Origin of the sequence: Corynebacterium jeikeium, assembly GCF_028609885.1 — a bacterium.
GTDB lineage: Bacteria > Actinomycetota > Actinomycetes > Mycobacteriales > Mycobacteriaceae > Corynebacterium > Corynebacterium jeikeium.
In genome coordinates, this window is record NZ_CP063195.1 from 1,094,023 (window position 1) to 1,149,203 (window position 55,181).

Annotated in this window: 53 protein-coding genes and 1 tRNA gene (2 of these 54 only partly in view); 21 read left to right on the top strand and 33 right to left on the bottom strand. The window is 62.8% G+C overall.

The window, feature by feature from the left end; translation table 11 throughout:
• The 3 genes from CJEIK_RS04800 to CJEIK_RS04810 form a co-directional block, all read left to right on the top strand.
• Nucleotides 1–580: the final stretch of a class I SAM-dependent methyltransferase gene (locus CJEIK_RS04800; protein ID WP_005294622.1), read on the top strand. It extends 653 nt beyond the left edge of the window; only the last 580 of its 1,233 coding nucleotides appear in the window; the start codon falls outside the window, past its left edge; the stop codon is at nt 578–580.
• An 85-nt stretch (nt 581–665) separates the two neighbouring features.
• Nucleotides 666–2,345 (top strand): FAD-binding dehydrogenase, encoded by a 1,680-nt coding sequence (locus CJEIK_RS04805; RefSeq protein ID WP_005294624.1) that lies wholly within the window; start codon nt 666–668, stop codon nt 2,343–2,345.
• Entirely contained in the window at nt 2,332–3,609 is a 1,278-nt protein-coding gene (locus CJEIK_RS04810) for an amidase family protein (protein ID WP_005294626.1), read from the top strand. The genes CJEIK_RS04805 and CJEIK_RS04810 overlap by 14 nt, the downstream gene beginning before the upstream one ends.
• On the opposite strand, the gene CJEIK_RS04815 is transcribed toward CJEIK_RS04810, so the two are convergent.
• Nucleotides 3,584–4,378 carry an SDR family NAD(P)-dependent oxidoreductase gene (locus CJEIK_RS04815; RefSeq protein WP_005294628.1) on the bottom strand — a complete coding sequence of 265 codons (795 nt, stop codon included), beginning with the start codon at nt 4,376–4,378 and terminating at the stop codon, nt 3,584–3,586. The two genes, CJEIK_RS04810 and CJEIK_RS04815, sit on opposite strands and share 26 nt — an antisense overlap.
• Before the next feature lie 156 nt (nt 4,379–4,534).
• On the opposite strand from CJEIK_RS04815, the gene CJEIK_RS04820 reads away from it, so the two are divergent.
• Nucleotides 4,535–5,950: an HNH endonuclease gene (locus tag CJEIK_RS04820; protein ID WP_005294631.1), complete on the top strand. Its 1,416-nt coding sequence runs from the start codon at nt 4,535–4,537 to the stop codon at nt 5,948–5,950.
• 3 nt (nt 5,951–5,953) lie between these two features.
• On the opposite strand, the gene CJEIK_RS04825 is transcribed toward CJEIK_RS04820, so the two are convergent.
• Both CJEIK_RS04825 and CJEIK_RS04830 read right to left on the bottom strand, forming a co-directional pair.
• Nucleotides 5,954–7,165, bottom strand: coding sequence for an MFS transporter (locus CJEIK_RS04825; protein WP_005294633.1), 1,212 nt, complete (start codon nt 7,163–7,165; stop codon nt 5,954–5,956).
• Nucleotides 7,165–8,391 carry a glycoside hydrolase family 1 protein gene (locus CJEIK_RS04830; RefSeq protein ID WP_005294636.1) on the bottom strand — a complete coding sequence of 409 codons (1,227 nt, stop codon included), beginning with the start codon at nt 8,389–8,391 and terminating at the stop codon, nt 7,165–7,167. The genes CJEIK_RS04825 and CJEIK_RS04830 overlap by 1 nt, the downstream gene beginning before the upstream one ends.
• Nucleotides 8,392–8,480: 89 nt before the next feature.
• On the opposite strand from CJEIK_RS04830, the gene CJEIK_RS04835 reads away from it, so the two are divergent.
• The gene (locus CJEIK_RS04835; protein WP_005294639.1) at nt 8,481–9,740 is read left to right on the top strand and encodes an alpha/beta fold hydrolase; all 1,260 of its coding nucleotides are present in this window, start codon (nt 8,481–8,483) and stop codon (nt 9,738–9,740) included.
• Nucleotides 9,741–9,763: 23 nt separating this feature from the next.
• Here the strand turns inward: CJEIK_RS04835 and CJEIK_RS04840 are convergent, their stop codons facing one another.
• From CJEIK_RS04840 to CJEIK_RS04850, 3 genes are read right to left on the bottom strand one after another with little or no spacing between them, the layout of a single operon-like run.
• Entirely contained in the window at nt 9,764–9,931 is a 168-nt protein-coding gene (locus CJEIK_RS04840) for a hypothetical protein (protein ID WP_005294641.1), read from the bottom strand.
• Between the two features lie 11 nt (nt 9,932–9,942).
• Complete coding sequence (locus tag CJEIK_RS04845; protein ID WP_005294644.1) at nt 9,943–10,626, bottom strand: YceI family protein; 684 nt, start codon at nt 10,624–10,626, stop codon at nt 9,943–9,945.
• Between the two features lie 20 nt (nt 10,627–10,646).
• Complete coding sequence (locus CJEIK_RS04850) at nt 10,647–10,976, bottom strand: hypothetical protein (RefSeq protein ID WP_011273521.1); 330 nt, start codon at nt 10,974–10,976, stop codon at nt 10,647–10,649.
• 68 nt (nt 10,977–11,044) lie between these two features.
• Between CJEIK_RS04850 and CJEIK_RS04855 the strand changes: the two genes are divergently transcribed.
• Nucleotides 11,045–11,422: an RNA polymerase-binding protein RbpA gene (locus CJEIK_RS04855; protein ID WP_011273522.1), complete on the top strand. Its 378-nt coding sequence runs from the start codon at nt 11,045–11,047 to the stop codon at nt 11,420–11,422.
• Here CJEIK_RS04855 and CJEIK_RS04860 read toward each other — a convergent pair.
• From CJEIK_RS04860 to CJEIK_RS04870, 3 genes are read right to left on the bottom strand one after another with little or no spacing between them, the layout of a single operon-like run.
• Nucleotides 11,413–12,204, bottom strand: coding sequence for a polyprenol monophosphomannose synthase (locus CJEIK_RS04860; RefSeq protein WP_005294653.1), 792 nt, complete (start codon nt 12,202–12,204; stop codon nt 11,413–11,415). The two genes, CJEIK_RS04855 and CJEIK_RS04860, sit on opposite strands and share 10 nt — an antisense overlap.
• Nucleotides 12,197–13,624 carry an apolipoprotein N-acyltransferase gene (lnt, locus tag CJEIK_RS04865; RefSeq protein ID WP_005294655.1) on the bottom strand — a complete coding sequence of 476 codons (1,428 nt, stop codon included), beginning with the start codon at nt 13,622–13,624 and terminating at the stop codon, nt 12,197–12,199. The genes CJEIK_RS04860 and lnt overlap by 8 nt, the downstream gene beginning before the upstream one ends.
• Nucleotides 13,621–14,058: an FxsA family protein gene (locus CJEIK_RS04870; protein WP_005294658.1), complete on the bottom strand. Its 438-nt coding sequence runs from the start codon at nt 14,056–14,058 to the stop codon at nt 13,621–13,623. Before CJEIK_RS04870 ends, lnt begins: the two co-directional genes overlap by 4 nt.
• 151 nt (nt 14,059–14,209) lie before the next feature.
• Between CJEIK_RS04870 and CJEIK_RS04875 the strand changes: the two genes are divergently transcribed.
• A complete protein-coding gene (locus CJEIK_RS04875) occupies nt 14,210–14,479 on the top strand; it encodes a hypothetical protein (RefSeq protein ID WP_005294662.1) in 270 nt (89 codons plus the stop codon).
• A 7-nt stretch (nt 14,480–14,486) separates the two neighbouring features.
• On the opposite strand, the gene CJEIK_RS04880 is transcribed toward CJEIK_RS04875, so the two are convergent.
• The 11 genes from CJEIK_RS04880 to CJEIK_RS04930 are packed head-to-tail and all read right to left on the bottom strand — an operon-like array spanning nt 14,487 to nt 26,572.
• Nucleotides 14,487–15,215: an SDR family NAD(P)-dependent oxidoreductase gene (locus CJEIK_RS04880; RefSeq protein WP_005294664.1), complete on the bottom strand. Its 729-nt coding sequence runs from the start codon at nt 15,213–15,215 to the stop codon at nt 14,487–14,489.
• Nucleotides 15,208–17,880 (bottom strand): DEAD/DEAH box helicase, encoded by a 2,673-nt coding sequence (locus CJEIK_RS04885; RefSeq protein WP_005294666.1) that lies wholly within the window; start codon nt 17,878–17,880, stop codon nt 15,208–15,210. Before CJEIK_RS04885 ends, CJEIK_RS04880 begins: the two co-directional genes overlap by 8 nt.
• Nucleotides 17,867–18,844, bottom strand: coding sequence for a twin-arginine translocase subunit TatC (gene tatC, locus CJEIK_RS04890; protein ID WP_005294668.1), 978 nt, complete (start codon nt 18,842–18,844; stop codon nt 17,867–17,869). Before tatC ends, CJEIK_RS04885 begins: the two co-directional genes overlap by 14 nt.
• 7 nt (nt 18,845–18,851) lie before the next feature.
• Nucleotides 18,852–19,106, bottom strand: coding sequence for a Sec-independent protein translocase subunit TatA (tatA, locus tag CJEIK_RS04895; protein WP_005294670.1), 255 nt, complete (start codon nt 19,104–19,106; stop codon nt 18,852–18,854).
• A gap of 35 nt (nt 19,107–19,141) precedes the next feature.
• Nucleotides 19,142–20,110 (bottom strand): helix-turn-helix transcriptional regulator, encoded by a 969-nt coding sequence (locus tag CJEIK_RS04900; protein WP_005294673.1) that lies wholly within the window; start codon nt 20,108–20,110, stop codon nt 19,142–19,144.
• Complete coding sequence (locus tag CJEIK_RS04905) at nt 20,107–21,042, bottom strand: helix-turn-helix transcriptional regulator (RefSeq protein WP_005294675.1); 936 nt, start codon at nt 21,040–21,042, stop codon at nt 20,107–20,109. The genes CJEIK_RS04900 and CJEIK_RS04905 overlap by 4 nt, the downstream gene beginning before the upstream one ends.
• The gene (gene pafA, locus CJEIK_RS04910; RefSeq protein ID WP_005294678.1) at nt 21,039–22,442 is read right to left on the bottom strand and encodes a Pup--protein ligase; all 1,404 of its coding nucleotides are present in this window, start codon (nt 22,440–22,442) and stop codon (nt 21,039–21,041) included. Before pafA ends, CJEIK_RS04905 begins: the two co-directional genes overlap by 4 nt.
• A complete protein-coding gene (locus CJEIK_RS04915) occupies nt 22,439–22,633 on the bottom strand; it encodes a ubiquitin-like protein Pup (protein WP_005294680.1) in 195 nt (64 codons plus the stop codon). The genes pafA and CJEIK_RS04915 overlap by 4 nt, the downstream gene beginning before the upstream one ends.
• A gap of 2 nt (nt 22,634–22,635) precedes the next feature.
• Nucleotides 22,636–24,159 (bottom strand): depupylase/deamidase Dop, encoded by a 1,524-nt coding sequence (gene dop / locus CJEIK_RS04920; protein WP_005294683.1) that lies wholly within the window; start codon nt 24,157–24,159, stop codon nt 22,636–22,638.
• Between the two features lie 12 nt (nt 24,160–24,171).
• Entirely contained in the window at nt 24,172–25,725 is a 1,554-nt protein-coding gene (gene arc, locus CJEIK_RS04925; RefSeq protein ID WP_034964918.1) for a proteasome ATPase, read from the bottom strand.
• Between the two features lie 13 nt (nt 25,726–25,738).
• Entirely contained in the window at nt 25,739–26,572 is an 834-nt protein-coding gene (locus CJEIK_RS04930; protein WP_005294689.1) for a tRNA (adenine-N1)-methyltransferase, read from the bottom strand.
• A 54-nt stretch (nt 26,573–26,626) separates the two neighbouring features.
• Between CJEIK_RS04930 and CJEIK_RS04935 the strand changes: the two genes are divergently transcribed.
• A complete protein-coding gene (locus tag CJEIK_RS04935; protein WP_005294692.1) occupies nt 26,627–27,427 on the top strand; it encodes a RecB family exonuclease in 801 nt (266 codons plus the stop codon).
• Here the strand turns inward: CJEIK_RS04935 and aspA are convergent.
• The 3 genes from aspA to CJEIK_RS04950 are packed head-to-tail and all read right to left on the bottom strand — an operon-like array spanning nt 27,400 to nt 30,899.
• Entirely contained in the window at nt 27,400–28,959 is a 1,560-nt protein-coding gene (aspA, locus tag CJEIK_RS04940; protein ID WP_005294695.1) for an aspartate ammonia-lyase, read from the bottom strand. The genes CJEIK_RS04935 and aspA overlap by 28 nt on opposite strands.
• A 55-nt stretch (nt 28,960–29,014) precedes the next feature.
• Complete coding sequence (hisG, locus tag CJEIK_RS04945; protein WP_005294697.1) at nt 29,015–29,860, bottom strand: ATP phosphoribosyltransferase; 846 nt, start codon at nt 29,858–29,860, stop codon at nt 29,015–29,017.
• A gap of 40 nt (nt 29,861–29,900) precedes the next feature.
• The gene (locus tag CJEIK_RS04950) at nt 29,901–30,899 is read right to left on the bottom strand and encodes a phosphoribosyl-ATP diphosphatase (protein ID WP_005294699.1); all 999 of its coding nucleotides are present in this window, start codon (nt 30,897–30,899) and stop codon (nt 29,901–29,903) included.
• A 92-nt stretch (nt 30,900–30,991) separates the two neighbouring features.
• Here CJEIK_RS04950 and CJEIK_RS04955 point away from each other — a divergent pair, with 92 nt between their 5' ends.
• The gene (locus tag CJEIK_RS04955) at nt 30,992–31,837 is read left to right on the top strand and encodes a thioesterase family protein (RefSeq protein WP_005294701.1); all 846 of its coding nucleotides are present in this window, start codon (nt 30,992–30,994) and stop codon (nt 31,835–31,837) included.
• Here CJEIK_RS04955 and CJEIK_RS04960 read toward each other — a convergent pair.
• The 3 genes from CJEIK_RS04960 to CJEIK_RS04970 are packed head-to-tail and all read right to left on the bottom strand — an operon-like array spanning nt 31,834 to nt 34,466.
• The gene (locus tag CJEIK_RS04960) at nt 31,834–32,310 is read right to left on the bottom strand and encodes a hypothetical protein (RefSeq protein WP_005294704.1); all 477 of its coding nucleotides are present in this window, start codon (nt 32,308–32,310) and stop codon (nt 31,834–31,836) included. The genes CJEIK_RS04955 and CJEIK_RS04960 overlap by 4 nt on opposite strands.
• A 24-nt stretch (nt 32,311–32,334) precedes the next feature.
• Nucleotides 32,335–33,582, bottom strand: a complete 1,248-nt coding sequence (mshC, locus tag CJEIK_RS04965) for a cysteine--1-D-myo-inosityl 2-amino-2-deoxy-alpha-D-glucopyranoside ligase (protein ID WP_005294707.1) — start codon at nt 33,580–33,582, stop codon at nt 32,335–32,337.
• Between the two features lie 11 nt (nt 33,583–33,593).
• The gene (locus CJEIK_RS04970; RefSeq protein ID WP_005294709.1) at nt 33,594–34,466 is read right to left on the bottom strand and encodes an undecaprenyl-diphosphate phosphatase; all 873 of its coding nucleotides are present in this window, start codon (nt 34,464–34,466) and stop codon (nt 33,594–33,596) included.
• A 70-nt stretch (nt 34,467–34,536) separates the two neighbouring features.
• Here CJEIK_RS04970 and CJEIK_RS04975 point away from each other — a divergent pair, with 70 nt between their 5' ends.
• A complete protein-coding gene (locus CJEIK_RS04975; RefSeq protein WP_237746510.1) occupies nt 34,537–35,658 on the top strand; it encodes a hypothetical protein in 1,122 nt (373 codons plus the stop codon).
• A gap of 14 nt (nt 35,659–35,672) precedes the next feature.
• Nucleotides 35,673–36,776: a quinone-dependent dihydroorotate dehydrogenase gene (locus CJEIK_RS04980; protein WP_077536121.1), complete on the top strand. Its 1,104-nt coding sequence runs from the start codon at nt 35,673–35,675 to the stop codon at nt 36,774–36,776.
• Here CJEIK_RS04980 and CJEIK_RS04985 read toward each other — a convergent pair whose 3' ends face one another.
• Entirely contained in the window at nt 36,777–37,334 is a 558-nt protein-coding gene (locus CJEIK_RS04985; RefSeq protein WP_005294719.1) for a YbhB/YbcL family Raf kinase inhibitor-like protein, read from the bottom strand.
• A gap of 151 nt (nt 37,335–37,485) precedes the next feature.
• On the opposite strand from CJEIK_RS04985, the gene CJEIK_RS04990 reads away from it, so the two are divergent.
• From CJEIK_RS04990 to CJEIK_RS05000, 3 genes are all read left to right on the top strand, one after another.
• Nucleotides 37,486–37,571: transfer RNA gene (locus CJEIK_RS04990), tRNA-Leu, on the top strand.
• 4 nt (nt 37,572–37,575) lie between these two features.
• A complete protein-coding gene (locus CJEIK_RS04995; RefSeq protein ID WP_005294721.1) occupies nt 37,576–38,283 on the top strand; it encodes a TVP38/TMEM64 family protein in 708 nt (235 codons plus the stop codon).
• Nucleotides 38,284–38,285: 2 nt separating this feature from the next.
• Nucleotides 38,286–38,906: a hypothetical protein gene (locus CJEIK_RS05000; protein WP_005294724.1), complete on the top strand. Its 621-nt coding sequence runs from the start codon at nt 38,286–38,288 to the stop codon at nt 38,904–38,906.
• On the opposite strand, the gene CJEIK_RS05005 is transcribed toward CJEIK_RS05000, so the two are convergent.
• Genes CJEIK_RS05005 through CJEIK_RS05015 form a run of 3 tightly spaced genes read right to left on the bottom strand, consistent with a single transcriptional unit; the run spans nt 38,903 to nt 41,340 of the window.
• A complete protein-coding gene (locus CJEIK_RS05005; protein ID WP_005294727.1) occupies nt 38,903–40,030 on the bottom strand; it encodes an SPFH domain-containing protein in 1,128 nt (375 codons plus the stop codon). The two genes, CJEIK_RS05000 and CJEIK_RS05005, sit on opposite strands and share 4 nt — an antisense overlap.
• 16 nt (nt 40,031–40,046) lie before the next feature.
• Nucleotides 40,047–40,487 (bottom strand): NfeD family protein, encoded by a 441-nt coding sequence (locus CJEIK_RS05010; protein ID WP_005294729.1) that lies wholly within the window; start codon nt 40,485–40,487, stop codon nt 40,047–40,049.
• 22 nt (nt 40,488–40,509) lie between these two features.
• Nucleotides 40,510–41,340: a DUF3097 domain-containing protein gene (locus CJEIK_RS05015; protein ID WP_005294731.1), complete on the bottom strand. Its 831-nt coding sequence runs from the start codon at nt 41,338–41,340 to the stop codon at nt 40,510–40,512.
• 25 nt (nt 41,341–41,365) lie between these two features.
• On the opposite strand from CJEIK_RS05015, the gene CJEIK_RS05020 reads away from it, so the two are divergent.
• The gene (locus CJEIK_RS05020; RefSeq protein WP_034964922.1) at nt 41,366–42,142 is read left to right on the top strand and encodes a hypothetical protein; all 777 of its coding nucleotides are present in this window, start codon (nt 41,366–41,368) and stop codon (nt 42,140–42,142) included.
• Between the two features lie 4 nt (nt 42,143–42,146).
• On the opposite strand, the gene CJEIK_RS05025 is transcribed toward CJEIK_RS05020, so the two are convergent.
• Nucleotides 42,147–43,994: a DIP1281 family NlpC/P60 protein gene (locus CJEIK_RS05025; protein WP_034964924.1), complete on the bottom strand. Its 1,848-nt coding sequence runs from the start codon at nt 43,992–43,994 to the stop codon at nt 42,147–42,149.
• 401 nt (nt 43,995–44,395) lie between these two features.
• Nucleotides 44,396–44,923: an Rv1476 family membrane protein gene (locus tag CJEIK_RS05030; protein ID WP_005294742.1), complete on the bottom strand. Its 528-nt coding sequence runs from the start codon at nt 44,921–44,923 to the stop codon at nt 44,396–44,398.
• Nucleotides 44,924–45,148: 225 nt separating this feature from the next.
• Between CJEIK_RS05030 and CJEIK_RS05035 the strand changes: the two genes are divergently transcribed.
• The 5 genes from CJEIK_RS05035 to CJEIK_RS05055 all read left to right on the top strand — a co-directional run bounded on the left by CJEIK_RS05035 (nt 45,149) and on the right by CJEIK_RS05055 (nt 51,117).
• The gene (locus CJEIK_RS05035; protein ID WP_005294745.1) at nt 45,149–47,959 is read left to right on the top strand and encodes an aconitate hydratase; all 2,811 of its coding nucleotides are present in this window, start codon (nt 45,149–45,151) and stop codon (nt 47,957–47,959) included.
• Between the two features lie 116 nt (nt 47,960–48,075).
• Entirely contained in the window at nt 48,076–48,645 is a 570-nt protein-coding gene (locus CJEIK_RS05040; protein ID WP_034965055.1) for a TetR/AcrR family transcriptional regulator, read from the top strand.
• 31 nt (nt 48,646–48,676) lie between these two features.
• The gene (locus tag CJEIK_RS05045; protein ID WP_005294749.1) at nt 48,677–48,946 is read left to right on the top strand and encodes an ACT domain-containing protein; all 270 of its coding nucleotides are present in this window, start codon (nt 48,677–48,679) and stop codon (nt 48,944–48,946) included.
• A 20-nt stretch (nt 48,947–48,966) separates the two neighbouring features.
• The gene (locus CJEIK_RS05050; protein ID WP_011273551.1) at nt 48,967–50,340 is read left to right on the top strand and encodes a PFL family protein; all 1,374 of its coding nucleotides are present in this window, start codon (nt 48,967–48,969) and stop codon (nt 50,338–50,340) included.
• Nucleotides 50,341–50,358: 18 nt separating this feature from the next.
• A complete protein-coding gene (locus CJEIK_RS05055) occupies nt 50,359–51,117 on the top strand; it encodes a hypothetical protein (protein WP_005294754.1) in 759 nt (252 codons plus the stop codon).
• On the opposite strand, the gene CJEIK_RS05060 is transcribed toward CJEIK_RS05055, so the two are convergent.
• Entirely contained in the window at nt 51,094–51,573 is a 480-nt protein-coding gene (locus tag CJEIK_RS05060; RefSeq protein WP_005294757.1) for an Lrp/AsnC family transcriptional regulator, read from the bottom strand. The two genes, CJEIK_RS05055 and CJEIK_RS05060, sit on opposite strands and share 24 nt — an antisense overlap.
• 241 nt (nt 51,574–51,814) lie before the next feature.
• Between CJEIK_RS05060 and CJEIK_RS05065 the strand changes: the two genes are divergently transcribed.
• Nucleotides 51,815–55,181 carry the 5' portion of an indolepyruvate ferredoxin oxidoreductase family protein gene (locus CJEIK_RS05065; RefSeq protein WP_005294760.1) on the top strand. The gene runs 32 nt beyond the window's last position, so only the first 3,367 of its 3,399 coding nucleotides appear in the window; the start codon lies at nt 51,815–51,817; the stop codon falls past the right edge of the window.

Here is a 55,181-nt window from a genome sequence, read left to right on the forward strand (position 1 = left end):
CAGCGACGAGGACCACGCGGACGCCGTGCGCGCCCGAGTCCACACCGCCGGTGTCGGGGGAGCGGTGAACGTGGAGGTCATCGCCGGGCCGGTGCCCTCCCCGCGCCAGTGGTCCGGTCGCTACGAGGCAATCTTTTCCGTCGAGCGGATGGAAACCCTGGGGCTCGGGGGTTTGAGCCACTACCTCAAGGCCGTCGACCGCATGCTCTCCGACGACGGGCTGGCCGTGATCCAGTCGATCATCGCCACCGACGAGATGCGTGAGACCGCCCGCGAATCCCTGGACGTCATGCGCGCCTATGTCTGGCCCGCCCTGGAGTACCCCACCGTCCAGCAGGTCCGCGAGGTCGCGGCCGAGCACACCCAACTCACCGTCGTCGCGGAGAACAACCTCAGCGCCCACCTGCGCGCGACGTTGCCACTGTGGCGTGCGAACTTCCTCTCCCGCGAGCGCCAGGCCGCGGCCGCCGGTTTCGACCCGGTGTTCCGCCACCTCTGGGACTACCAGCTGGCTCTCCACGAGGCACTGGCCACCGCCGAGGACATCGGGTGCGTCCAATTCGTCCTCGCCCCGAAGTAGTTTTGCGATTTCCCCGCGGGGTTCGCCGGATAGTTTTAGCGTAATAATAACTATTCGCGCATAACCCCCGAGAGGAACTCTTTCCGTGACTACTCCCACGAATCCCGATGTCATCATCGTCGGCGCCGGCCTGGCCGGCCTCGTCGCCGCCTACGAGGCGCAGAAGTCGGGTCTGAAGGTCCTGATCCTGGACCAGGAAAACCGTAACAACCTGGGCGGACAGGCATTCTGGTCGCTCGGTGGCCTGTTCTACGTGGGCAGCCCCGAGCAGAAGCTGATGGGAGTCAAGGATTCCGAGGAGCTCGCCTGGCGCGACTGGGAGAACTCCGCGCAGTTTGATGATTCCCAAAACGACTACTGGCCCCGCCGCTGGGGCCGCGAGTACGTCCGATTCGCCGCCACGGAGAAGCGCGACTACCTCAAGGCCCTCGGCCTCAACGTGTTGCCCACCGTCGGCTGGGCCGAGCGCGGTTCCGGAGACGCCAGTGGCCACGGCAACTCCGTGCCCCGCTTCCACCTGACTTGGGGCACTGGGCCGGAGGTCGTGCGCGTCTTCCGCGAGCCCATCGAGGCCGCGGAGGCGGAAGGCAAGGTCGAGTTCCGCTTCCGCCACCAGGTCGACGAGCTGATCGTAGAAAATGACGCCGTCGTCGGCGTACGCGGCAGCGTGCTGGAACCGAGCGATCTGGACCGCGGCGTGGCGTCATCTAGAAAGACCGTAGGGGAGTTCGAGCTGCGCGCACGTGCCGTTGTCGTAACCTCCGGCGGCATCGGCGGCAACCTCGACCTGGTGCGTCGCGCGTGGCCGACCGACCAGTGGGGGCCGGTGCCGAACGACATGGTCACCGGCGTGCCCGCGCACGTCGACGGCCGCATGATTCAGATCTCCGAAAGCGCTGGCGCAAACCTTGTGAACACCGACCGCATGTGGGCCTACACGGAAGGTATGAAGAACTGGAACTCCATCTGGCCCGGCCACGGCATCCGCATCATCCCTGGACCTTCTTCCCTGTGGATTGACGCGACCGGCAAGCGCTTCCCAAGCAACATCATTCCGGGCGGCGACACGATCGCCACCATGAAGCACCTCGGTACCACGGGCCACAGTTACTCCTGGTTCATCCTGAACAAGACTATCGCCGACAAGGAGTTCATCTTCTCCGGCTCCGAGCAGAACCCGGATCTCACGATCAAGAAGGTCAAGAACTTGCTCTCCAAGGTCGGCCCCGGCACTCACCCCGCAGTGAAGGCCTTCATGGATCACGGCGAGGACTGGGTGGTCGCCGACGACCTGGGATCCCTGGTCGAGGGCATGAACGCCATCGCAGACGACGACGCTCCCGCCCTCGACGTCCACGACCTGCGTCGCATCATCGAGGACCGCGACTCGCAGGTGGACAACAACTTCAGCAAGGATGCGCAGATCAATTACATCCGCACTGCCCGCGGTTACTTGGGCGACAAGATCGTCCGCTGTGCCGCCCCGCACCGCCTGCTCGACGAGTCCAAGGGACCGCTGATCGCCGTCAAGCTGCACGTGCTGACCCGTAAGACGCTCGGCGGCATCGAGACCGACCTTTCCGGTCGTTGCCTGCGCACCGATGGCTCGGTTCTGCCTGGCCTGTACGCAGCCGGCGAAGTTGCTGGCTTCGGCGGTGGCGGCATGCACGGAAAGAACGCCCTCGAAGGCACCTTCCTGGGTGGCTGCATCCACTCCGGCAAGCGCGTCGGCGAAAACCTGAAGGCGACCATTGCTCAGCTCTAACGAATGGCGCGCCGAGGCGCTGGAAAACGGCGCTGTACCGCTCATTGAGAAGACCCTTCGCCGCATCCGCGCCCAGGACCGGCACTTCAATGCCATCTCGGTACTCCTGGACGATGAAGCGCTGGCAGCCGCCGCCGACCTAGATTCCAGCACCAACCCCGGCCCGCTGCACGGGGTGCCGGTGCTCATCAAGGAAGAAGTCGACGTCCGCGGAGTGCCCACCACCTACGGCACTAACGCAAACCCCACGCCCGTTGACGCCGACGACGAGATTGTTCGCCGCTTGCGTAACGCGGGCGCGATCATTCTTGGAAAAACCACCATGCCCGCCTTTGGCGCGTTCCCCTTCACCGAGTCCGAGGCTCGCGGAATCACCCGTAACCCGCACGATACGCGCTACACTCCGGGTGGCTCCTCTGGTGGCTCCGCAGCAGCAGTTGCCGCTGGTTGGGTGCCTTTCGCCGTCGGCGGCGATGGTGGCGGTTCCATCCGCATTCCCTCCGCGCATTGCGGCCTGTACGGCCTCAAGCCCGCCCGGGGCACATTGCCGGGGGAGGATTTGTGGTGCCGCCTTGGCACCGCCGGCCCCATCGCCCGCACTGCGCAAGATTGTGCCCTTCTTTTTGACGCCCTATCTGACTCCGTCGCTACCGAAACCGAGGGGGCGTCATTAAGAATCGGCGTGAGCCTGCAACCCTCAACGCCGCTAACCCCACCGCATCGTGACCACGTCCGTGCTGTGCACGCGATGGCTGAGCGGCTGCGTGGAATGGGCCACGAGGTGCGCGATTACAGGCTGCGGCATAAGGATCCGACGGCTGCGTTTGTTACTCAGTTCTTCGCTGGAATCCGCAAGGAAATTGCCGAGCTGGAGTACCCCGAGCGCATCGAAAGGCGCCACAAGGTCACCCGTGCGGCGGGTGTATGGGCGCAAGGTCCAGTGCTGCGCTGGGCCGAAGGCTTTTCCGACCGTTTGGGCGAGCAGCTGGATCGGGTGTTCGACGACATTGACGTGCTACTGACCCCGACTGTTGCTTCCCGCCCGGCGCGCGCTGGTGTGCTGACTGGTAAGGGAATGCTGGCGGCGCAGATCGCGAGTTTGCCATCGGTGGCTTACACCGCCCTGTGGAATGTTTCCGGGCACCCTGCGATGAATATTCCCGTCGGTAAGGGACATGATGGGCTGCCCGTTGGTGTGCAACTGGTGGCTCGCGACGAGCGCCTTCTGCTGGACTTGGCTAGCGCTTCATCAACCGCGCCATAATCTCCGTCATGGCGCGACGTGGCATGCGCTGCGACACGCTCATCAGCACCTTGTTGAACGTGCCTGCGACCACGGACGGCGGCGGCGACTTGCGTAGCAGAGCTTCTATACCGGCGGCCACAACGTCGTGGCTGCTCATTCGCTTCAGCCCGCCGTCGGCGCGGTCGCTGCCAGCCACGCGGAAGAACTCGGTCTCCGTCGGCCCGGGGCAGAGCGCCATAATCCGCACGCCGGAGCCCTTCCGCTCGGCGTACAGACCTTCCGTGAACGACAGCACAAACGATTTCGTTGCACCATAAACGACCATGCCGGGGGAGGGCTGGAACCCTGCGATAGATGCCACATTCAAAATGAACCCATTCCCGCGCTCCTCGAACCGCGGCAGGAACATGTGCGTCAGCTCCACCAGCGCGTGAACGTTGACCGCGATCTCCGCGCGGAGGCGGTCGGTTGGGACGTCGCTGAATGACTCGTAGTTGGCGAAGCCCGCGTTATTGATCAGCGAGGTCACCGTTATCCCGCGCGTCGAAAGCTCCCACGAGATCTCGCCGGCCACGCCGTGCTCGGATAGGTCTTTGGCTATTACCTCGACCTTTACTTTATGACGCCTCTTAATCTCCGCCGCAATCTTGTTCAGCCGATCCTGGCGGCGCGCGACCAGTACGAGGTTTGCGCCCTTGGCTGCCAGCTGGTTGGCGAATTCCTTGCCGAGACCCGAGCTGGCGCCCGTGATGAGGACGGTTTCCTGGGAGAGGTCCAAAGTGCTCATAGTGTCATTTTTACACGAAATTTGGGGGTTAGGGGACGAAAGAAGATTCGTTCAAACGTTCTAGTTTAGGTTGAAGCAATAACATTTAATTGTCTAAAATACTTGACCGGTTCGATTGCGTGTTCTAAAATTGTGTTAGTTCACGAAGGGGATCGTATGAACACCACAACACTCACCGCTAACACCACCGAACCGCCGCCGGATATCGCTGAGCCCTATTACCGGCTCGCGCGCTCCGATGACCCGCTGACGGCGACGTCCCGCGCCCTTAATCTGACCCATCTAGCGATGGTCGAGCAGTCTACTCCGGCGCCGGACGACCTCGTTCCCGATCATGTTTCCAAGCTCGCGGTGCGCTTCGGTATCAGCAAGGTAGTGGCGGCCAACTATGCCGACGCTGGGCTGATGCTCCAAGCCTTCCCACAACTCCACCAGCTGTTCCGCAGCGGCGCTTTCACTATTCGTCATATCCAGCAGGTCACCGAGGCCGTCGAGGCCGTGGCTCCGGACAAGCGCGCCGAGGTGGAGCAGGAGATCCTGAAGGCCCTGAAGCCAACTGTGCCAAACCAGCAGGTTCCCACGCCGCGGGCGGCCTACAACAAGGTCAAGGCGATTGTGGGGGATTGGGACAAGCTAGCGGTTCCGCTGGATGAAACTCCGCCCATGGATACGAATTCGCCCGAACTGGTGATCGACCGCAGCCAGTACGAGACCACTGCGTTCACCCTCACAGTTCCGCGCCTGCGCGGGGTGGAGCTGCACAAGGCTGTGAAGGCGGCCTCCCTGAAGCGCGGATGCTCCATGGGGGAGGCCTTCCTGGCGATGCTCGAGCAGAACATCACCACCGAGGTCACTTTGAACCTGTACAAGGCCGTCGGCCCGCAGCCCCGCGGAGTCTTCGCCGAGGATCACTGGCTGTCCGAGGCTGCTAGCTGCGAGTGGCTCGCGAAAGTAACCCACCTGGCGGCACCCGGGTACACCGCGACGGAGGGATATCAGCCGACGGAGCTGCTGCGGGCGTCAGTAATAGGGCGCGATGGGCACTGCCGTTTTCCGGGCTGCGATGCGCCGGGGTACACATGCGACATCGACCATGTGCACCGCCATGCTGACGGCGGTCCGACGTCGACGGCGAACATGCATCTCCTTTGTCGTATGCATCACCGCCTAAAAACGGCTGGTACCTGGGATGTTGCACTTCACGCCGATGGTACCGAAGTGTGGACCTCCCACGGCGACGGCCACGAGGTTGTGACCGTTCCCGATGGGCCGCTGGCACGTGAGAACTTCGCCGAGCGCGGGGTGCGCAAAGCGCGTGTTGTGCGGCAACTCAATGAGGAGAAACTCAATGCCGATCCAATGATGCCACGCGGGCTGTCCATTACCCGCGAGCAGCTGCAGCAGATGCTGAACTGCGCCTCCGTTGAGGAAATCAAGGAGGAATTAGAGCGACGGATCAACAGTGAGATCACTATCGCCAACGCCATCGCCGAGATGGCGCGAGAGGAGTTGAGTCGTCAGATCGAGCAGCTCGAACAGTTACAAAAGAACGAAGAGGAACCGCCGTTCTAACCACTACTTTGAGGATGTGACGGGCAGTACCAGCAGCGCGCCGAACACGCAGATGATGCTGCACATCAGGAACATGCCGGGGTAATCGAAATGCCTCAACGCGAGGGCCGCGAGGCCGCCGCAGAACATGTTGCTGACCCCCTGGGTGAGCGACATTAGTGACACGTCGCGCGCACGGTTCTTCTTGCTGGGCAGTGACTCATTAACCATGGCCTGATCCACGCTGCTGAACACGCCCCAACTCAACCCCAACAGCATCGCCGCGGCATAAACCAAACCCATGCTGGTGGCGATAGTCATCATGCCCGTAGCGCCCGCGACACCAAGCGCCGAGACGACCACCAGGATCTTCCTCCGCCCCAGCCGGTCCGACACGCCACCACTGATAAACGCAGTGATGATGGTGAACACCGCATAAAGCAGGGTGAGCTCCAACACGCCGGCATCCGGATCCGGTATGCCGATATGGTCCCGGAGGTAATACAGCAGGTAGAACAAGCTGGTGTAGTTTGCCAAGTGGATCACGAAACGGCTGCAGAAGACTAGCCAATAATTGCGGTATGAACCCTCGTCGCCAACTGTTGCAGAAAGCGAGTTGTGCGGGCGCACGTGCACATCCACGCGGCCCCGTCCGAACGCGAATTGAAAGACAAAAAGAAGGGAAATGACGCCCACAACCCAATACGCCTGCTGGATCGGCAAAGCAGCGGCAACGGCAGTCCCGCCGACGATTCCGAAGGTGTAGGTCGCGCCGACGATTCCGGAAACTAACCCGAACTTTTCTTGGGGGACAACATCAGCCGTGACCGTCATGAGGTTATTCGTTACAAAGGCAACGAACACCTGCACCAGGCACCACAGTCCGGTGAGCACCCAGAACCCAGGAGTGAAAGACATTAGCAGCAACCCCAGTGTGACCAGAGGCGCAGCTAGGAGTACCCATGGCAGACGCTTGCCCCAGCGCCCCACCCAAAACCAGCTGCGGTCGGCGATGTAGCCGGTCAGTACGCTCGTAACTACGGCCGTCGCGCCGCCGAGCATCATCATGAGGGCGAGGGAATCCTCCTTGTTATCGGGCCGCAGCTCGATCATCTGCAAACCCAACAGCAGCTGAGTGGGGCCTGCCCAGGCGAAGACGGACCCGAAGAAGGCCACGCCGAACTTCCAATAGAACAGCTTCGGCTCGCGCTCGGCGGCGGTAAGCGTCTGTAACATCAGTGCCCCTTCTCTCTGAACTCAGCATCTATTTCCGGGGTGATTGCGCCCTCGCGGATGAGTGCCTGCAGTAGCCGTCCAGCGGGCTTAACCTGCCGATTCACGTCCACCACTCCGAACTTCTGTGCCATCCCCTCGGACCACTCCCAGTTGTCCACGAAGCACCAGTGGTAGTAGCGCTTCACCTCTGGCAGACGGGAAAGCTCCGCCAAATGGTCAAGGATGAACGCACAGCGGAAGCGTTCGTCGGCATCGGCGGTTCCGTTCTCCGTGATCCACACTGGCAGCTGGTAGCGCTTCGCAAGATCGGCGGAGACCTCTGCAATCCCCGGCGGGTAGATTTCCCAGCCGAGGTCATTGGTTGGTGTGCCGGGGAAGGTGGCGTCAGAAAAACCGCGCACCGCCGTGCGCGAGTAGTAGTTAATGGCGACAGCATCGGCGAAGACCCCGCCGCTGGGCAGGTCGAGGCTGGGGCGACCGAGTACGGGGTGGAAGCGCCCCTCGAAGAAGGCAGGCTCGATTGCCCCCTGGAAAAGCCACTCGACCAGGGGAGTAAGTAGCCGATGGACGGGGTTGCGCGGGTTCATGGGGGCGAAAACTCGCCGGTGGTGGGCGAAGGTGACGCGCGGACTCTCCTGGCGGTCGTGGATGCGTCGGTAGGCCAGCAGATGTGCTGCCGCCATGTTCCGCAGGCAAGGGCGCACCTTGGGCAGGCCGCCGCGGCCGGGCGGGGTAGAGCCGAAAAGATAAGCCTCGGTAGCGAACACGTTAGGCTCGTTGATGGTGATCCAGTCGCGAACCACGTCACCCAGGTGGTCGAGCACGACGTCGACGTAGCGCAGGAAGATCTCCACGTTCGTCTCGCGAGTGAACGCGCCGTTGGCTTCAAACCAGGCGGGATGACCGAAATGGTGCAGCGTAACGAGCGGCTCGATGCCGCGTTCGCGCAGATCGAGGAACTCTTCCCTGTAGCGTTGGAGTGCGTCGTGATCGTAGCGGCCGGGCTCGGGCTCCACGCGAGACCACTCCACGCCGACGCGCGCGATCTGCAGCCCGAGGTCGCTCATGAGCTGGTTGTCTTCCTGCCAGCGGTGCCAGTGGTCGGTAGTGGGGTGCGGGGTAGTGCCATCTTTGGCGACCCAGTCGCTCCAGTTGTTGGGGCGCGGCGATCCTTCGATCTGCAGCCCCGCCGATGCGGTCCCGATGCGGATGTTGCTGAGGTCCATGCACTTAACTTATTGACGCCCTTAGTTTTCGTTGGCAAAGTTTTCGGTTTTTACCCCATCGGGGGTAATTGGTTTGCTACAACAAAATAATGCTTAGGAAAACAGCAGCGCTCGCATGCGCAACAGTCATTGCATTTGCCGGATTCGCGTCGCCCGCCGAGGCTGCGCAGATAACAAAGAGGGAGAAGGTCGCGTACTCCAATGTGTTCGGCGATCTGCATATGAGAATGCCGAAGACGGTGGATCGGATCGAGTACACGACGACCACCTCAGAGGGGAAGAAAGCGCAGGTCAGTGGATATATTGTGGAGCCGGTGGTGGAGTGGAAAGGCAAGGGGCCACGCCCAACGGTCGTTATTGGCCGCGGAACGGTTGGGCAAGGTGACCAATGTGCACCGAGCAAGAACTGGCCTCTGGATGGGCAGCCGGATCCGATCAAGTCGAAGCGTTTGGTGAACCTAGAGGGAATCTACGACTGGGTATTTGCCTCTAAGGGTGTGCGTGTGGTGGTGACCGACTATATCGGCATGGGCACCCCGGGTGTGCACACATATATGAACCGGGATGACCAGGCGCACGCGATGTTGGATGCAGCGCGGGCAGCAGGTGTGGGGGACGGGCCGGTGGCGTTTTACGGGCATTCGCAGGGCGGCGGTGCGTCGGCTGCGGCGGTCGAGGCGGCGGGTGAGTACGCTCCGGAGCTGAATGTGGTGGGCGCTTACGCATCTGCGCCGCCGGCGGATCTGGAGGCGGTGCAGCGAAACATTGACGGTTCGGATCTTATGGGGGCGATCGGCTTTACGATTAACGGCTTGTTGGAACGCTATCCGCATCTGCAGCCGCTGCTGGATAAGCACCTCAACGAAGAGGGCAAGCAGGCGCTGAAGGATCTATCCACGATGTGCACTGGGGAGATTACGGACAAATACGGGCACAAGAAGACTAGCGAGTGGACTAAGTCGGGCAAGACGCTCGATGAGCTACTGAAGGAGATGCCCGAGGCGCGGGAAGCTATGGAGGATCAGCGCATTGGGCTTAAGCGTCCGGTGGCGCCGGTGATGGTGATTTCTGGGCGTCACGACAAAAACGTCGAGTACAACCAGGCGAAGGAATTGGCGCGTACGTGGTGCGAGAAGGGCGCGCAGGTCGAGTACCGCGACGACATCATGCCGCCGGTGGGTGAATACAATCACTTTATTCAGGCGGTGACGGGCGGCGCGTTCGGCATCGACTTCATCTTGAAGCGTTTCCGTGGCGAGCCGCTGGGGCGCACCTGCGAGGCTCCGGTGGGGCAGCTGCAGGGATCTGTGGAAGGCAGTGCAGCGATGCCCAACGTGGTAGGAAGCTAAAGTGTCATAATGTATATTATCGGCTAATCCCTGGACTGCCACAGCTGATAGCAGGTGGCGGCCAGGAACAGCGCGCAGACCGCGGCGAAGAAATACGTCAGGCCCGTGCCCTGCCACAGCAGGTAGCCGATAAAGAACAACAGCACCACGATGCGCATGATGCGCGAGTACTTGAGCATCTCCGGAGACATGTGACCGCCGCCTACTTATCCTGCTCGAGAACCAGCAGCAGATCGATGGTGCCTTCGTCGGCGATCGTCGCGGCGACGAACTGCGGAGTCTGGATGTCGAAGTCGCTGCGCTTGAACGGGATGTTGCCCTGCAGGATCACGTGCTCGCCGGTGCGCAGAACCTTCAGCTCGGCGGTCACCGGATTCTTCTTGCCGCGCAGCTCGAGGTCGCCGGTGACCTTTACCTTCTCGGTCGTGCCGTCGTCCGGCAGATTGGAGACGTCGGCGGGCTCCGTCAGCGTAAACGTGGCCTTCGGGAACTTATCGGTGTGCAGGATGCTCTTGCGCACGTTGATGTCGCGCTTTTCCACATCGCTGCTGATGCTGGCTACGTCGACCGTGATCTTGCCCTCGGTGAGCTTCTTATCCTCAACCTTTACGTCGCCCTCGACGTCCTCGGTGCGGCCCGAGGTGGTCTTGGAGCCCGCGGGCAGCTTCTCATCAAAAGTGTAACCAGCCTGTGAGACGTTATCGCCGGCTCCCCTTACTACCTGCCAGGAGCCGTCCATGCCCACGCTAGCAGGCTCGCCACCTGCGGTTATGTCTGCGGTTCGCAGTCCTCGGTCGCTAAAGTAGTTCGCCACGAGCGGCCCGAAAGCCATCAGCACACCGACAATCATGCCAATTACGGCGAGAGTGATGATTCCCTTACGCATGCCCTATAGCATAGCCCTTCCTACCTGCGTCCCCGAAGTTGCTCGATGCGGCGGGCCAGGCCCTCTAGTTCTGACGCCAACTCCTCCACCACCTCGGCGGACTCCCCTTCCTTTACCGCCGTGCACAGGTCCTCGGCAGCGCAGCGTAGCTCGAAAAGGTCATCGTGGAACTTCTCGGCCGCGCTGGCAGACATGATTACGGAGTCCGCCGGGATTGAGGTGCCAGCCAATTGGGTGCGTTGCTCGTAGGCGCGCTGACGGCACGACTGGTTGCAGAACTTGCGGGGCCGGTTCGTCGGGCCGGGTTCAACTACCCTGCCGCACCAGGCACAGTGCTTTGGACGAGGCATGGAACAATTCTTCTTAGGGGTTCGTTGTTATGATGGATTAGTTCGAACTGATTGAGGAGTGATGCAAGATGGCCGATCGCGTACTGCGCGGAAGTCGCATGGGTGCCGTTTCTTATGAGACGGACCGCGACCACGACCTAGCTCCCCGCCGCATGGTGAAGTACCGCACCGAGGCTGGGGAAATCTACGAGGTTCCCTTCGCCGACGATGCGGAGGTTCCACAGGAGTGGATGTGCAAGAACGGCCAGATGGGCACGCTGGTCGAGGGCGAAGGCCAGGAATCTAAGCCGGTAAAGCCCCCGCGCACGCACTGGGATATGCTGCGCGAACGCCGCAGCCTCGAGGAGCTCGACGAGCTGCTCGACGAGCGCATTGAGCTGCTCCGCAAGCGCCGCCGCACGGCGGTGAAGCTCATGAAGGAGCAGCAGGAAGCGAATCAGAAGTAGCTGCGCACGGTGCCCGCGCCGATGCGCCAAGACTCCTGAGCCAGGTTCTTCACCTGGTTAAAGCGGTGCGCGGCACCCCACTTCGTCACCTGTAGCAGAGCCTCGGAGACGATGTTGCCGCTCATCTTGGAATCACCGATCTCTCGCTCGGTGAAGGTGATCGGAACCTCGCGTACGTCGAAGCCAGCCTCGACGGCGCGCCAAGCCAGGTCTACCTGGAAGACATAGCCGGCGGAATCCACGGCATCCAGGTCGATGCCCTCTAGTACCTCACGGCGGTAAGCACGGTAGCCGCCTGTGATGTCGGACAGTCCAGCCCCCAGCGCCACAGAGGCGTAAACGTTGCCACCGCGGGACAGAACCTCGCGGCTGACCGGCCAGTTAACGGTCTTACCACCCTTGACGTAACGGGAACCCAGGACCATCTCCGCGCCCGCGTCGATACGATCCAGCAGCAGGTAGAGCTGCTCGGGCGCGTGGGAGCCGTCTGCATCCATCTCGCACAGGATCTCGTAGTCCCGCTCCAGGCCCCAGTGGAAGCCAGCGATGTAAGCGCCGCCCAGGCCGCCCTTGCCGCCACGGTGCATCACGTGAATCTTCGGGTTCTCAGCCGCCATCTCGTCGGCCAGCTCACCGGTGCCGTCCGGGCTGGAATCATCGACAACAAGGACGTCCACGCGCTCGGGCTCGGCCTTCAGTAGTCGACCGATGATCAGAGGAAGGTTTTCCCTCTCGTTGTAGGTCGGGATGATGACCAGTGTTTTATCGCTGAGCTTATTCATGAAAAGCTTTCTTACCTCTCCTATAAGTAAATGCCACGGACAGCAGACCCAGAATAGCCAGAATCCATTCCACCCATGGGCCGACGCGGGCTGACAGTGTCATTGTATCGCTTAAGGGCAACTCGGCCTCGAGGGCGTTAGAAGTAAAAATGGCGGTACGCTGCTCCACCGAACCATCGGGGTTGACGATCGCCGAAACTCCCGAGGTCGCGGCCACCACCACCGCGCGATCATACTCCTTGGCGCGCATCCGAGACATGGCGAGTTGCTGGTAGGTCATATCCGTAAACCCAAACGTCGCGTTGTTCGTCGGACTTGTGAGAATCTGCGCTCCGCCCTGCACTGCCATACGGAACGCCCCGTCGAAGCTGACCTCGTAGCAAGTGGCCACACCAACCGGAATACCGTTCATATGAACCACGCCATTGTCATCACCGGGCTGGAAGTCACCGGCGCGGTCGACGTATTCACTGAAGTTGCGCAAGAAATCGCGGAAGGGCATGTATTCGCCGAAGGGCTGTAGGAAGCGCTTAACGTGCCTCTCCCCTGGGCCGTCGCTATCCCACGCCACCATCGTGTTGTGCTGCGGGCTTACGGTACCGACGAGGATCGGTGCATCCACGGAACGCTGGGCGCGCTCGACTTGCTGGCGGGCGGCGGGATTGGTGAAGGGATTGACGTCAGCGGAGTTCTCCGGCCAGATGACGATATCTGGGTGTGACTCCAGCTTCTCTGTGCGACGCACGTGGTTATCCAGCACGGCACGGCGCTGGGCATTGAAGTCCAATCCCAGACGCGGCACGTTGCCTTGGACGGCGACGACATCCACTGTGCGGTCAGTGGGTGTGGCGGGGATCAGCAGTGCGTAGGCGGCGATCAGGGCCACCACGCCAGCCAACGAATATGCGGGTGCACGGTGCTTGCGGATGCTCAGTGCCAGGAGCAAGCCGATCAGCACCACGGCGAAAGTGACCAACGCAGGCCCGCCGAGGCGGATCAGCCAGCTAATGGGACCACTGGCCTGGCCCCACGCGATGCGGCCCCACGGGAAGCCACCGAAGGGAAAGGAAGAGCGCAGCCACTCAGTAGCGACGAACCAGGTGGGAATGCCAAGTACTTGGGCGGTGAGGGGGCGTCGGACCAAAAGCTTGAGCCCCACACCGAACAACAGGCTGTACAGGGACTGAACCAGCGCCAATGCGATCCAGGCGGCCGGGCCAACGAACTCCCCCACCCACGGCAGCAACAAGCCATAGATGGTGAGGCCCTGCACCCAGGCCATCAGCATGGCGTGGCGGTGATCGGCGAAGTAGAACAGCAGCGCAAACCCGAGTGGCGCCGCCCACCACAGGCCGGTCGGCTCGAAGGCAGCAAAGACCATCACGCCGCTAAAGACAGCGGCGAGGAGCCTTAAAATCATCCGTTCTCGCCCGCGCGGTGGTCGATGACATCTCCCCAACCACCCGAGTTCTGGATGTGGCTAACGCGCGAGTACGTGGTCACGCCGAAACGCTCCAGGGAACGGCGCGCCGCCTGCCCCAGCATCTTGCGGATCAGGGAACGGGTCGGCGGAATCAGGAAGAAGATGCCAAAGAAGCTCGAGACGATGCCGGGAACGGCTACGCCCACTGCACCCACCATGGACAGCGCCATGTCGGCCGTGAGCTCGCCGGGATGATCCTTCTGCTGCAGTGCGCGGACGGTGAGCTCGCGCATCTGCCAAAAGGCCAGGGCGATACCCAGCACAAACAGGCCCAACAGGATCAGCAGCGCCCAGCCCCAGCCGACCGACACGCCTAAGAGAATGAAGGCGATGATTTCTACGACGAGATACACGGCGGGTAAGAATTGCATGGCTGTAAGGAAACTCCTAAAGTATCCGTCTGAAAAATTGTTATGAAAACGCGATCTTTGTAACGAAAGCGTGCTTACATAACGATAACGAAGGTGTAGGAAAAATAGTTCCTACACGCGATAGCTTAACTACGTTTTAGGGAGTACTTTGATGCGTCTACGCCGCTCTATCCTCGCTGCAGTTCTGGCACCCACGGTTGCCCTGGCATCCGTCACCCCGGCAGTGGCAGAAACCGGAACCCAGAGCTCCGGTACTAGCTCCAGTTCGAAGGCGGAGGGCTCCAGCTCGAAGGACTCTGACGAGTGGTGGGAGAATCTCAACCCGTTTGCGAAGGTAGCAATCGGCATCGCTGCAGCTACCGGTATTTCAGTGCTCTTCGGCGTGCTGCGGACGATCTTCTACAACATCTTCCACGTTTAGCACACGTCTAGCGCGGTGCACGCCGCCACAGCCAACGCGGAACTACCTGCATGGCGGCGGCTAGCAGTTTGAGGGAGTGCGGGATCCATACGGATTCCGCGCTTTCGTCGTTGATAGCTCGAACTGTAGCCTCGGCGACCACATCCGGAGTGGTGGACAGAGGCGCCGGATCCATGCCGCGGGTCATCCGGCCGATCACGAAGCCCGGGCGCACGATCACCAGGCGAACGCCGGTACCCTGCAGCGCATCCTGCATGCCCTGGCAGAATCCATCCAGACCAGCTTTCGCCGAGCCGTAGACATAGTTCGGACGGCGCACGCGAGCCCCGGCGATGGACGAGTAGGCCACGAGGACTCCCCTGCCGCGGGACTTCATCACCTGGGAAAGCTCCGTCAGTAGCACCGCCTGGGCGGTGAAGTCCGTGTGCAACACCCGGTAGACCTCGGAGGAGTCGCGTTCCGCGAGCTCCTGGTCTCCCAGCACGCCGAACATCGCCAGCGCCACGTCTAGCGGCCCGGTGGCCTCGATCTCCGCGATGAGGTCGGCGTGGGAATCCACGTCGGTGGCGTCAAAAAAGAAGGAATCGACCTTTGTTGCGCCGAGGCGATACAGCTCATCGGCAAGGTCCGTAGTACGGCGGCCGGCAAGCACCAGGTGGCTACCAGGAGCGAGCAGACGGGCGATCTCGCCGCCGATCTCGCTGGTCGCGCCGAAGATTGCAATTTTCTTAGCCATCGAGGGCCACAACTCCTCGTCTCATTGCGGCGACCGCCTTGCGGGAGGCCGCCTTTACTTCATTGGAATAGCCAGTCAACTTGATCTGATCCAGTAGGTCGATCACGCGACGGCACCAGCGCACGAAATCGCCGGGGGTCAGGGTGGCGCCGCTGGCCTCGGCCGCGCGCAGGCAGTACTCCAGCGGAGCGCCGGCGGTCCACTGGTGAACCGCGGTGGCAAAGCCCAGCTCCGGCTCGCGCGTCACAGTCAGGCGGTGGCGCTGCTCGTCGGTGGAAAGCTCCTGGTAGATGCGCCACGTCTGGCTGATCGCCTCGGCCAGCGGTTCGGTGGGCACGCCGTCGTCCTTCGCCCCGGAATCGCGACGGTTCTCAAACACGCAAGTGCTGGCCACTGCTGCCAACTCCGCCGGGTCCAGCTCGTCCCAAATCCCGCGGCGCAGGCACTGGGCGACCAGAAGGTCGGACTCGTGGTGAATCTTGGACAGGCGTTCGCCTTCCATTGTGATGCGGGCGCTGTTGCCCACGAGCTCCACGTAATCCAGCTCCGCCAGCAGCGCAAGGATGCGGTTGAATTGGGCGGACAGCGAATCGGATTCCTGCGGCTGCTCCTTCTGCTCGAACTCCAGGCGGCGGGCGGCCTTCAGATACTGCTCGGCGGCGCGGCAGAGCTCCTCGCGGCCCTCCCAGGCGTGCACCGGGTGGGCGTGTACCTGCTCGCGCAGCTCGACCGCCCGCAGGGAGCGGCGGCGAGCCCGTGGCTTCAGTTTCTTTGGTTTGTCCAGCTGCAGGCGCCGTAGGTTGGCGGCCACTCCCCTGGCTTGACGCTTCGGGTTGCGCGCTACGCCCTTGTGCAGGCGCATGTGACCGATGTGCACCGGGGTGTTGCCGAACATGTCGGGGTTGATGCGCTCTACCCAGCCGTCGTCGGTGATGATCGTCGGTCGGCCGCGGTGGTCGGAACGAACGATCACCGCGGTGGTGGGGTTCTTGCCGGTGGGCAGCGCGATCACGTCGCCAGGCTGCAGAGATTGCAGCAGAGCCGTGGTCTCCGTCGATGCCTCGTCGATGACCATGCGCTTGGCGCGGCGCTCCTCCTGCGAGAGCTCGCGGCGCAGCTGGCCGTACTCGGTGACCAGCTGGAAGTCCTCGTTGAGGCTGTTCGACGGGCGGCGGACTTCGCGGATCGTGGCCTTCAGCTGCTTTTCCTGTTGGGCTAGCTCGCGGCGTCGCTTCTCTATCTGCTCGGCGCTTTCCACAACCGCGCCATTCGTCTGGTACTGCGCAAAGGAACGCAGTAGCAGCCGGTGGGCTTCGTCTAGCCCCATCGTGCCAATGAGGTTCACGGCCATGTTGTAGCCCGGACGGAAGGTGGAATCCAGCGGATAGGTTCTTGTCGACGCCAAGTCTGCAACCCCATAAGGGTCCATCCCCTGGCTCCACAGGACCACCGCATTACCCTTCGTATCGATGCCGCGCCGGCCGGCTCGACCGGTGAGCTGCGTGTATTGGCCGGGGGTGAGGTCGGCGTGCGTCTCGCCGTTGAACTTCACCAGCTTCTCCAGCACCACCGAGCGGGCGGGCATGTTGATGCCCAGAGCCAGGGTCTCCGTGGCAAAGCAGACCTTCAGCAGGCCACGGGCGAACAGATCCTCCACGATGTGGCGGAAGGCCGGCAGCATGCCGGCGTGGTGGGCGGCGAAACCGCGCGACAGGGCGCGGCGCCACTGGCGGAAGCCCAGGACGTTCAGGTCCTCCTCCGTCAGGTCCGCCACGCCCGCGTCGATGGTGCGCAGGATCTCCTCCCTTTCCGACGGAGACGAGTAGTCCACGCGATCGATCAGCAAGGCGCGGACGGCGGCGTCACAACCAACCCGCGAGAAGATGAAGTAAATCGCAGGCAACATGCCCGCGGTGGCCATGTGCTGTACTACGTCGCCGCGCTTCGGCCCGCGGCGCTTGCCGGTTTCCTCGGCCTTCGCGGCAGCGGCGACGACCTTGCGGTTGATGGCGCCGAGGTGCTGCTCCGAGCCCTCGAAGAGGGGCAGGATCTGGCGGCCGACCATCATGAACTGGGTCAGCGGCACCGGTCGCTTCTCAGTGACGATGATCTCGGTATCGCCGCGGACGGCGGACAGCCAGCCGCCGAACTCTTCGACGTTGGAGACGGTAGCCGACAGGGAAACAAGGATTACGCGGGGATCCAGGTTGAGGATCGCCTCCTCCCAGACCGGGCCGCGGGAACGGTCGGCCAGGAAGTGCACCTCGTCCATGACGACGTGCGTGAGGGTTTCCAGCCGCTCGGAGTCGGCGTAGATCATGTTGCGCAAGACCTCGGTGGTCATCACAACGATGGGCGCGTCGCCATTGATGGTGACGTCGCCAGTGAGCAGGCCCACGTTGGCCTCGCCATAGCGCTCCACCAGGTCGTGGAACTTCTGGTTGCTCAAGGCCTTGATAGGCGTGGTGTAAAAGCAGGTGCCGTCGCCGTGGAAGGCGGCGAACACGGCAAACTCGCCGACGATAGTCTTGCCCGCGCCTGTCGGGGCGGCGACGAGCACCCCCTTGCCCCGGTCGATGGCTTCAGCCGCTTGGATCTGGAAGTCGTCCAGTGGGAAGTCGTATTGGGCGCAGAAGCGCTCTACCTGGGGGCTAGAGAATGTCATCGAAATCGCTGCGGGTGAAGTCTTGAGCCTTTGGGTCCTGGCGCTTCGGCGAGTCGATCGGGCGGGCCGCGCTAGTGGACTGCGGGGCTGGAGTTGCAGTTACCGGGCTAATGGGTTCCGGTGCGGCGATGTCGGTGGTCTCGTCGTCATCCACCTCGAGCCAGTCCGCCTGATTCTTCTGGCGGCGCTTGTCGTTCAGGCGGGCGATCTGCGTGGCAATCTCCATCATCGCGCAGAGCGAGATCGCTAGGATCACCATCGAAATCGGGTCCTGACCCGGGGTGACGAACGCGGCAAAAAGGAACAAGAAAGCCCAGATGAAGCGGCGCTTCTCCTTCAACTGCTGATATGTGACCACGTGCGCCAAGTTCAGCAGCACCGTGATGAGTGGCACCTCGAAACTCACGCCGAAAATCAACAGCAGCGCCATGGCGAAGCTGAAGTACTTCTCGCCGTTCAGGGCAGCGATCTGCGCCTCGTCGCCGATGGTCAGCAGGAACTCCAGACCAAAGGCGAGTACGAAGTAGGCCAGCACCGCGCCGACGGTAAACAGCAGGCCGGCGGAAATACCCACGCCCAGTGTCCAGCGCTTTTCGTTCTTATGCAGGCCCGGGGTGATATACGCCCAGATCTGGCCCAACCAAATTGGCGAGGAAAAGACCATGCCTGCCAACGCGCCAACCTTCAGGCGCAGCATAAACATCTCAAAAGGACTAGTAGCCAGCAGACGGCACTCCCCCGCCTCGGAGCCAAAGCGAGCTTCCGGCGGCAGGTTACAGTATGGCCCGCGCAGTACCTCACCTAGCGAAGGGATCGGCCCGACCTCGACGTTGTACCAGATGTAGCCGATGATGGTGCCGATGAAGATGGCAACCAGGGAGATGAATACGCGCTTGCGCAGTTCATTGATGTGCTCGACGATGGTCATCGAACCATCGGCGGGCTTCTTTAGCTTCTTAGCCACTTAATTTTTAAGCGTTGTGCTCGTTCGGCTGGTCGGACTTGGGCTGAGCCAGGTCCTGGGCCTGCTGCTGCTCGGCGGTCGGAGCCTGCTTCTTTGCCAGCTCCTTCTTGTCGCCGTCGGTCTTCATCTCGTCCATCTCGGACTTGAAGATGCGCATCGAACGTCCCAGGGAACGCGCAGCGTTGGGTAGGCGGGTCGCTCCGAACAGCAGGAAGATGACCAGAGCGATGATTAGTAGTTCAGGAACGCCAAGGTTCGGCATTGTTTACGAGCTTTCTTTCGTTGGGATCGTTCTTACTATCCTAGCCCGCGAGCCTCGTAGGCATCGAGACCACGCCGCGCTAGGTCTTTTAAGTTCTCGGCCAATGGTAGCGGTTCCACTTTGCGAATACCGGGTGAAAAACCTAGCAGAAACCTTAAAAACCAATCACCGGTATCTGGCACGTCCACGACTAACCGGTCTTCATCTTCGACCACCCACATGGGGAAGTACTCCAGCATCCACCGCAGCGATTCATCTAGTTCCAGGCGCGCCCAGTTATCACTGAGGCCGAAACCGAAGGGATCTTCCGGGTCTATCGCGGGCACCTGTTGGGCACTAGCCGAGCCCTCCTCCCCCAGGTGGAGCCCGTCGATTCGCGCAAGCGCAAAGGTCTTTGTGGTGACGCCACGTTCCCGCGCCCAGAGGTAGTATTCGCCGTCCACGAGGGCCACGTGGTCGGGGTCTACCGTGCGAGTGCTGAAGCTATCGCTGGACAGAGATTGGTAGTTGAAAGTGACCTGGCAACGCGACTGGATGGCCTGCGACAGTTGGCGCCGCAGCTCCACATGCGCGGGGGCCGAGGGTGCCATTTCGGGGGTGGAGGAATCCGTGTACGTACGCCGGGAGCGCAGCAGCGCCTGAATCTTCTCACTGGCGGAGTCGATGTCCGCCTGAGCCTCCGGCGGCGCGGTGGAGCGCAGCGCCTGCAAGTTCAGCAGCAACACCCCGGCCTCCATCGCGGTCAGGGCGAGGGGGCGATCCAGGCCTGCCGAGAACTCCACCGAGGCGCGCATGCGATCAACGGTGACCTCCACGGGCATGTCTAGGATGCTGGCGGGCACGCGGCACTGAGACACCTGACCGAGCTCGTGGGCTATCTGTGCGGTGGATAGGTCCAACGCGCGAGATGCTGCCATCAGGCTGCTGTCCGGGTGGGACCGGAACCAGGCGAGGACGGACAGGGTGCGGAGGAATTGTTCGGCGTTGGAACGAGGGAGCGTCATGAAGCAGCCTCCTTGAGAACGGCAACAACATCGGCTACGACATCCGGCGGCGAGGTAACCACCACGTGGGGCGCGTATGCCGCGGCGGTGCGGACAAACCAGTCGCGCTCCACCGGGCCGATCTGGCCATCCTCGTCGGCCAGGCGGCGCAGTTCCCAGGCGCCGGGCTCCGGGAACTCCACGGTGGCGGTGACCATCTGGCGGCTGCTCAACAGCCCCTGTTGGATCAGCTGTTGCGGGGAGCCTTCCGGGCGCGGGTGGTGTGCAAATTCGGGCAAAGCGGTGACGGAATCGATGCGCGCCAGGCGGAAGGTTCGCTGAGCCTTGCGATCCGGATCGAAACCCGTGACGTAGACCAGCCCGTCCATGGCCCCATAAGCCCAGGGCTCCAGGCGGCGCTGTTGGGGAGTATCGACCAGCGACGGATAGTAGTTGAAGCTTAAGACCAGGCCGTTGTCGAGGGCGCGGAAGATCGCGTCGAGGGAATCACCATCCAGGGCGGTGTGATCCGGGACGCTGGGGACGGCCACCTCGCCAGTTGAGACGCGGTGCTGCATGCCCGCAGCGGCCAACTTGGTGTAGGCGGAGCGGGCGGCGTGCTGCATCTCCCCCGACTGAGCCCACCGGCTGGCAGCGGCGAGGACGGTGGCTTCGCCGTCGGTGAACTCGATGTCCGGCAGAAAGGTCTGGGCAGGGTCGAGAGTCAGTGTGTCTTCGCCAGTGATGCGTACGCCCAGCTCGGCGAGGTCCTGGCGGTCGCGGCTCAACTGCTTACGGGCAGAGCCGTCGTTGGATTGCTGATAGCCCTCGACGTTTGCGAGCACCCACTCGATGGAGCGCGGGACGTCGGAGTTCAACAGCGCGATCACCAGGTTAAACAGGCGCGTGGCACCCGGCATCCAGTGAGTCTCGACGGGGCGATTTCGGTTCATCGGGATTCCAGGGACTCGATGATGCGGTCGACGTCCTCGCTGGTGTTGGCAAAGGGGTCGGCCAGCAGGGCCTCTGCCCCGCCCTCGCCGTTGACCTTCACTCGCATCCAATCCACCGTGTAGGACAGCTCCGGGTTGGCGCGAACTGCAGCGATGAAGCGGCCGCGCACCGCCGCGCGGGTCGTCGGCGGAGCCTGACGGACGGCCTGCTCGATAGTCTCCGGGGCCAGCAGCGTACGCGCCAAGCCACGGCGGGCCAGCACGTTAAACAGGCCACGAGTGGGGTGAATGTCGTGATACATCAGGTCGATCTGCGCCAGGCGCGGGTCGATGGGATCCAGGCCACGGGCAGCGGCCATTCGATCGAGCAGGGATTTCTTAATGACCCAGTCGATCTCCGTGGAGACCGGCGAGAAGTCGCCCGTGTCGAAGCAGTCCAGCACGCGGCCCCACAGATCCACCACGGGGGTAAGCTCCGCGTTGGGGGTCCCCCGCTCCGGGTCTTCACGCGAGGCGAGGTAGGCGCAGGCGGCGTCATAAAAAGCGCGCTGGATCTCCAGCGGCGTGGCAGTCGACCCGCTGCGCAGAGCGATGTCCACCTGGCCGGTGAAGTCGCGGGAGATCTCGCGGATAGAGCGGATCTCGTTGGCCATTTCGAAGTCCGGCAGTGCCACGCCGGCCTCGATCATCTCCAGCACCAGCAGCGTGGAGCCGACCTTCAGAGCCGTGGTGACTTCCGACATGTTGGAATCGCCGACGATGACGTGCAGGCGGCGATACTTGGAAGAATCGGCGTGCGGCTCGTCGCGGGTGTTGATGATGGGGCGCGAGCGGGTCGTCGCGCTGGACACGCCCTCCCAGACGTGGTCGGCGCGCTGGCTCATGGTGTAGCCCGGACCGAAGTTCTCGTTCGGCGCGCCGGGATAAGGGATCGCGAGCTTGCCCGCGCCGCAGATCAGCTGGCGGGTAACCAGGAAAGGCAGCAACTGCTTGCTGAGGCCCTTCAAAGGAATATCGCGGCTGACCAGGTAGTTCTCGTGGCAGCCATAGGAGTTCCCCAGGGAATCCGTGTTGTTCTTGAGCAGGTAGACCTTGCCGCCGACGGCCTGCTCGGCGCGGTCGGCCAGCTCGTGGAACATCAGATCGCCAGAGCGGTCGTAGGCGATCAGCTGGTGCAGGCTATCACACTCCGCGGTGGCGAATTCCGGGTGCGCGCCGACGTCCAGGTACAGGCGCGAAGCGTTCTCGGTGTAGATGTTCGAGCTGCGGTGCTCCTCCACCACGGGGGCGAAGAGCTTGCGGGCAATCTCGTCGGGTCCGAGGCGCCGGGAGGAATCCTGCATGTTGGCGATTCCATACTCGGTCTCCAGGCCCATGATGCGGCGGCGGATGGCGGTCACTGGCCGCCCTTTTGTACGTAGGAGCGGACGAACTCCTCCGCGTTGTTCTCCAGCAGGCCGTCGATCTCGTCCAGCAGATCGTCGGTACCGGTGACGTTCACCTGCTGGGTGCCCGCGCCGGAGGTCTGCTCGATGGGTTCGTCGTCGTCGCGCCGACCGCCGCCGGCGCTGACCTGTCCGCCCTGTGCCATGATTAATCTTCCTTTCTGCCAACCCCGGAGATCTTGTCCGGGTTGATTTCCTTCAAGCCTGCCACGAGCTCGCCGATGCCGGGGCGCGGTTGCGCTTCCAGCAGCGCGCGTAGCTCCAACTGGTTGAACCCGCGGGGGTCATCCATGGTGATCTGCACCGCGCCATCCGGGGTGTCCACGATGACGCTATCCCAGTTAGCCGAGAGGATGTCGGCGGAGTAGTTCGCCACCAGGTGCCCGCGCAGCCACGCGCGCGTGGCCTGTGGCGGGGTGTCCACCGCGGCCTCGATCTCTGCCGGGTCCAGCAGGGTTTGCATCCGGCCCTTCCGCACCAGCGCATGGTAGAGCCCGCGTCGCGGGTCGATGTCCGAGTACTGCAGGTCCACCAGGGCCAGGCGCGGGTCGGTCCACTCCAGGCCGCGCGCCCGGTAGGCGTTCATCAGCTGCAGCTTGGCCGTCCAGTCCAGCCGGTCGGCGGTGGACAGCGGATCGGCCTCGAGATCGTCGAGGATCTTGCCCCACAGCTCGAAGACCTCCAGGTTGTCGCCGCGCAGCTCCATGATCTCCCACACGCGCTTGCGGATCTCCCGCTGGGTCTCGATGGCGGTGCGTTCCGCCTGGCCGTAGAAGCGCAGGCGGTAGGTGCAGTCCAGATCCCGGGAGACGCGCTGGACGTCCGCCACCGGCTCCAGCAGACGCAGGTCGCCGAAGTAAGCGCCCTCGGCTACCGCCGCCAGCACCAGCGCAGTGGTGCCGAACTTCAGGTAGTTGGAGAACTCGCTCAAGTTCGCATCCCCGATGATCACGTGCAGGCGGCGCCACTTGTCGGCCTCCGCGTGCGGCTCGTCGCGGGTATTCACGATGCCGCGGTTCAGCGTGGTCTCCAGCGAGACCTCCGTCTCGATGTAGTCGGCGCGCTGGCTGATCTGGAAGCCCGGTTGCTCCCCCTGCTGCCCCAGCCCGATGCGGCCGGCGCCGCAGTAGACCTGCCGGGTGACGAAATGCGGGATTAAAGCCGCCTGCACGTCCTCGACGTCCAGGTCGCGCGGGTACAGGTAGTTCTCGTGCGAGCCGTAGCTGGCGCCCTTGCCGTCCACGTTGTTCTTGTAGATCTTCAGCTCCGGCTCGGCGGCCTCGGCGGCGCGGTGCATGATGATGTCCCCGGCCTTGTCCCACACCACCGCGTCGCGGGCAGTCGTGGTCTCCGGGGAGGAATACTCCGGGTGCGCGTGATCCACATAGAAGCGCGCGCCGTTGGCGGTGATGACGTTCGCCGCGCCGAGGGCATTCGGATCCAGCACCGGGGCGGCACCCCGACGGTAGCGGCGCAGGTCGAAGCCGCGGATGTCACGCAGAGGGGATTCGTTCTCGTAGTCCCACCGGGTGCGGCGGTTCACCCCCTGGCCGCTGTGCTCAGCATAGGCCACGACGGCCTGGGTGGAGGTGTGAATCGGGCTGGCCGACGGATCGTCCACGGCGACGATGCCGTACTCCGTCTCCGAGCCAATGATGTGCGGACCAAACAAGATTCTTCCCTCCTAGACCTTGTGCACGTCGATGTCCACGACGCGCTTCGTGCCGTGGCCGTAGATGCGCGCCCACTCCGCGGGGTTGGTGGTATCCGGCAGATCCTCGGAATCCCCCACCTCGGCCAGAACGGCCGCGTGCACGTGCTCCGGGCGCAGGCCGTCTGTACCGTTTGCGCCGTTGTGAAGCGCGTCCTTGATGGCCAGGGTCTTCGCCCGGTCCACGATATTCGCCAGCATCGCGCCGGAAACGAAGTCCGCCCAGTACAGATCCTCGCGGCTGCCGTCGGCGTAGTGGAGCGTGACATAGCGGTGCGCCTCGTCCCGAGTAAACAGCTCGTCGACGATGCTCTGCCGCAGGGCCTCCGCTGCCGCTTCGTTGGAGCCGGCAGCGGCGGAGAAGTCGGCGTCAATAGGTAGAGAAGCATCGAGGTGCTTCGACAGGATGGCGGCCGCACCGTCGGCGTCGGGCCGGGCGATACGAATCTTCACGTCCAGGCGGCCGGGGCGCAGGATGGCCGGGTCGATGAGCTCCTCGCGGTTCGAGGCGCCGATGACGATGACGTTGCCTGCGGCCTCCACGCCGTCGAGTTCCGCGAGCAGCTGTGGGACGACGGTGGACTCCATGTCGGAGCTCACACCCGTACCGCGCGTGCGGAACAGCGCCTCCATCTCGTCGAAGAAGACGATGACGGGGCGGCCGGAGCTGGCCACGCGGCGGGCCTGCTCGAAGATCGCGCGGATCTGGCGCTCGGTCTCGCCCACGAACTTGTTCAGCAGCTCGGGGCCCTTGATGTTCAGGAAGTACGGGGAATCCGACTGCGCCAGAGAGTTCGCCACGGCCTTGGCGATCAGAGTCTTGCCGTTGCCGGGCGGCCCGTAGAGCAGCACACCCTTCGGCGGTCGCAGGCCGTAGCGGGTGTAGATCTCGGGGTGCAAAAAAGGCAGCTCAACCGCGTCGCGAATCTGCGTGATCTGCTGGCTTAGGCCACCAATGTCGTCGTAGGTGACGTCCGGGACTTCCTCCAGGATCAGGTTGTTCGTCTCCGCGCGTGGAACGGCCTCGAAAGCCCATCCGGACTTGCGGTCCACGATGACGGAATCCCCGGTGACCACTTCTTTGGCCAGGTCGCCGGCGGCCTTGACCACGTACTCCTCGCCCACCTTGTCGGCGATAATCAGCCGGTCACCGGAGACCTCTACAACCTGCGCGATGTCGCCGAAGTCCGGCTGGCCGGTGACTTCCACGACTTGCTGCCCCTCCCCTAGACGCACCATCGCGCCGGGCACTAGCTCGTGCTGCGGGACGTGCGGCGAGACCATCAGGCGCATCCGGCGGCCGGCGGTAAATACCTCGGCGGTGAAGTCCCGGTTGGCCTGCAGCAGCGTGCCGTAGGTGCTTGGCGGCTCGGCCAGGGCCTCCAGCCGACCGTTGATCTCCTCCAGCTTCGTGCGGCTGGCCTGAAGCAGCTCCACGAGCTTCGCATTGCGCGCGCCGAGCTGGCGGTTCGCGATCTGCAACTCACGCAGAGTCTGTGGCCCTTCCGCTGATGTGTTCTCGGTCATACTGACCAGTCTACTAACGGCGGGCGCGGCGCTGTGGTCGAGGTGCGGTGACGCCATCAGCCAGCCTGCGCGCCAGGATCAGAAATGCTGTGTGCGCGTTCATTCGGTGTTCGGGGCGGGTGGCCAGACCCTCGACCTTCCACTCACGCACCAGGGATTCCCAGGCCTTCGGTTCGGTAAAGCAGCCGGTCTCGCGGATGCCTTCCATGACCTTCATCAGCTGCGGGACGGTTGCGACGTAGGTCATGAAGACACCGCCTGGGATAAGCACGTCTTTGACGGTGTCCAGCATCTCCCAGGGCTCCAACATGTCCAGCAGCACGCGGTCGACGTCGCCGACATCTTCCTTAGTGACCGTCTTCAGGTCGCCCAAGCGCAGGTCCCAGTTCTCTGGGTGGCCACCGAAGTAGTCCTCCACGTTGTCCTTGGCGTAGGCCAGGTGGTCCTCGCGAATTTCGTAGCTAATGACTTTGCCCTTCGGCCCTACGGCCCGCAGGAGCCAGGTGCTCATGGCGCCGGAGCCCGCGCCGGCCTCCAGCACCGTGGCGCCGGGGAAAATGTCTCCCTCCACGAGGATTTGGGCGGCGTCCTTCGGGTAAATAACGGCCGCGCCCCGGGGCATGGAAAGCACGTGGTCGACCAGCAGGTGGCGGAAGCACAGGTATTCGGCAGCCCCGGAGGATTTGACCACGGTGCCCTCGTGCTGGCCGATGATGTCGTCGTGGCGGATTTCGCCCTTGTGGGTGAAGAAGCTCTCACCCTTGGCCAGGGTGATGGTGAAGTGGCGGCGCTTGGCGTCTGTGAGCTGCACGCGGTCGCCTTCGGTGAAACGTCCGGAATATGCCATGTGGTCTTCCTTCCTGCTTTAAGAGATCCGGTTCATTTTACTAGGGTGGGTCGGGTGACTACGAAACTAGCTCTTTCCCCTTCTCGCGCCAATGACTACAAGCAGTGCCCCCTGCTTTACCGCTTTCGAGCCATCGACAAGTTGGAGGAACCGAGCACGGTCGCCCAGGTGAAGGGCACGCTGGTCCACGCGGTGTTGGAAAACCTGCACCAGCTGCCGCGCGGTAGCCGCACCTACCCGGCGGCGGTGAAGATGATTCGCCCGGAGTGGGAAAAGATGCTGGCCAAGGACCCGGAGCTTTCGGAGCTGGTTCCCGAGCAGTCCACCGTGGAGTTCTGGGAGGAATGCCGCGCGCTGGTGAAGGGCTACTTCCAGATGGAAAACCCGGATGGTTTTGACGCCCACGAGTGCGAACAATTCGTGAATCTAACCCTGCCCAACGATGTGCCGGTGCGCGGTTTTATCGACCGCGTGGATATCGCGGAGACTGGCCAGGTGCGCGTGGTGGACTACAAGACGGGCAAGAAACCGGCACCTCGCTTCGCCGATTCGGCTCGCTTTCAAATGATGTTCTACGCCCTGGTGTGGTGGCGCATGACAGGCGAGCTGCCCACCCAGCTGAGGTTGATGTACCTGAAGGTCAGCGACGACATGGTGCTGCAGCCCACCGCCACCGAGCTGGCTGCCTTCGAGCGCGAGCTTGGCGAGCTGTGGGGCCGCATCCTGGCGGATGTGCGCAGCGGCAACTTCCAGCCGCGCACCACCAAGCTGTGCGGGTGGTGCCACTTCCAGGACCTCTGCCCTGCCTTCGGCGGCACCCCGCCGGACTATCCCTTGGAGGTTTCCTCCTCGTAGTCCGTGTAGAGCTTGCCCTGGAACTTGGGGTTCAGGAGGTTCTCCGGGCTCAAGACCTCGTCGAGGGTTTGCTCGTCCAGCAGGCCCTTTTCCAGCACCAGGTCACGCACGGACTTGCCGGTGCGGGCTGCCTCCTTGCCCACCAAGTCGCCGTTGTGGTGGCCGATGAGCGGGTTCAGGTAAGTGATGATGCCGATGGAGTTCTCCACGTAGCGGCGGCACACGTCGGCATTGGCCGTGATGTCCACGACACACAGGGCGCGCAGCGTGGTGCAGGCTCGAGCCAGGAAACGCACGGACTCAAACACACACTGGGCGATGACCGGCTCCATGACGTTGAGCTGCAGCTGGCCGGCCTCTGCGGCCATGGAGACCGTCTGGTCGTTGCCGAAAACCTTGAAGCAGATCTGGTTTACAACCTCGGGGATAACCGGGTTCACCTTGGCCGGCATGATTGACGAGCCGGCCTGGCGCTCCGGCAGGTTGATCTCGTTTAGACCGGCGCGCGGGCCAGAGGACAGAAGGCGCAGGTCGTTACAGATCTTCGACAGCTTCATGGCCACGCGCTTCACGGCGGCGTGAGCATTGACGTATGCGCCGGTATCGCTGGTGGCCTCGATGAGGTCGCGAGCCGGCTCGATCTTCAGGCCGCTGACCTCGCTGAGCGCGCGGATGACCGCGTTCTGGTAGCCGGGCGGGGTGTTCACGCCCGTGCCAATGGCGGTGGCGCCCAGATTCATTTCGCGCAGCTGTGCCTGGGAACGTTCGAGCTGCAGGCGCTCCTCGGCGATGTTGTAGCCGAATGCGCGGAACTCCTGGCCCAGGGACATGGGCACGGCGTCCTGGAGCTGGGTACGGCCCATCTTCAGGATGTTGCGGAACTCGTGGCCCTTGGCCAGAAACGCGCGCTCGAGCGCGTCGAGGTGCTTAATCAGCTGATCAATTGCGAAGTGCAGACCCAGACGGAAGCCGGTGGGATAGGCATCGTTGGTGGACTGGGACATATTGACATCATCGTTGGGGTTGATGATGTCGTAGGAACCCTTCGGGTGCCCTAGGTATTCCAGGGCGAGGTTTGCGATGACCTCGTTGGTGTTCATGTTCACACTGGTGCCAGCACCGCCCTGGAATACGTCGATCGGGAACTGATCCATGCAGCGGTGCTCTTCCAGCACCTGGTCACAGGCCCAGATGATAGCTTTGGCCTTCTCATCTGGCAGGGCGAAAATCTCGTTGTTGGCCATCGCAGTAGCCTTCTTGACCATAACCATGCCGCGGATAAACTCCGGGATTTGGTTGATGGTGGTACGCGAAATCTGGAAGTTATCCACCGCGCGAAGGGTGTGAACGCCGTAGTAGGCGTGGTCCGGAACCTCCATGGTTCCCAGCAGGTCCTCTTCGGTGCGGAAGCTCTTCGCAGCGCGCGCCAGCTGGGAGTGTGTTTCAGCCGACGTGATGATGTCGGTAGAGCTCACGACAGTATCGCCGTGAACTTCCGCCGCTGCCTTTGACGGGATTGGTTTATCGGTCACGATTCGTCCTCTGGTTGGGGAGCAACATTCTGTTCCCCACCCTAACGAAAACAACCTAGATACGTGCAATCCTAATGTCAGTTGCCAAAATTGCCTCCGCGCCCAGTGCGGAAAGCTCGTCCATCAGAGAGTTGGCCTGGGTTTTTGGCACCATCGCGCGGACGGCCACCCAGCTGTCGTTGGCCAGCGGGGAAACGGTTGGGGCTGACAGCCCCGGCGTAATGGCGGCAACCTTGTCAAGATTCTCGCGGGCCACGTTGTAGTCCAGCATCACGTAGTTGTGGGCGTGCAAAATGCCCTGGATGCGCTTAATGAGCACGCTCTGCTCGGCGGTGACCTCCGCACCCTTACGGCCGACGATGACAGCCTCGGAGACACACAGTGGATCGCCGAAAGGCTTCAACCCCTGCTGGCGCAGCGTCCGACCTGTGGAGACCACGTCGGCGATAACGTCGGCCACGCCCAGGCGGATGGAGATCTCCACCGCGCCGTCCAAGCGAATCACCTGTGCCTCCAGCCCCCGGTTGGCGAGATCCTTGCGCACCAGGTTCGGATAACTGGTAGCGATGCGCTTGCCGGCGAGCTGTTCCACAGTCCAGTTCTCGTCCTTTGGTGCGGCGTAACGGAAGGTGGAAGCGCCGAAGCCCAGGGCCAGCAGTTCGTCGACCTCCTCGCGAGTATCCGCGGCTAGATCGCGGCCTGTGATGCCGATGTCGAGGTGCCCGGAGGCGATGTAAATCGCGATGTCTTTGGGGCGCAGGAAGTAGAACTCCACCCCGTTGTCCTCGTCGGCGATAGTCAGCGACTTCGAATCGCCGCGGGTGGCGTAGCCAGCCTCCTTTAGGATCGAGGTGGCCGTCTCGGACAGGGAACCCTTGTTGGGGACTGCAACGCGCAGCATGATCGTGGTGGCTGCCTTTCTCGGGTTTGCTTTCTCGGGTTTAGAGGTACTTGTAAATATCAGCAGGGGTCAGGCCACGGCCGACCATCACGACCTGCAGCCAGTAAAGAAGCTGGGAGATCTCCTCGGCCAGCTCCTCGTCAGACTCGTACTCCGCGGCCAACCACACCTCGCCGGCCTCTTCGACGATCTTCTTGCCCTGGAAATGCACCCCAGCGTCCAAAGCCTTGACGGTGCCAGAGCCCTCGGGGCGCTCCTTGGCGCGGGAAGACAGCTCGGCGAAAAGGGAATCGAAGGTCTTGAGTTCTTGTTCGTTCACGCCTTCTATTGTGGCAGATCGCACACCAGCTGGTGCAGTGTGCCCCAGCTCTGTGTAAATCCGACGTAGATCCTCCAGCGTGAGACTGCCCAAGTCCCGGGCTCCCTCGCGCAGCTCAGCCAGGGTGTGCACCCCCTGCGGGATCGCGGTCTTCGAGTCGGTCGGTGCTCCCAGCACGCGGCAGCCCGCGTCTCGGGCGGCAGTCATGCCAGTGGTGGAATCCTCCACTACCAGGCACTCGTCAGGGGCGAAACCAAAGCGTTCGGCGGCGGTGGCGTAGATATCAGGGGCGGGTTTGCCGTTGGGCACCTCGTCGCCGCACAAGGTGAAGTCGAAGAACTCGCGACCGATGGAATTCAGAGAAACCTCTGTCAGGGCACGGTTCGTGTTTGTCACCAGAGCCATCGGAAACCCGGCTGCCTTGGCCTCGCTAAGAATTTCCCTAATACCGGGGCGGAACTCTAACTGCCCCGCAAGGAGCTCCTCGACGCGCGTGTACATGAAGTTCAGCCATTCGGCCTTGGCGGCGTCATCAAGAACCAATCCCGCATGGGCCGCGCAGATCTCGACGGTGGTGGGGGTGGTCGCGCCGACCGTCTTCTCGCGTACCTCCGCGGTCAGCGGGCGGCCCATCTTCTCGCCCATCTCGAAGGTAGCGATGCCCCACAGCGGTTCGGTATCGACCAGGGTGCCGTCCATGTCCCAAAGTATTGCTTTCATGATGACGTTTAGTTTAGGTCAATCGCTCGTCCAACTGGCGCCCCTGTGCCATAGTTAGTGACATAGGACACACCCTAGGATTAAGGAGCGCGATGAGCGAGCAGTCGGCATACTTCGTCCCCGGCAAAGTCACGGAGGAAGAAGGCCAAATCTACCGCAACTACCACCCCACCCAGCACACGGAAAGCCCCTGGGGTCCGGGCTTTCAGCACGGCTCCCCGCCTGCTGCGCTGGTAGCCACGGTGCTGGAGGACGGTGCGCGCGACTCCGGGCTTTCCCTGGAAGAAGGCCGTTTTAGTCGAATGACTGTCGAAATCCTGGGCGCAGTGCCACTCAGCGAGCTGCGCACACACGCACGGGTGGTGCGCCCCGGCAAGCGAATCAGCTTCCTGGAAGCGATCGTCACCGACGAATCCGGCCGCGAGTTCATCCGAGGCTCCGGCTGGTGGATTCGCCGCGGGGATACAAAGGAGATCGAGCGCACCGTCGGTGAGCCTATGCCTGGGCCCTCCGGCGCCGGGGACGGCAGCGACTTCCTCGACCGTTGGGCCAGCGGTTACATCAACTCCATCGAGGCCCGCCGTGCAGACCTGGACGAGCGTCATCTGAACGTCGATGAGTCCCGCAACCCCGCGATCTACTGGTCGCGCACCGACCTTCCTGCAGTCGAGGGCAAGGAAGATTCCACATGGGTGCGTCTGATGAAGACAGTGGACATCGCCAATGGCCTGAACAACTTGCTGGATACGGACAAGTGGACGTACATGAACGTCGATACCACCGTTTACCTGCACCACGAGATGCGCGGCGAGTGGCTTGGCCTATCCGCCGAGGCAAACTACGGCACCGACGGCATTGGCACCACCGTCACGCGGATCTACGACGAGCAGGGCCTCATCGGCACCTGCAACCAGGGGATTATGCTGGCGCCGCGCTAGGCTTCGCAGACGGCCTCGGCCTGGCTGGCCACGAACATATCGTCGGCATCCAGGTCCACGGCCAGCTTCTCCACCAGGGCGAGCAGATCCTTGATTTCCTCGTCCTCCAGCAGCGCGTCCTCGTGGCGGGCGGAGAGCTCCTTCAGCTTCTCTATGTGCTGGTTGATTACGGCGGCGATCGCCAGGGTGGTTGCGGTGGGCTGCTCGTCCGCGCCCTCCTCAGTGTTCTGCAGGCGCAGGGAGGCGGCGATTTTTGTCAGCTCTGCTTCGCTGCTTGCGGCCACGGACTGTGCGGCCTGCAGCATGCCGTCGACGATGGCCTGTGCGTCGTCCACCGCAGACTCCGGGTACGGGGCTTCCCAAAACTCACGATCCTCGTCGCGCAGGTAGCTGCCTGTCGCCATTTGGCGCAGGTTGTCGAGGAACTCTTCGCGGGCAGACGTGGTGGCTGTGCTCAGCTGTGTGGTGCTCATAAGAGACAGTTTGCCCTGTGTGAGCTAGAGTCGCACGCCCAGCAGTGCATCGATTGCGGTTTTTATTTCTGACGCCGCAGCCTCGTCCCCTGCCGCCCCCGCCTTTGTGTCTGCGGCCCAGCCGTCGAGAGCATCTAGAGCCGCCGCCGTGTCGAGGTCATTGGCCAGGTGGCCGCGCACGGTGGCGACCAGCTCGCGGGCCTCATCCAGGGGGGTGGAACCTGTGGCCAGGGCGGCCCGCCAGCTGGCCAGGCGATGCTCGGCGTGCGCCAGCACGTCGTTGGTCCAGTCGCGATCCTGGCGATAGTGACCCGCGTACACGCCCAGGCGGATGGCCGCGGGCTCGTGGCCGGCGGCGGTGAGCTTGGAGACGAACACGAGGTTGCCCAGCGACTTGCTCATCTTGGTACCGTCCAGGCCGATCATGCCGGTGTGGACGTAGTGGTGGGCCATGCGGTCCACCCCGTGAGCGGCTTCGGCGTGGGTGGCGGAGAACTCGTGGTGCGGGAAGCGCAGGTCGCTGCCGCCGCCCTGGATCGCAAAGGGAGCTCCCAGGCGGTTCACGGCAATGGCCGAGCACTCGATGTGCCAGCCGGGGCGGCCGGGGCCGAAGGGAGAGTCCCACTTCGGTTCTCCTTCGCGGTGTGCGCGCCACAGTAGCGCGTCCATCGGGTGGCGCTTGCCGGGGCGCTCTGGGTCTCCCCCACGCTCGGCGAAGAATTCCGCCATCTGCTCTTCGCTGTAGCGGGACTCGTATCCGAACTGCGGCAGGAAGGTGTAGTCGGCGTAGATGTCCGGGTACTCGTCGCCCTCCAGCTGGTAGGCGGCGCCGACCTCCAGGAGCTTGGCCACCATCTCGATGACCTCGTCGATGGATTCCATCGCGCCGATGTAGTCGCGCGGCGGGATGACCGCCAGGTCCTCCATGTCGGAGCGGAACAGGTCGATCTGGCTAGTGCCCAGATCCTGCCAATCCACCCCGTCCCGCTCGGCGCGCTCAAACAGTGGATCGTCGACGTCGGTGATGTTCTGCACGTAGTGCACGCCATGGCCGCCCGCGCGCAGGTAGCGGTGGATCAGGTCGAAGGTCAGGTAGGTGGCTGCGTGGCCCAGGTGGGTGGAGTCATACGGGGTAATGCCGCAGACGTACATCCCCACCTCCCCGGCGGGAATCTCGACGGGTTTCACCACGTCGTCGGCGGTGTCGTACAGGCGAAGCTGCGGGGCTTCACCCGGCAGCTGTGGGACTTCCGGTTCGGGCCAAGAGTGCATGGGTTTCGATTCTAGGCTGGCAGTACCCCGAATGCGAGCAGGGCCATGACCGCCAGGCCCAGCGGGATGCGCCACAGCGCAAACCAGGCAAACGAGTGGTTGGCCACGAACTTCAGCAGCCAGGCGATAGACGCATAGCCCACGGCAAAGGCAATCGCCGTGCCCACGAACAACTGGGCGCCCGAGGCGGCCTGTCCGGCGTCGGGGCTAAAGGCGTCAGGAAGCGAGAAAAGCCCCGAGGCCAGCACGGCAGGGATGGCGAGCAGGAAAGAGTAACGGGTGGCGACCTCGCGATCCAGGTTCAGGAACAGGCCGGCGGAGACCGTGCCGCCGGAGCGGGAAACACCCGGGATGAGCGCCAGGCACTGCGCGAAGCCCATGATCACCGAATCGCGCATGGTCAGCTGGTCGAAGCTGCGCTCGCGGCGGCCCATGCGCTCGGCGAGGATGAAGACGAAGGAGAACAGCACCAGCATCGTGGCGGTGATCCAGAGGTTGCGCAGGTTATCTCGGATCAGGTCCTTGCCCAGGTAGCCCAGGACGGCCACGGGCAGGGTGCCGACGATGACCATCCAGCCCATCCGGTAGTCGAAGCTTTCCCGGTGAATGCGGCGGCCGTGCTTTCCGGTGAGGTCGGTGAGCCACTCCCACACGCCCTTGCACCAGGCGCTGGCGATGTTCCAGATGTCCTTGGCGAAGAACACCAGCACTGCCAGTTCTGTGCCCAACTGGATAACGGCCGTGAATGACGCGCCGGCATCTTCGCCCCACAACAGGGTGGAAAAGATGCGCAGGTGGCCGGACGAAGACACAGGTAGGAACTCCGTCAGGCCTTGGATAAGCGACAGAATGATCGTCTGCGCCCAAGTCATATCTGTAGTCATGGGGATTAAGCCTAGTCCTTCTCCCCCGCCTTGAAAGAGTGACGTGGCCGGACTGGTAGCGTTAGAACTTGTGAATGTGCACGTCAATCGCTTTAGCCGAACCCTCTGTGTGACCGCCACTGCCGCCCTGGCTCTGGGGGCACTTACTGCCTGTGGATCCGACGATCCGGTAGACAACGCGCCCGTTGCCGGTGAGCTCGCGCAGCCACAGGACTCCCCTGATAGCTCCTCCGGCCTGGGCGAGCAGATCAAGCTGGATGCGCCTACCCTCGGGGCCGCGCGCATCGGCCTTTCTGCCGACGAGAACGCGCCGGGGGCGAACCAGGTTGCGATACTTACGAAGGGCAAGGTGCACTTTATTGACGCCACCAGCCCCAAGGACGAGCCGCGTCAGGTAGATGTCGACGATTCCTGCGATAACATCTCCACCACCGCAACCGGCGTGGCCGTGGCCTGCCAGGACAAGGCCATCGAGCTGGGGCCGGACGGCAAGGAAACCCGCAGCCTAGACGTGGACGGCAAGGTGACCACCGTGACCTTCCTGGATAATGGCAAGGCCGTGCTGGGCAAGGCGGGCGAGGACAAGGCGCGCTTCTACGACAAGGACGGCAACGAGACCGGGGAGGCGATCGTGAGCCGCAGCCTGGACGAGGCCGTTCTGGTCAAGCCGCACGGCCGCGGACAGCGCGCCGCGCTGATCGACCGGGGGCAGACCAGCATCAACGACGTGGACGTGGACGATGGTTCGCTGAACGCTTCCCTGCGCATCGGGCAGGGCGTGGGTCAGGTGGCCACCGGGCGCGGCGACGACGGCGTGGTGGTTGCCAGCGACGAGCGCCAGGACCAGATGTTGATTTACACCATGAACGACGTCGTGCGCCTGCATCAAGCGACCCCCACGAAGGCCTCCCCGTGGGGCGTGGCGTGGGATGCGAAGCGCCAGCTGGCCTGGGTGAGCTCGACCGGGGAAAACAAGCTGACGTCCTTCCGCATCGACAGTGGCGCGCCCGTGAAGGTCGCCGAAGTCGACGCGCCGAGCAAGGTGCGCGAGGTTTTGGACGCCGCCAACGGCGCGTTGGTGCTAGTCACAGAAGACGGAAAGGTCAGTGTGTACAGCGCGCAGAAGGTGGATGACGCGGTGCAGGACAAGCAGACGACGCCGGACGACGAATACCCGGCGGAGAAGGAATAAAAAGGGGATCAGAAATGCTGAAGAAGATTCGTCACGGCGCCTACCAGGTGGCGCTGAAGGGAATGTTTACCCTGCGCCCGGAGCGCATCCACGGGCTGATGTCCCGCGGGCTGCAGCAGGTGGCGGGCTCCAGGGCTGCCCTGTCTGCGATGGACGGCGCTCTGGCCGTGCACGATGACGCGCTGAGCCAGCAGATCGCCGGGCTCACCTTCCCGCGTCCGCTCGGTTTGGCCGCGGGCTTCGACAAGGACGCCAAGGAGGTCGACGCCTGGGGACCGCTGGGCTTCGGTTTCGCAGAAATCGGCACCGTCACTGCCCTGGCACAGCCGGGAAACCCCACCCCGCGCCTGTTCCGTCTGCCGAAGGACAAGGCCATTCTCAACCGCATGGGCTTCAATAACGAGGGCTCCCGTGCGGCGGCTATGCGCCTGCAGAAGCGCAGCACGGACATCCCGGTGGGTGCGAACCTGGGCAAGTCCAAGCTGGTGGCCGCTGAGATTGCGGATCGCGACTACCGCGAGTCCGCCAAGGCCATCGGCGGGGTGGCCGACTACCTGGTGATCAACGTCTCCTCCCCCAACACGCCTGGACTGCGCGATCTGCAGGCGGTGGAATCCCTGCGCCCGATCATCAGCGCGGTGCAGGAGGAAAGCACCCGCCCGCTGTTTGTGAAGATCGCCCCGGACTTAAGCGACGAGGACATTGACAAGGTCTGCGACCTGGCCATCGAGATGGGCGTGACGGGTCTGATCGCCACGAACACCACCATCAGCCGCGAAGGCCTGAAGACCCCGGCCCACGAGGTGGAGGCCATGGGTGCGGGCGGCATTTCGGGCGCTCCGGTGGCAGCCCGCGCGCTGGAGGTGCTGCGCCGCCTGGCGGCCCGCGCCGACGGGAAGCTGGTGCTGATCGGAGTGGGTGGCATCGACACCCCGCGGGCGGCGTGGGAGCGCATCGCCGCCGGCGCCAGCCTGATCCAGGGCTACACGCCGTTCATCTACGGCGGCCCGGACTGGATCCGCGAGATCCACCAGGGCCTGTCTGCACAGTTGAAAGCCCACGGCCTGGAGAATATCTCGCAGGCCGTGGGCAGCGGGTTGCCGTGGGTGGACGCTTAGCTAGTTTTCGGCCCAGCCCCAGATGATGCCTCGGGCGGTGGCCTTGAAGTTCAAGTTAAAGCCCAGGACGGTCGGGGTCTGGCGGTCGTCGATGTCCAGCTCCTCGTCTACCGCGTGGACGGCGAACAGGTAGCGGTGCGGACCGTGGCCAGCCGGCGGGTTGGCGCCGTAGTAGCCCCAGGAACGGCTGTCGCCGCGCAATGCCACTGCCCCCTTGGGCAGGCCGCTAAGGTCTTCGTTGCCAGCTCCTAGCTGCAGGGAGGTTACATCCGCCGGGATGTTAAAGACGGCCCAGTGCCAGAAGCCGCTGGCCGTAGGGGCGTCCGGATCAAAACAGGTAACCGCGTAAGTCTTCGTGCCCTCCGGGCCTGCAGACCAGCTCAGCTGGGGCGAGACATCGTTGCCCCCCAGCTGCTCCTCGGGCAGGCGATCGCCGTCGGCGAAGGTCTCACTGGTGACCTCCAGCGTGGGCAGGTCCGTCAGTGGCGCGTAAGGATCCGGGCCGGGGAAACGGTCGTCGATGTAAGTGGGCTGGTGCTGTGCGTTGTTATCGGACATAGCACCACGCTAGTCAAAGCTTTGGGCGAGCGCACTAAAGTGCTTATCCAGATACAAGTAACTCCCCCTGACCTGTGTATTTGTGTAAATCACTGGCTTGGCATTAAAGTGGCGGGAGTTGCCACCACTTACTGTGGTGTGCGCAACCCAAGTCCGGGTGGCGGAATGGCAGACGCGCTAGCTTGAGGTGCTAGTGTCCTATTAACGGACGTGGGGGTTCAAGTCCCCCTCCGGACACAACATGAAAATCCCACGCTTTGTAGGCCACGCCTTTAGCGCGTGGTGGGGGCTAAAGCTGCGGTACCGCTTCTTAAGCGTCCTCGTTCCGATCCTGCTGGTCGCTTTCGTCTACTTCGTCCCGAAACCTGCGGTCGAGGATATTCGTACCTGGGTGGCCTCCACGGGCGCTTGGGCGCCGCTGACTTTTGTGGTGCTGTTGGTCGCTTTTACCCAGCTGCCGCTCCCCCGCACGATCTGGACTATCGCCGCGGGCGTGATGTTCGGGTCCCTGTGGGGCTCGGTGCTGGCGCTGGTGGGCGTGGGTGCCTCTGCCGCGCTGTCGCTGATCTTGGTGCGCGCCGTCGGTGGCAGGTGGGTGGAAAAGAAGACCCAAGATGCACAGCGCATCCAGTTTCTGCAGGAAAGGATCGCCGAGCGCGGCTGGATCGCCGTGCTGGGGCTGCGCATGGTTCCGGCAATCCCCTTTTCGCTGCTGAATTACGCCTGTGGGTTGAGCCGCATCCCGTTTGTGCCCTATGTGCTGGCTACGATCGTGGGCTCTGCGCCGAATACTATCGCCACGGCTATGGCCTCCGATGCGCTCGCTACGGGTGGGCAGCCGTGGATCTTGCTACTCAGCGTTGTGGTGGTGTGCGCCGGTTTCGCGCTCGCTGCGAACGAGATTCGACTCTGGCGCCAGCTGCGCAAAGCCAATGAAGTAGGTTTATAGACATGTTTGCCGTGTATGCCGCCTATCGGGGCCGTTCGCAACGCCGTGGAGAGTACGTCCGCGACGTCGCGGCGGCACTGGAGCGATCCTCGATGGTCGAGTCCGTGGAGATGAAGGGCATCGAGGACTTCGTCTGCATCGCGCCCGGCCCCGACGAGGCCGGCGGTCTGGTGATGTCTTTGCTACAGGCGGGTGACTTCGCACTCGGCATTGGCTCGGTGGTTGCGGAGGTTGATGGGGACGCCCCGTCGTCCGTGGAAGAGACCATCGGTGCAGCCACCCGCGCGGTGACCCGCTCGCAGCGTGCGGGGGCGGTGTCGGTGCGGATTGAAAAGCCAGGCCCGGGCGGTGTGATCGCCCCGGGGCGGGCGGCCGAAGTTGCCCAGGACATCGCGGCGGCCTTCACCCTGCTGGCCCACGTGTTGGCGCGGCGCACAAAGGAGGGCCGCGAGGCCACTGCCCTGCTGCGCGCTGGGCACTTGCAAGCCGAGGCGGCAGAGATTGTGGGCATCAGCAAGCAGGCGATGAGCCAGCGGCTTGCGGCGGCGGGCTGGCATGCGGAGCAGGCCGGCTGGACCCTGGCCGTGCACATGCTGGCCAGGGCAGACGAGCTAAAGAACTAGCCCTCGTTGTAGGGATTGTCGAGCGCAGCTTCGTCGACGGGCTTGTTCGCCACGGCGTTGGCGGCGGCAACGGCCTCGGCGATCTCGGGCGAGGAGGCGGTGTTAAACCAATCCTCGGAGCTCGACTCGTTGGCCTGCTCGCGAGTGGCATCGTCCACCGGCTTCGGCTCGTAGCGGAACACGCCCTCGTCGTCCTTCTTGGCCAGGGCCTTGGCGAACTGCTCCAGGGAGTCGCCGAACTGCATTGGGATCATCCAGGTCTTGTTGGCAGAGCCCTTCGCCATCTCCGGCAGCTTCTCCAGGTACTGGTAGGCCAGCACCTCGGGCGTGACCTGAGCGGACTTGATAGCCGCGTTGACCTTCTGGATGGCCTTGGCTTCACCCTGGGCCTCCAAGTAGCGGGCCGCGCGGGTACCCTCGGCGCGCAGGATGGCTGCCTGGCGCTCGGCCTCTGCGGCCAGGATGTGCGCGTGCTTTTCACCCTCAGCAGCCAGGATGCGGGCCTGCTTTTCACCCTCAGCGGTCTTGATGTCCGACTCGCGGCGACCCTCGGCGGTAAGAATCATGGCGCGCTTCTCGCGGTCCGCCTTCATCTGCATCTCCATCGATTGCTGGATGGATGCCGGCGGGTCGATGGCCTTCAGTTCCACGCGGGAGATGCGCAGGCCCCACTTGGTGGTGGCCGCGTCCAGCTCGCCGCGCAGGCGGCGGTTGATGATCTCACGGGAAGTCAGGGTCTCCTCCAGCGTCATGCCACCAACCACGTCGCGCAGCGTGGCGACGGAGATCTGCTCCACGCCGACGATGTAGTTGTTCACGCCGTAGATGGCGCGCGCCGGGTCGTTGATCTGAAAGGTGACCACGGTATCAATGGCGACCGTCAGGTTATCCTGCGTGATCACGGCCTGGGGAGGGAAGCTCACGACCTGCTCACGGGTATCGACCTTGTCGCGGATACGGTCGACAAAGGGAACGAGAAGCGTCAAACCGCCGGAAACAGTGCGGGTGTACGTACCCAAGCGTTCGATAACAGCCGCCTCACCCTGTGGGATGAGGGCCACCATCTTGATGATCACCGTAGCGATGATGAGCAGCAAGACCACCAAGAAAATTGTGAAGCTCATAAGTCGTTAAGCCCTTCTATTTGTTCTTCCACACGACTGCAGTCGTGCCGTCGATGTCTATCACCTGTACGGACTCTCCCTGGGAATAAACATCCCCTGGGGTTGCCGAGCGCGCCGACCACAGCTCGCCGGCGATGCGCACCATGCCGCCGCTTTGTACTTCGGCACTAACAGCCTCAACCACCACTGCGTTCCTACCCGTCAGTTCGGCGTGGTCGAAGGTATGTTCTGAGCGTGCTTGCATAAGGCGTTTGCGCAGGATGGGCCGAATCGCCAAGATGGTCGCCAGTGAAGCCAGGCCGAAAACCAGTATTTCTGCCCATACCGGAATGTCCGCCAGCGAAATCCCGGCAGTGATCAATGCAGCCGCACTGAGCATGAGCAAGGACATATCCGCAACGAGGAGCTCGCCAAGGGCCAACACTCCCGCTGCGATTAACCAAATGATCGGACCCATAGTCAGGATCCTAGTTGGTGTTTCAGTATTCCGGCGGGACAGTAACGAAATCGATCAGCCTTTCCACCGCACCGATAAGAGTGGAGTCCAGATCGCGAAAGGTCTTGGCTGCAGCCGCCACCCGACGCCAACCGTCCTGCGGGCTACCCCAGCCGAGCTCTTGGCACACGCCTGTTTTCCAATCGATGCCGCGCGGGATCTTCGGCCACGCGCGGATGCCAACGCTTTGCGGCTTCACGGCCTCCCAGATGTCGATGTACGGGTGGCCGGTGACCATCACGTGTGGGCCTAAGGATGCGGTCAAACGCGCCTCTTTCGTTCCCTCGACGAGGTGGTCCGCGAGCACGCCCACACGGCGGGTCGCGGAGGGCTGGAACTCGGCGAGCCGCTCCGGCAGGTTGTCGAGGCCCTCCAGGTACTCGACGACCACGCCTTCCACGCGCAAGTCATGCCCCCAGACTTGTTCGACGATTGCGGCATCGTGGATGCCTTCCACCCAAATGCGGGAGGGCGCCGCGACTTTGGCTTGTACGTTTTCTACGCGCCGCGAGCCTGAGTTGGAGGTGCGCTGCTTCGGTGGCAGCATCCTGGGATCTACATAACGAGTCAAGGTAATAGGCTTGCCCTCAAGCAGAAATGCGCCCTCGCGAAGCTTGAACAGGCGCGTTTTTCCGTAGCGATCCTCCAGGCGAATGAAGTCGCCGTCGGCGGTCTTCTCCCCGCCCACCACGGCACCGACGAAGTCATCGGCGATGACCTCCACCACCATGCCCAGCTCCGGCGCGACGCGCGTAATGCTGGGTTTCTGGTTGCGAGAGTGGCCCTTCATGATGTCACCGTAATTGAAGCTCATGGACAACCAGCTTAGGCTAGGAAAAATGACTGATCCGGTACCGACGTGGCTTGGGGCGCAACTGTGGTCGCCCGTGCAGAACACCTCCCTATGGCTGGCTTGGTGGCTGCACGGGATCATCGGGGCAGACGAAGTGATCGACGCTTTCCACGCCACCCAGGGCAAGCATCACCGCTTGGAGCCCGACGGGGGCGGACTGGTGGAGATGCTCGGCCATATCCGCTCCGTGGCCGACGAGGCGCCCGTCGGATTGGACGAACGCCCCTTGATCCAGCTGGCGCTTTCCGGCCCCGGCGACGCGACCGTGCTGCCGGTTGGCCCGGAGGGGGCGTCACTAATCATCGCCGACCGCGACCCCTTGGTCAGCCACGTGCTTAGCCCTCGTGTTATTGACGCCCACCTAGTCAGTTGGTCGTGGGATCAGTTGAAGGGGCCAGTTCCACCGCTGCCGGTCTACTCGCCGGGTGAGGCAGATCAGCTGCTGCGTGAGGCTGCGGATAATGCAACGAGGATGGTGCGGAACGCAGGGCACGTGCCGAGCGGTGGCGCGGCGTTTCAACGCGCTGAGCTGGCGGTGGGAGCCTTGAACGATGCCTTTGGGCTTCCCGGCATGCCGCCGGGAGTGCCCAGTCGCGCCGCGAAGCTGATGGCCAGGGCCGATCAGGTGGCGGCGATTGTGGAGGTCACTAAGCGCTCCGAGGTGGGTGCGAGCCTGGACCCCCATCTAATGCCAATGCTCCGGGCGGTAAGAACCGCCCGGATGGTGGCTGTGGACTATGCGCAGCGGGAGCTGCTGCGTTAGATCATCACTCGATCATGCGGACTGCCATGGGCTGCATGCCGCCCCAGCGCACGTCGGAGATCTTGACGACATCGCCGGACTGCGGGGCCTCGATCATCTTGCCGTCACCCAGGTACAGGGCGACGTGGCCTGGCCAGAACAGCATGTCGCCGCGCTTGGCCTCAGAGGAAGGAACCTGCTTGCCGGCCGTGTACTGGTAGCCAGAGTAGTGCTGCAACTCGATGCCCACGCCGTAGAATGCGTACATCATCAGGCCGGAGCAGTCGAAGCCGACCTTGTTGTAGTCGCCGTGCGCGTCGGCTACACCGCCGTCGCGGATGCCCTTGGTCGGGCCGTGGAAGTTGCCGCCGCCCCATGCGTAGGGCAGGCCCAGCTGGCTTTCGGCGCGCTTGATGACGCGCTCGATCTTCTCTTCGGCGGTGCCGGAGGTATCGGGGCTGCTCGGATCCAGGGCGTCGGCGATGGCCTCAGCCGGGTTCTCCGGAGTTTCCGGAGTTTCTGGGGCTACGGCCTCGTCGGGAGCCTCGGGGGTCTCTGCAGTCTCCGGGTTCTCCGGAGCTTCAGGAGTCTCGGGAGCCTCTGCAGTTTCCGGGGTCTCCTGCGCCGCTGGTGCGGTGCTAGTACCGGCGCCCATGGCGCGGTCGTACTCCTGGCCCGCTGTTTCGCGGCCCGCGTGGGCTGCGGCTGCCACGGCACCATCCGGATTGCCAGACAATGCGGTGGTGAAGCCGGCCATCAGCGCGGATTCGCCGGCCTTGCGCAGACCGTCGAGGGCAGCCTGGCGCTGGTCATCGCCACTGGGGTTCAGGTCGTAGGAGGACTGCAGCTCCGCCGGGAGCTCCGGCAGGCCCGCCGGGTTGCCAAGGGAACCCTGCGCCGGGGACTCGTCGGACTGGTCGGACTGGTCGGACTCAGTGGATTCGTTAGCCTCAGCCGGCTGAGCGTCCTCAGTGTTCTCGGTGGTCTCAGTGTTCTCGGTGGAGTTCTCAGTGGACTGAGTCTCCTCCGCCGGAGTCTCCTGGGCCTTATCTTCGGCGTCCTCGGCCTTTTCGACCTTGGCGCCAGCCTTCTCGGCAGCCTTTTCGGCGACCTTGCGCTTGTCCCAGCTAGAAGCCTCTGGGTGGGTGTTGGTGAAGGTTTCCACGGCGGCGCGGGCCTCGCGCAGTGCCTTTTCCGCCTTCGACTTCTCATCGAGTAGGCGCTTGTATTCCTTTTGCTTCTCGGTGAGGCTCTTCTGGGAGTTGTTCAGCGTGTCACGCGCGGTGTTGTACTTGCTTACTGCGTCGTCGACAGCCGAATTCGCCTTGTCGCGGGAGTCGCGCAGCGAGGATTCCTCGTTGGCGTTCTGGGTACGCGCAAGGTCGAGGCGGTCGACCTCGTCCTTTTGCTTCTTGGAGGCTGCGTCGATGTAGGAGGAGCGATCGAGCGTGTCACCAACCGCGTCACTTCCGCCGGCAGCCAGGTTCACTGCGGAGGCGTCGCCCCCCTGGGCGTAGGCGGAACGCGCGATGTCGTTCAGCTTCGCCTGTGCCTTGGTTACCTCGGTATCGGAATCCTTGAGGCGTCCGCGTGCGTCCATGACCTTGTCCTGGGCCGTTTGGGCGGCGGACTGGCTGTTGACGAGGTCGACGCGAGCCTTGTTGGCATCCTCTCGCAGCGAGCCCATGAGCGTCTCCATTTCGGAAACCTGGGACTTGGCGCGAGAAACCTGGCCGACGAGGTCGGCCAGGAAGCTTTCGACGGTGCGCTTGTCGTCGGCCTGGGCGACCATAGTCGTCGACTGCAGCGTCACTCCAGCGGTCACTGCGACGGCCAGCACCGTTCGTTTACGGCTTTGTGGTCGTGGTGTCACGATCGATTCTCCTGGTGTTTATACAACTGGCTTTGAAGCGAGCGAAACCCTCGGTCCAGCTGGCCGCACTTCCCCATGCGATCAGTACAGGTCCCGTCGGGTGACTCTCAAAAATCACTTCGAGATCAACTCGTTTCAAAAGTTGACACTGGGAACCCTAGAGCACACGAGTCAAGGCCGTAAACTTTTTCACCATGAATCCCATGAATCGCACTAGTCACATAAGTAACGGCAATTGCCTTGACCTGCGAATAGTAACGGAAAAGTTACAAGTGTGATTTATGTCACATTTACGAGCGTGTAGGCGTGTCGGATTGCGCTACCTGTAAGAAGCCCCCGTTTCTCTAGATTCACCCTTAAGGTTAGTCAATCCCCCAGGCTTGACTATTCTAAACCGTTATCTACTTCTGCTTGGTCCGCAGCTTTGATAACGAAGCAATTACGGCCGCCACGGCCACTGCTAGGACCACTCCCACGTTGGCCAGAGCGGTTGGAGTTTCATACCCTGCCGCCTGGTTGAGGAACTCCTGCGTCGCCTCCGGGTGACTGTTGGCGCCATAGAGAACCTTATAGTTCGATTCGATGGCATAGCGCGACAGATTCTCCGACACTGCCGTCGCCTGGCTCGGGGACTTCAGAATCACCGTGTCCGCGTCCGTGCCGTCGAGCACTTTCTGCGCGACGTCGCGCAGATTGTTGTGGCGCTCCCCGTCCTGACTGATGTAGCCGATCTTTAGGGTGCCTATTTTGGACGCCGACTCTCCCCTCTCGGTCGCCTCAACCACCTCGTTGAGGCTCTTGGATAGGCCGGCCGATCCAGACTCCACCTCGGTCGGGAAATCCTCGGCAACGAAGACAGGGGCGTCATTAAGAGAGGCAATGAGCTGCGCAACGTCGTCCGAAGGGGCGGGGTTAGGCGTATCGGTCATGGGACGTTTTTAGCACCAAAAGAGGGGTGGGGGTAACGGCGACACGCTTAAACCTGCAGGATTCGCAGCAGGACAATCGTACTGTTAAAATTTGTGGTGACGTCGCGGCAAGAATGCTGCCACAATGGTAAGCAGAGCCCCCGCCGCGGGCGGCTGGCCCGTGTGCGGCGGCGACCACATCGACGACGACATTTCGACTAAGAGAAGAGATTAAAGGAGCTCACTGTGGCTGAAAGCATTAACTCCTTCGATTCCAAGAGCACTCTGCAGGTCGGCGAGAAGTCTTACGACTACTTCGCGCTGGATGCTGTGCCGGGAATGGAGAAGCTTCCCTACTCCCTGAAGGTTCTCGGCGAGAACCTGCTGCGCAACGAGGATGGTAAGAACACCACTCGCGAGCACATCGAGGCCATCGCCAACTGGGATTCTTCCGCAGAGCCCAACTTCGAGATCCAGTTCACCCCGGCCCGCGTTATCATGCAGGACTTCACCGGCGTGGCCTGCATCGTTGACCTGGCCACCATTCGTGACGCCGTGGTTGCCCTGGGTGGCAACGCAGACGACGTTAACCCGCTGAACCCGGCTGAGATGGTCATCGACCACTCCGTGATCATCGAGGCATTCGGTAACGCCGACGCTCTGGAGAAGAACGTCGAGATCGAGTACCAGCGCAACGACGAGCGCTACAAGTTCCTGCGCTGGGGCACCGGCGCCTTCGAGAACTTCCGCGTCGTTCCTCCGGGAACCGGCATCGTCCACCAGGTGAACATCGAGTACCTGGCCCGCTCCGTCTTCGACAACAACGGCCTGGCTTACCCGGACACCTGTGTTGGTACCGACTCCCACACCACCATGGAAAACGGCCTGGGCATCCTGGGCTGGGGTGTCGGCGGCATCGAGGCTGAGGCTGCAATGCTCGGCCAGCCGATCTCCATGCTGATCCCGCGCGTCGTTGGCTTCAAGCTGACCGGCGAGATCCCGGCTGGCGTTACCGCCACCGACGTCGTTCTGACCATCACCGACATGCTGCGCCAGCACGGCGTGGTCGGCAAGTTCGTCGAGTTCTACGGCAAGGGCGTTGGCGAGCTGCCGCTGGCCAACCGCGCAACCATCGGTAACATGTCCCCGGAGTTCGGCTCCACCGCGGCTATGTTCCCGATCGACGAAGAGACCGTGAAGTACCTGGAGCTGACCGGCCGCGACCAGGAGACCCTGGACCGCGTCGAGGCTTACGCCAAGGCACAGGGCATGTGGCTGGACCCGGAGAAGGAAGTCGAGTACTCCGAGTACCTCGAGCTGGATCTGTCCACCGTCGTTCCTTCCATCGCTGGCCCGAAGCGTCCGCAGGACCGCATCGAGCTGAACGACTCCAAGGCACAGTTCCGCAAGGACCTGCACAACTACGTCGACGCCGACGCTTCTGCCTCTACCCCGGACTTCGACGCAGAGGGTCCGGCTACCGAGGACACTTCTGCCCAGGCTGCCGGCACCCCGGCATCCGCTGCTGATGCGAAGGGCAACATTCCTTCCGCAGCTGCAGGCGCAGAGGGCCGCCCGTCCAACCCGGTCACCGTCAACTACAACGGCGAGGACATCGAGCTGGACCACGGTATGGTCGCCATCGCTTCCATCACCTCTTGCACCAACACCTCCAACCCGTCCGTCATGGTCGGCGCTGGCCTGCTGGCACGCAATGCTGCTGCCAAGGGCCTGAAGTCCGCACCGTGGGTTAAGACCTCCATGGCGCCGGGTTCCCAGGTTGTTAACGGCTACTACGAGAAGGCGGGCCTGTGGAAGGACCTGGAGGCCATGGGCTTCTACCTGGTCGGCTACGGCTGCACCACCTGTATCGGTAACTCTGGTCCGCTGCCGGAGGAGATCTCCGCAGGCATCAACGAGGGCGACCTGGCTGCCACCGCTGTCCTGTCCGGTAACCGTAACTTCGAGGGGCGCATCAACCCGGACGTCAAGATGAACTACTTGGCCTCCCCGATCCTGGTTATCGCCTACGCGATCGCCGGCACGATGGACTTCGACTTCGAGACCCAGCCGCTGGGTCAGGATCAGGATGGCAACGATGTCTTCCTGAAGGACATCTGGCCGTCCACCGAGGACATCGAGGAAGTTATCGCTTCCTCCATCACCAAGGATCTGTACGCCGAGGACTACGCAAACGTCTTCGAGGGTGACGAGCGCTGGCGTTCCCTGGAGGTTCCGTCCGGCAAGACCTTCGACTGGGATCCGAAGTCCACCTACATCCGCAAGGCTCCGTACTTCGACGGCATGAGCAAGGAGCCGGAGGACGTCAACGACGTCAAGGGCGCACGTGTCCTGGCTCTGCTGGGCGACTCCGTGACGACCGACCACATCTCCCCTGCTTCCACCATTAAGCCGGGCACCCCGGCTGCTCAGTACCTGGATGCAAACGGTGTGGAGCGCAAGGACTACAACTCCCTGGGCGCACGTCGTGGTAACCACGAGGTCATGGTTCGCGGTACCTTCGCTAACATCCGCCTGCAGAACCAGCTGCTCGACGGTGTTTCCGGCGGCTACACCCGCGACTTCACCCAGGAGGGCGGCCCGCAGTCCTTCATCTACGACGCCGCCATGAACTACCAGAAGGAGAACACTCCGCTGGTCGTTCTGGGTGGTAAGGAGTACGGCACCGGCTCCTCCCGTGACTGGGCTGCTAAGGGCACCCTGCTGCTGGGCGTGAAGGCCGTCATCGCCGAGTCCTTCGAGCGTATCCACCGCTCCAACCTGATCGGCATGGGTGTAGTCCCGCTGCAGTTCCCGGAGGGTGAGTCCTGGAAGTCCCTGGGCATCGAGGGCACCGAAACCTTCGACATCGAGGGCATCGAGGAGCTCAACAACGGCTCCACCCCGAAGACCGTCAAGGTAACTGCCACCAAGGAGAACGGCGAGAAGATTGAGTTCGACGCCGTGACCCGCATCGATACCCCCGGTGAGGCAGACTACTACCGCAACGGCGGCATCCTGCAGTTCGTTCTGCGCAACATGATGTCCGGCAAGTAAGGAATAACTCCTTATAGGCCTGGCATGAGGCGGTGACCGGCGCCCTCTTCCCCACGGGGAGAGAAGCGCGGGTCACCGCCTTTGTGCTCTTAGACAACACAACGAGGTTTAAGCAGATGCCCAAAGTAAGCGACACGGACCTGGCAGAGCGGAAGGTCGAGATCCTGTCCGGCGCGCGCCACTGCTTCGCTAGCTACGGCTACGACGGCGCGACCGTCGCCCGGCTGGAAGAAACCATCGGCAAGTCCCGCGGCGCGATCTTCCACCATTACGGCAACAAAGATCAGCTGTTTCTCGAGGTTGCCCATGAAGACATGCGCAAAATGGCCGAACTAACGGCCGACGAGGGGCTTATCGGAGCTATTCGCGCCCTAGTCAAGTCAAAAGACTTGACCGACTGGTGGGGTATGCGTGTGGAGATCACCCGCAGGGTGAACATCGACCCCTGCTTCGCGGCGAAGTGGGAGCTGGATCAGCTGGCGCTGCGTGAAACCGTGCGCACCCGCCTGCGGGAACAGCGCGCCAGCGGGCGGATCCGCAAGGATGTGGAGATCGAGACGATAGCCCAGACGTTGGAGCTAGTGCTCGAGGGTGTGCTCGGACGGCTTGCCCAGCGACAGGGCACCGAAGGGCTATCCGACGCGCTGGACTTCGTGGAAAGCGCTCTGCGTTCCCCCGGACAATAGGCTGTCCAACCCGGTGAGTAGCATGTAGTGCATGATCGCAATCATGACCGTTACCGGGCTGGATCACACTGGAATCATCGCCGCCGTGTCCACTGCCCTGGCCGAGCTAGACGTCAACATTCTCAATGTCTCCCAGACCATCATGGACGATTACTTCACCATGATTCTGCACGTCCGCATCGATGACTCCCAGCATGGGATCGCCGATGTGCAGGATCGCATGGCGGAGGTCGAAAAGCAGGAGAAGCTCGTCATCCGAGTGCAGTCGGAGGCCATCTTCTCCGCCATGCACGACGTGTAGGGGCGCGGAAGGAACAAAGAATGAATCCACGTCGTGGCGTCACAAACCAAAGCAACAACATTCTAGAAACCATCGAGATGATCGAGAAGTATCGTCTCGACATCCGAACGGTAACGATGGGCATTAACCTTGTGCCCTGCATTCGCGAAACGATGGAGGCAACCGCCGACGCGGTGTTCGAACGCGTGGTGGATTACGCGCGGAACCTTGTGCCTGTAGCTCAAGAGATTGAGCGCGAGCTGGGCATCCCCATCGTGAACAAGCGCATTTCCGTCACTCCGGTAGGCATCCTCGCCTCCGCGGTAGAGGGCAATCCGGTGCGCATTGCCGAAGCGCTGGATCGGGCGGCCAACGAGGTAGGCGTGAATTTCATCGGCGGCTACTCCGCCCTCGTGGACAAGGGGGCTACGCGCGGCGAGCTGGACCTGATTCGCTCTCTGCCTGAGGCGCTGAATGAGACGAACGTGGTCTGTGCGTCCGTCAATGTCGGCAGCTCGAAGGCTGGCATCAATATGAACGCGGTCCGCGAGATGGGGCAGGTCATCAAGGATGCTTCCACTTATGGGCCGGGCGGCACATTGGCCTGCGCGAAGCTGGTCGTTTTTGCTAACTCCGTCTCCGACAATCCGTTTATGGCTGGCGCCTACCATGGTGTTGAAGAGCAGGACTGCGTTATCAACGTGGGTGTATCCGGGCCAGGTGTGGTCGACCGCGCAGTCGCTGAGATGGAAGGTGCAACGCTCAACGAGGTTTCCGAGGAAATCAAGCGCGCGGCATTTAAGATCACCCGAACCGGCCAACTGGTGGGTGTGATGGCCGCGCAACGTCTGGGGGTGCCCTTCGGTATCGTTGACCTGTCTCTGGCACCCACTGCGGAGCTCGGTGATTCTGTGGCGCACATTTTGGAGCACATGGGGCTCGGCCAGGTGGGTACCCACGGCACGACCGCCGCCTTGGCGCTGCTGAATGACGCGGTGAAGAAGGGTGGCATGATGGCCTGCTCGCGCGTTGGTGGCCTCTCTGGCTCCTTCATTCCGGTATCCGAGGACAAGGGCATGATCGATGCTGTGCGCAGCGGCGCCATCAGTATCGACAAGCTAGAGGCCATGACGGCTATCTGCTCCGTCGGTCTGGACATGATCGCCATCCCGGGTGATACCCCCGCAGAGTCGATCGCCGGCATGATTGCCGACGAAGCGGCCATTGGCGTGATGAACCATAAGACCACGGCTGTGCGCGTGATCCCTGCTGTCGGTACCAAGGTAGGCGACGAAGTGGACTTCGGGGGCCTGCTGGGATACGCGCCAGTGATTGGCGTGAACCGTGCAAGCAGCGCTGACTTTATTAATCGCGGTGGTTTCATCCCTGCCCCACTGCACGGCTACCGCAACTAGGAAGGGTTACTGGCTGGCATGGTGGAGGTCTTTAAGTACGGTCGCTCCTCGGTAGTAATCGATGACCCGCTTGACGGTCTTGTGCGAGGAGAACAATCGGGCACATTCGATCAGCGTTGTACTCTGCCTGCAGGGTCGGCCGCTCTGAATGCCGCTCTGTCGAACAACGGCCGCATGCCTGTTGCCGGCAACACTGCAGGCTTTAGTGTGGTCCAGACGGTGGTGCTGATTATCGGCGTGGTGCTGCTTGGTCTGGGTGGCTTCCTGGCTTTCCGGGGTAGCGCTCAGCCTCTGGTGATCGGCTTGGTGATCGGAGCCATTGGGCTGCTGATGGCGGTAGTTGCTCTGTATAGCGCTTCTAAACGCCGCAGTCGTCTGCGGATTCTGGGCAAGGCCTGGGGGAATGACTGGTTACGCTTCGCCTCCGCCCGAGTGGGTGGCGTGTGGATTACGCGGGTATCAATCCACAACGATAATGGGGAACGTACCAATACCGAGCGCCGCTACTACTACAAAGCGATGGTGCAGGCCTACCCCACTGACGGCACCGAACCGTTTACGTTCCGGACCGGTGAATTTAACGCCCCCGCTAACTGGGAGGGGCAGCCCTACAATCTGCACATGGCTGACGGCCCCATGGATGTGCTGGAGCCCGAGTTTACGAACGGCTGGACCATCTGCCGGTACATTGCGGGCCAGCCGGAAACGGCCACGATTTCAACAGACCTGTCGGCCAAGCAGGTCAAAGCGGCGTTAGAGGTTTCGCAGGTTCGCTAGTGCCTGCAGTAGCTGACTGTGGCGCATAGGGATGCGGGAGCGCAGGATGATTTCCGTCCTTGTGCGCTGCACACCTTCGACCTCTTGCAACTTGAGGGTTATCTGCTCTAGATGCTCGTGGTCGCGTGCCACCACCCGGCACGACAGGTCGTAGGGCCCGGCAATGGAATGCGCCTCCGTGATCCAGGGGATTCTCAGGATCGCCGCTGTCGCTTGATCTAATGTCCGCTGGTCAAGAGTTACGTGCACGAATGCGCCTAGTGGAAAGCCGAGGGCGCTTGGGTTGAAGTGTGGGGAGAAGCTACCGATCACTCCCCTTTCCACGAGTTTTTCTATGCGACTGCTCACGGTTGCGCGCGCGACTCCTAGTACGCGCGCGTACTCGCGCACCCCGGCCTTAGGCCTTTCACTGAGCAACATGCAGAGCTCGATGTCTGTCTGATCGAGGTCCCTCATTCTTTTGACCTTTCTTTGTAACGCCCCATCGCGGCCTGTTGGCAAACAACATCTACTTTTGTGTGCAAATCGATTGTTGCTTGGGTGGGATTTTAGGCCATTGGCTTAGTTTTTAGGGTTGGAACCTAAAAAACCTTTGCTAAGTGAACTATTTGTCCGTAGGTGCTACCTAGTGGGGTTCGCTGTCACTTAATGTGATTCAAACCACAAACTGACAGTTCGTACGAAAGGGTGAACAGCGATGACCTCCACCTTCATCCCCGACACAATTTCCACCGTCCAGGACCTCCCCGACTACACTCAGTCGCGCTACCGGGAGAAGACTGGACACATCCACTTGACTGGCATTCAGGCGCTTGTGCGCACTGTGCTGGACCGCGCGGAGGCGGACCGCGAGATTGGGCTGAAGACTTCTAGCTTCGTCTCCGGCTACGAAGGCTCCCCGCTCGGTGGATACGACCTCGAGCTGGGGCGCCGCAAAACGCTGCTTGACCAGTTTGATGTGCAGCATTTCCCTGCTGTCAACGAGGAGTTGGGCGTCACCGCCGTTGCAGGGTCGCAGATGACGGACCGGGCGACGGTCAAGGAAGGCATCGACGGCGTGGTCGGCTACTGGTATGGCAAGGCGCCAGGGTTGGATCGGGCGGCCGATGCACTCCGCCACGCGAACATGACGGGCACCAGCGGAACGGGCGGCGCGGTCGCTTTCGTGGGCGATGACCCGACGGCGAAATCTTCGACGATCCCCTCGGCTTCCGGGCGAATCCTCGCGGATCTGGGCTTGCCAACGCTCGTACCGGCGGACGCGGGTGACGTTCTGCGCCTCGGTACTCACGCGGTGTGGATGTCCCGCTACAGCGGCCTGTGGACGGCGCTGCGCATCACCACCCCTGTGGCTGATGGCTCTGCCAGCGTGGATCTGGAGGCAATCCGTACTGCCACTGAGGCCCGCGGCTTAGAGCGCGGCGGCGAGCATGTGCCGGAGGCCCGTCTGCTGGGTAAGCGGCTGCTGGACCTGGAGGACACGCGCGTGGGTGAGCGCCTGCAACGCGCCCTGGAATACTCCCGTGAGCACCGCCTGAATCGCTGGTGGGGTGTGCGAGACGGCGACCGTGTGGGCGTGATCTGCGCGGGCAATACCTCCTTGGAGGTTGCGGAAGTTGTAGGCGAAGCGCACGTTCGAGTACTGCAACTGGCAATGACCTACCCGCTGGACCCGCAGGAACTAGAGCGCTTCTGTGAGGGGCTGGACACGCTAGTGATCGCCGAAGAACTCGGCACCCACCTACTGGAATCCGTCCGCGCCTGCCTCTACGATCTCCCGGTACGCCCCGCGATCGAGCACGTAAACGACCCGCTGAAGCAGCTGCCCAAGCTACTGCGCAATGAGGGCATCGAGGTTGCTGGGGTGACCAGCGGGCCTACGCGAATTTCCTTGCCGCTTGCGGTCCCCAACCGCGTGCCCCACTTCTGCTCTGGCTGTCCGCACAACCTCTCCACCCGTGCGGACGAGGACACGCTGGTGGGTGCCGGAATCGGTTGCCACGCCATGGTGATGCTGATGGACGACAAGCGTGTGGGCAAGATCATGGGCACCGCACAGATGGGTGGCGAGGGCGCACACTGGATCGGCATGCACAGTTTCGTGTCCGAACAACACTTCGTGCAGAACATGGGCGACGGAACGTTTCTACATTCGGGATCGTTGGCGCTGCGGGCGATGGTGGCGTCAAAGGTAAACGCAACGCTTAAACTTCTGCACAACGGGACAGTGGCGATGACGGGCGGCCAGGATCCCGTGGGGCAGCCGAGCTTGGCGGGACTGGTCGACATGGTGCGGGCCGAGAACCCGGCCAGGATCGTAGTGACCAGTGATGATGTGCGACGTACGCGCCGCGCTTTGCGGGGATCCGGGGTGCAGGTGCGCCCGCGCGAGGATCTGGCCAAGGTGCAAAAGGAACTAGAGGCGCTCCAGGGGGTCTCGGTACTGATCCACGATCAGGAGTGCGCCGCGGAGAAGCGCCGCGCCCGTAACCGAAATCAGCGCGCTCAGGAGACCGAGAAGATCGTAATCAACGAGCGCATCTGCGAGGGCTGTGGTGACTGTGGCGAAAAGTCCGGCTGCCTGTCCCTGCAGCCGGTGGACACGCAGTTCGGCCGCAAGACCCGCGTGGACCAGACCAGCTGTAACACCGACCGTTCGTGCCTGTCCGGAGATTGCCCAGCCTTCACGACCGTCGTTGCGGTCGAGGAGAAGCGTGAGGTGCCGCCTATTGACGCCTCCGCACTCGACCCGGTGCCGGAGAGCGTATTGGACAGCAAGCATCCGTGGAACATACGGATCTCGGGTGTGGGTGGCACGGGAGTGATGACCGCCTCGGCCGTGATTGCCACCGCCGCACACCTCGATGGACTTGCGGTGCGGGGCACGGACATGACGGGCCTGGCGCAGAAGGGTGGCTCGGTGCTTTCCGATCTGCGCATCTCTAAGAGCATTGGCCAGCACACGGGGACGGTGCCGCGTGGTGGCGCGGACCTGCTGATCGCACTGGACGGTGTGACGGGTGCGGAAGACGCCAGTACGTCGGTGCTCAACGCAACGCGCACGGTTGCGGTGCTGTCTAACTCCGCGACCCCCACGGGGCAGATGTGCACGGACGTTAAGGCGACCCGCCCCGACGGCGTGCAGATCGCGGGCGCGCTGGGACAGGCCGCTAAGCGGGCGATCATCACCGATGCGATCCGCGTATCCACCAAGCTCTTCGGCGAATCCACCTTCCAAATCATGCTGCTCATCGGCGCGTCTGTGCAGGCCGGTGCGCTGCCGGTGACCCCGGAGTCGATTGAGAAGGCGCTGCGGATCAACGGAAAGAAGGCCGAGGCGAACATCCAGGCCTTCCGTCGTGGCCGCCAGCTGGTGAGCCGACCGGAGGCACTCATCGACCTGATGGGTGTTGAGCCCGACTACGCCCAGTACCAGCAAGTTCAGCCCCTTGACCACACTCGAGGGCAGATCGAAGAGATGCTGGAGCCGAGCCTGGTTGATGAAGTTGCGGTGTATGTGGACGAGATGCGTCGTTGGGGCTCCGAGCAAGATGCCCAGGATTACCTGACCGATGTACGCGCGGTTTACGCCCATGAGCGGCGCGTGAACCCGGATGCTCCCGCCGAACTGACCCGCAGCTTCGCCGCTGGACTGCACAAGCTTTCCGCATACAAGGACGAATACGAAGTCGCCCGCCTGGCGTTGGACCCTGGGTTCGCGGAGGCCCAAAAGGGCGGCAAGGTCACGGTACAATTCCAGCCACCGGTACTGCGTGCACTGGGGTTGAACCGCAAGATCGGCCTCGGTCCGCGGATGCGTCCAGTGCTCAGCGCGCTGGCCAAAGCCAAGGGGTTGCGTGGCACACGCCTGGACATTTTCGGCTACGCGGAGGTGCGCAAGCTGGAGCGCAAACTCGTGAGCGTCTACCGGGAAGAGATCCTGAGCCGGGCACGGAACCTGCACACGCCTGAGCAGGTTGCGGAGCTAGCTTCCCTGGCGGCTGAGGCCGACGGAGTTCGGGGATTCGAGCAAAAGAAGATCGACAGTGCGCAGGAGTTGCTGC

Excerpts from the sequence above, each read along its gene's own strand:
- CJEIK_RS04815 (WP_005294628.1), bottom strand. The coding sequence starts at position 4,378 with ATGAGCACTTTGGACCTCTCCCAGGAAACCGTCCTCATCACGGGCGCC.
- CJEIK_RS04820 (WP_005294631.1), top strand. The coding sequence starts at position 4,535 with ATGAACACCACAACACTCACCGCTAACACCACCGAACCGCCGCCGGAT.
- CJEIK_RS04825 (WP_005294633.1), bottom strand. The coding sequence starts at position 7,165 with ATGTTACAGACGCTTACCGCCGCCGAGCGCGAGCCGAAGCTGTTCTAT.
- CJEIK_RS04830 (WP_005294636.1), bottom strand. The coding sequence starts at position 8,391 with ATGGACCTCAGCAACATCCGCATCGGGACCGCATCGGCGGGGCTGCAG.
- CJEIK_RS04835 (WP_005294639.1), top strand. The coding sequence starts at position 8,481 with ATGCTTAGGAAAACAGCAGCGCTCGCATGCGCAACAGTCATTGCATTT.
- CJEIK_RS04840 (WP_005294641.1), bottom strand. The coding sequence starts at position 9,931 with ATGTCTCCGGAGATGCTCAAGTACTCGCGCATCATGCGCATCGTGGTG.
- CJEIK_RS04845 (WP_005294644.1), bottom strand. The coding sequence starts at position 10,626 with ATGCGTAAGGGAATCATCACTCTCGCCGTAATTGGCATGATTGTCGGT.
- CJEIK_RS04850 (WP_011273521.1), bottom strand. The coding sequence starts at position 10,976 with ATGCCTCGTCCAAAGCACTGTGCCTGGTGCGGCAGGGTAGTTGAACCC.
- CJEIK_RS04855 (WP_011273522.1), top strand. The coding sequence starts at position 11,045 with ATGGCCGATCGCGTACTGCGCGGAAGTCGCATGGGTGCCGTTTCTTAT.
- CJEIK_RS04860 (WP_005294653.1), bottom strand. The coding sequence starts at position 12,204 with ATGAATAAGCTCAGCGATAAAACACTGGTCATCATCCCGACCTACAAC.
- lnt (WP_005294655.1), bottom strand. The coding sequence starts at position 13,624 with ATGATTTTAAGGCTCCTCGCCGCTGTCTTTAGCGGCGTGATGGTCTTT.
- CJEIK_RS04870 (WP_005294658.1), bottom strand. The coding sequence starts at position 14,058 with ATGCAATTCTTACCCGCCGTGTATCTCGTCGTAGAAATCATCGCCTTC.
- CJEIK_RS04875 (WP_005294662.1), top strand. The coding sequence starts at position 14,210 with ATGCGTCTACGCCGCTCTATCCTCGCTGCAGTTCTGGCACCCACGGTT.
- CJEIK_RS04880 (WP_005294664.1), bottom strand. The coding sequence starts at position 15,215 with ATGGCTAAGAAAATTGCAATCTTCGGCGCGACCAGCGAGATCGGCGGC.
- CJEIK_RS04885 (WP_005294666.1), bottom strand. The coding sequence starts at position 17,880 with ATGACATTCTCTAGCCCCCAGGTAGAGCGCTTCTGCGCCCAATACGAC.
- tatA (WP_005294670.1), bottom strand. The coding sequence starts at position 19,106 with ATGCCGAACCTTGGCGTTCCTGAACTACTAATCATCGCTCTGGTCATC.
- CJEIK_RS04900 (WP_005294673.1), bottom strand. The coding sequence starts at position 20,110 with ATGACGCTCCCTCGTTCCAACGCCGAACAATTCCTCCGCACCCTGTCC.
- CJEIK_RS04905 (WP_005294675.1), bottom strand. The coding sequence starts at position 21,042 with ATGAACCGAAATCGCCCCGTCGAGACTCACTGGATGCCGGGTGCCACG.
- CJEIK_RS04915 (WP_005294680.1), bottom strand. The coding sequence starts at position 22,633 with ATGGCACAGGGCGGACAGGTCAGCGCCGGCGGCGGTCGGCGCGACGAC.
- arc (WP_034964918.1), bottom strand. The coding sequence starts at position 25,725 with ATGACCGAGAACACATCAGCGGAAGGGCCACAGACTCTGCGTGAGTTG.
- CJEIK_RS04930 (WP_005294689.1), bottom strand. The coding sequence starts at position 26,572 with ATGGCATATTCCGGACGTTTCACCGAAGGCGACCGCGTGCAGCTCACA.
- hisG (WP_005294697.1), bottom strand. The coding sequence starts at position 29,860 with ATGCTGCGCGTTGCAGTCCCCAACAAGGGTTCCCTGTCCGAGACGGCC.
- CJEIK_RS04950 (WP_005294699.1), bottom strand. The coding sequence starts at position 30,899 with ATGAAAGCAATACTTTGGGACATGGACGGCACCCTGGTCGATACCGAA.
- CJEIK_RS04955 (WP_005294701.1), top strand. The coding sequence starts at position 30,992 with ATGAGCGAGCAGTCGGCATACTTCGTCCCCGGCAAAGTCACGGAGGAA.
- CJEIK_RS04960 (WP_005294704.1), bottom strand. The coding sequence starts at position 32,310 with ATGAGCACCACACAGCTGAGCACAGCCACCACGTCTGCCCGCGAAGAG.
- mshC (WP_005294707.1), bottom strand. The coding sequence starts at position 33,582 with ATGCACTCTTGGCCCGAACCGGAAGTCCCACAGCTGCCGGGTGAAGCC.
- CJEIK_RS04970 (WP_005294709.1), bottom strand. The coding sequence starts at position 34,466 with ATGACTACAGATATGACTTGGGCGCAGACGATCATTCTGTCGCTTATC.
- CJEIK_RS04980 (WP_077536121.1), top strand. The coding sequence starts at position 35,673 with ATGCTGAAGAAGATTCGTCACGGCGCCTACCAGGTGGCGCTGAAGGGA.
- CJEIK_RS04985 (WP_005294719.1), bottom strand. The coding sequence starts at position 37,334 with ATGTCCGATAACAACGCACAGCACCAGCCCACTTACATCGACGACCGT.
- CJEIK_RS04995 (WP_005294721.1), top strand. The coding sequence starts at position 37,576 with ATGAAAATCCCACGCTTTGTAGGCCACGCCTTTAGCGCGTGGTGGGGG.
- CJEIK_RS05000 (WP_005294724.1), top strand. The coding sequence starts at position 38,286 with ATGTTTGCCGTGTATGCCGCCTATCGGGGCCGTTCGCAACGCCGTGGA.
- CJEIK_RS05005 (WP_005294727.1), bottom strand. The coding sequence starts at position 40,030 with ATGAGCTTCACAATTTTCTTGGTGGTCTTGCTGCTCATCATCGCTACG.
- CJEIK_RS05010 (WP_005294729.1), bottom strand. The coding sequence starts at position 40,487 with ATGGGTCCGATCATTTGGTTAATCGCAGCGGGAGTGTTGGCCCTTGGC.
- CJEIK_RS05015 (WP_005294731.1), bottom strand. The coding sequence starts at position 41,340 with ATGAGCTTCAATTACGGTGACATCATGAAGGGCCACTCTCGCAACCAG.
- CJEIK_RS05020 (WP_034964922.1), top strand. The coding sequence starts at position 41,366 with ATGACTGATCCGGTACCGACGTGGCTTGGGGCGCAACTGTGGTCGCCC.
- CJEIK_RS05030 (WP_005294742.1), bottom strand. The coding sequence starts at position 44,923 with ATGACCGATACGCCTAACCCCGCCCCTTCGGACGACGTTGCGCAGCTC.
- CJEIK_RS05040 (WP_034965055.1), top strand. The coding sequence starts at position 48,076 with ATGCCCAAAGTAAGCGACACGGACCTGGCAGAGCGGAAGGTCGAGATC.
- CJEIK_RS05045 (WP_005294749.1), top strand. The coding sequence starts at position 48,677 with ATGATCGCAATCATGACCGTTACCGGGCTGGATCACACTGGAATCATC.
- CJEIK_RS05050 (WP_011273551.1), top strand. The coding sequence starts at position 48,967 with ATGAATCCACGTCGTGGCGTCACAAACCAAAGCAACAACATTCTAGAA.
- CJEIK_RS05055 (WP_005294754.1), top strand. The coding sequence starts at position 50,359 with ATGGTGGAGGTCTTTAAGTACGGTCGCTCCTCGGTAGTAATCGATGAC.
- CJEIK_RS05060 (WP_005294757.1), bottom strand. The coding sequence starts at position 51,573 with ATGAGGGACCTCGATCAGACAGACATCGAGCTCTGCATGTTGCTCAGT.